The sequence below is a fragment of the Streptomyces sp. NPDC003011 genome (genome assembly GCF_053591515.1).
This window is the reverse complement of record NZ_JBSFTY010000018.1, coordinates 55,662-111,366: the sequence shown is the minus strand read 5'-3', so window position 1 is coordinate 111,366 and position 55,705 is coordinate 55,662. Positions and strand designations below refer to the sequence as shown.

Here is a 55,705-nt window from a genome sequence, read left to right as displayed (position 1 = left end):
CTCGTCCGTGTTCACGACCACCCTGTGGACCAAGATCGGACTGTTCTTCGTCTTCGGCCTGCTGATGGCCGTGGCGGTCGGCTTCAACATCTGGCTGGCCCACCGGCTGCGTCCACCGCTGAGTGCCATGTCGATGGAGCAGCAGAGCCTCGACCGCTACCGGATGGGCATCGCGCCGTACAAGACATGGCTGCTGCTCGGGGTCGTCTCCCTGGTGGGCCTGATCGCGGGCGCCTCCGCCTCCGGTCAGTGGCGGACCTGGCTGATGTGGGTCAACGGCGTGCCCTTCGGCCAGAAGGACCCGCAGTTCCACCTCGATGTCTCCTTCTACGCCTTCGACCTGCCCTGGTACCGGTTCCTGCTCGGCTTCGGCTTCGCCGCCGCGATCCTCTCCGTGATCGCCGCAGCGCTCACCCACTACCTCTACGGCGGCCTCAGGGTCACCTCCCCGGGCGCCCGCGCCACGGCGGCGGCGACCGGGCACCTGTCGGTGCTGCTGGGCATCTTCGTCGCCCTGAAGGCGGTCGCCTACTGGCTCGACCGGTACGGACTGGCGGTGAAGTCCAGCGACTTCAAGGCCACCGACAACTGGACGGGCCTCAGGTACGTCGACGCCAACGCCTATCTGCCGGCCAAGACGATCCTGTTCTGCATCGCCGTCATCTGCGCCCTGTTGTTCTTCGCCACCCTGTGGCGGCGCACCTGGCAGCTGCCCGTCATCGGCTTCGGCCTGATGGTGCTCTCGGCGATCCTCATCGGCGGCCTGTACCCGGCGATCGTGCAGAAGTTCCAGGTCCAGCCGAACGAGCAGGCCAAGGAAGCCCCGTACGTCGAGAAGAACCTCAAGGCGACGCGTGAGGCGTACGGCATCGACGACGCCAAGGTCTCCGAGTACGAGGGCAAGTCCACCACCACGGACAAGACCAAGCTGCGCGACGACGCCACCGACGCGGCCAGCATCCGCATCGTGGACCCGAACGTCGTCTCGCCGACGTTCCAGCAGCTCCAGCAGATCCGGAACTACTACGCGTTCCCGACCAACCTGGACGTCGACCGGTACAGCAAGGACGGCGCGGACCAGGACACGGTCATCGGTCTGCGCGAGCTGAACCTCAACGGCATCCCGAAGAACAACTGGATCAACGACCACTTCCGTTACACCCACGGGTACGGAGCGGTCGCCGCCAAGGGCACCGAGGTCGACTCGCAGGGCCGCCCGGTCTTCACCGAGTCCGACCTGCCGTCCAAGGGCGACCTCGGGACATACCAGCAGCGGATCTACTACGGCGAGAAGACCAACACGTACTCCATCGTCGGCGGTCCCCAGAAGGAGATCGACTACTCCGACGACAACGGTGAGAAGACCTTCAGCTACACGGGCAAGAGCGGGATCAACCTCTCCAGCCCGGTCAACCGGGCCGCGTACGCGGTGGCCTTCAACGAGCCGCAGATCCTCTACTCCGGAGCCATCGGCGAGGGTTCGCGGATCCTGTACAACCGCACCCCCAAGGAGCGCGTCGAGGCGGTCGCCCCGTGGCTGACCATCGACGGCGACGCCTACCCGGCGGTCGTGGGCGGCGAGATCCAGTGGATCGTCGACGCGTACACCACCACCAACGGATACCCGTACGCCTCGCGTACGACCCTGGGCGACACGACGGCCGACTCGCTGACCGCGAACAACAACTCGCGCGCGGTGGTGGCCCAGCAGAACCAGGTCAACTACATCCGCAACTCGGTCAAGGCGACGGTCGACGCGTACACCGGCGAGGTCAAGCTCTACCAGTGGGACACCCGGGACCCGGTCCTCAAGACCTGGATGAAGGCGTTCCCGGGCACGGTCGAGTCCAAGGCCGACATCCCGCAGTCGCTGATGGATCATCTGCGCTACCCGCAGGACCTGTTCAAAGTCCAGCGCGAACTGCTCAGCCGCTACCACGTCGAGGACGCGCAGACGTTCCTCAGCGGCAGCGAGGTGTGGCAGGTGCCCAACGACCCGACCAACAAGTCGGGCGACGCGGTACCGCCGTACTACCTGAGCATGAAGATGCCCGACCAGACGTCGCAGACGTTCTCGTTGACGACGACGTTCACGCCCAACGGCCGGGACAACCTCAGCGCGTTCATGTCGGTCGACGCCGAGGCGGGCACCAGCGACTACGGCAAGATCAGAATTCTGAAACTGCCGACGAACACCACGGTCAACGGGCCCAAACAGGTGCAGAGCCAGTTCAACTCCAAACCGGACATCGCCGAGACGATCAGCCTGCTCAGCCGCGGTGACTCCGATGTCGAGTACGGCAACCTGCTGGCGGTGCCACTCGACGGCGAACTGCTGTACGTGGAGCCGGTGTACGTGCGCGGTGGCGGTCTGAAGTACCCGCTGCTGCGGAAGGTGCTGGTGACCTACGGCGGCAACACCGCCTTCGAGAACACCCTCGGCGAGGCCCTCGACAAGGTCTTCGAAGCGGACGGTTCGACCACCGAGCCACCACCGGACGAGGGCGATACGACCACTCCGCCACCGACGTCCGCCAACCCCACGGTCCAGGAGGCGTTGAACGATGCCCAGGAGGCCTTCGACGCCGGCCAGGAGGCCCTGAAGAAGAACGACTGGCAGGCGTACGGCGAGGCGCAGAAGGACCTGGAGGCGGCACTGCGACGGGCCGAGGCGGCGCAGGCGGCCGCCGACAAGAACGGCGACGCCCCCGCTCCCGGCGGCAGTGCGAGCCCGAGCGGCAGTCCGAGTCCCAGTGGCAGCCCCGACAGCAGCTGAGCGAAAAGCCCACCTCGCGCCGTGGTACGGTTGCATCACAACGGCGCGGGGTGGAGCAGCTCGGTAGCTCGCTGGGCTCATAACCCAGAGGTCGCAGGTTCAAATCCTGTCCCCGCTACTGAAGTCGACGACGTGAGTCGTCTACCGGCAAAGGCCCGGATCCTGAAAAGGATCCGGGCCTTTGTGGTGTGCGAACGCATGTGCCGACACGGTGGACGGCCGTGCCGCCGAGGGGAGTTGGGGTGATCTGTGTTTGACTTGTCTCTCTGTGGGCATGTCGACAAAACGCTGTAGTGACCTCAATGGCTGCGGTATACCAGGTGTACCCAGGTTGCAGGTGGTGCGACGATGGACGTTATGGGGGACAAGGCAACTCTGTTCGAGACAGGGCGTTTTGTGCAACCTTCCGGGCAGGACGAGGTCGGGGAGGCAGCTGAGGATGCTGCCGAGGAGATCCGTCAGAGACTCGCCGCCGAAGCCGGCGACGTCGAGGCGATGAGCGTCCTCGGGGCCATGCTGCTGCGCCGTGGTGATCTCGACGGAGCCGAACCCCATCTGCGTGCCGCCACCGCGGCCGGTGACCGGGCCGCCGCCAACAATCTGGGGGTCCTTCTCCATCAGCGCGGCTACGCCGACGATGCCGCCGGGTGGTGGCGGATCGCCGCCGTCGCCGGGTCCGCCGCGGCCGCGCACGCACTCGGGCGCCACCACCGTGAGCGGGGCGACGAGCCCGCCGCGGAGTACTGGCTGCGCCAGTCCGCCGAGCAGGGGCACACGCTCGGCGCGTACGCGCTCGCCGATCTGCTGGAGCACCGGGGGGACGCCGGGGCCGAGCGGTGGATGCGGACCGCGGCCGAGCGGGGGCACCGCGAGGCGGCGTACCGGCTGGCGCGCGCGCTCGATCGCAGGGCCGCGCGCGAGGCGGAGTCCGGAACCGACAGCGGTGCCGCCGCGGCGGAGGAGGCCGAGCAGTGGTACCGGCAGGCCGCCGCGCGCGGTCACCGGCGGGCGGCGCTGCACCTCGGGGCGATCCTGGAGAAGCGCGGCGAGCTCAAGGAGGCCGGGCGTTGGTACCTGACGTCCGCCAAGGACGGCGAGGCGCGGGCCGCGTGCGCGCTCGGCTTCCTGCTGCGGGACGCCGGCGACACCGAGAGCGCGGCCGTGTGGTGGCTGCGGGCCGCGCAGGACGGCGACGGCAACGCGGCGAACGCGCTGGGCGCGCTGCACGCCGAGCGCGGTGAGACGCAGACCGCCGAGCGGTGGTACCGGGCCGCGATGGACGCCGGGGACGACAACGGGGCGTACAACCTCGGCCTGCTCTGCGCCGAGCAGGGGCGGACCGCGCAGGCGGAGCAGTGGTACCGGCGGGCCGCGTACGCCGGGCACCGGGAGGCGGCGAACGCGCTGGCGATCCTGCTGCTCCAGGGCGGGGACGCGACCGGGGCGGAGCCGTGGTTCTCCAAGGCCGCGGAGGCGGGGAGCGTGGACGCCGCGTTCAACTTGGGGATCCTGTTCGCCGGGCGGGGTGAGGAGCCGGTCGCGCTGCGGTGGTACGAGCGGGCGGCGGCCGCCGGGCACACCGAGGCGGCGTTGCAGGTCGGGATCGCGCGGCTGCGGGACGGGGACGAGCGGGAGGCGGAGCGGCATCTGCGGTGTGCGGCGGGGCGGGGGAGTGCCGAGGCCGCGTACCGGCTGGCCACCGTGCTGGACGCGCGGCGCCCGCCGGCGCCCGCGCATGAGCTCGGGGAGTCGGTGCACGAGAAGAGCGAGTGCGAGGAGTGGTACGAGCGGGCGGCGTCCCAGGGGCACCGGCGGGCACAGGTGCGGGTCGGAATGCTGGCGGCGGCCCGGGGGGACGTGGTGGAGGCGGCCCGCTGGTACCGGGAGGCGGCCGAGGCCGGGTCTCGCAACGGGGCGTTCAATCTGGGGCTGCTGCTCGCCCGGGAGGGGAGCGAGCCGGAGGCCGCGGTGTGGTGGACGCGGGCGGCTGATGCCGGGCACGGGCGGGCCGCGTTGCGGCTCGCGCTCGTCTACGCGCGTCGGGGTGAGCTGGCGGAGGGGCAGCGGTGGGCGGATCGGGCGGTGACGCTCGGGCCGAGGGAGGTCACGGAGCGGGCGGCTCGGTTGCGGGATGCGTTGCGGCAGGAACTGTCGGCGTGACGCACGGCGGCGGCGACGTTGCGGTGAGGCGGAGCCGTGAAGTGGGGCCGGGGATCGGCCGGGCTGTGGCGCGCGGCCTTCTTGGCGGACGCCGGGCGGGTCGGGTGGGGCTCGGGTGTCGTGAGAGGGGGTGACGGGACTGATTTGCCTCTGTCCGCTGTCTTGACGTAACGTTGCATTCATCGCCGCGGGGTGGAGCAGCTCGGTAGCTCGCTGGGCTCATAACCCAGAGGTCGCAGGTTCAAATCCTGTCCCCGCTACTGACGGCCGAGGGCCGGAATCCGAAAGGGTTCCGGCCCTCGGTGTTTTCCGGCTACGGCCAGTCGGCGAGGCTCATGCGGGCCGGCCGCGTGTCGGCGAGGGCGTTCGCCTCGCGGCGCGGGGCGCGCGGCCGACGGTGCGGGTCAACCCGGTGGCGTGGAGTCCGGGGTGCGGATCTCCCACGGTGGCTCCTCGCGGAGTGCGGTACGGGCGGGGGTGCCGCACGGCGATATGACGACCCGTCGGATACGGGAAGCCCGTACGCCGCAGAAAGCCCCGGCACCCATCGGTGCCGGGGCTTTCGGAGGGAACTCTTACGCCGCCGCGCAGTTCGGGCACACGCCCCGGTACGTCACCTCGACGTCCGAGACCGTGAAGCCGAAGCGCTCCGTGTCGGGGAGGTCGGCCAGCGGGTTGCCGGTGGGGTGGACGTCCCGGATGGCGCCGCACTGGGCGCAGACCAGGTGGTGGTGGGGCTGGTGCGCGTTGGGGTCGTACCGCTTGGCCCGCTGGTCGGTGGCGACCTCGAGCACCTCGCCGAGGGAGACCAGCTCGCCCAGGGTGTTGTAGACGGTCGCCCGGGAGATCTCGGGCAGCTTCGCGACAGCCCTGGCGTGGACCTCGTCGGCCGTCAGGTGGACGTGTTCGCCGTCGAGGACCTCGGCCACGACGCGCCGCTGCGCGGTCATCCGCCATCCGCGTCCACGCAGCCGTTCCAGTAGGTCACTCATACGCACCAGCCTAACAGCAAGGAGGACCAGGATGGGAACTGGTGTGACTTTGGATCTCTGCTTGACTTGGACTCTGTCCAATGTAGGATCGAGACTGGCTTCGGCCGAGTGACAGGAACAGCAAGGATTGGCGCAGGAGGCGTACGTGACGCAGGGACCGCTTACGACGGAGGCCGGAGCTCCGGTCGCCGACAATCAGAACAGCGAGACCGCGGGTGTCGGCGGCCCCGTGCTCGTCCAGGACCAGCTCCTGCTGGAGAAGCTGGCCCACTTCAACCGCGAGCGCATCCCGGAGCGCGTGGTGCACGCCCGCGGCGCCGGCGCCTACGGCACCTTCACGCTCACCCGTGACGTCTCCCCGTACACCCGCGCCGCGTTCCTCTCCGAGGTCGGCAAGCAGACGGAGACGTTCCTGCGGTTCTCGACCGTGGCCGGCAGCCTTGGTGCCGCGGACGCCGTCCGTGACCCGCGCGGCTGGGCGCTGAAGTTCTACACCGAAGAGGGCAACTACGACCTCGTCGGGAACAATACCCCGGTGTTCTTCATCAGGGACGCGATCAAGTTCCCCGACTTCATCCACACCCAGAAGCGCGACCCGTACACGGGCAGCCAGGAGGCGGACAACGTCTGGGACTTCTGGGGTCTGTCGCCCGAGTCGACCCACCAGGTGACCTGGCTGTTCGGCGACCGCGGCATTCCCGCCTCGTACCGCCACATGGACGGCTTCGGCTCGCACACCTACCAGTGGAACAACGAGGCCGGCGAGGTCTTCTGGGTCAAGTACCACTTCAAGACCGACCAGGGCATCAAGAACCTCACCCAGGACGAGGCCAACCGGCTCGCCGGTGAGGACCCCGACTCCCACCAGCGCGACCTGCGGGAGGCCATCGAGCGCGGTGACTTCCCGACCTGGACCGTGCAGGTGCAGATCATGCCGGCGGCGGAAGCGGCGACGTACCGCTTCAACCCGTTCGACCTCACCAAGGTGTGGCCGCACGCGGACTACCCGCCGATCACCATCGGCAAGCTGGAGCTCAACCGGAACCCGGAGAACATCTTCGCCGAGGTCGAGCAGTCGATCTTCAGCCCGGCGCACTTCGTGCCCGGCATCGGGCCCTCGCCCGACAAGATGCTCCAGGGCCGCCTGTTCGCGTACGGCGACGCCCACCGCTACCGCGTCGGCATCAACGCCGACCACCTGCCGGTGAACCGGCCGCACGCCACCGTGGCGCGCACCCATTCCCGGGACGGCCTCCTGTACGACGGCCGTCACGGGGGCGCGAAGAACTACGAGCCGAACAGCTTCGGCGGGCCGCTCCAGACGGGCCGTCCGCTGTGGTCCGCCACGGCCGTGACCGGTGACACGGGCAACCACCCGACCCCGGTGCACGCCGAGGACGACGACTTCGTGCAGGCGGGCAATCTCTACCGCCTGATGTCCGAGGACGAGAAGCAGCGCCTGATCGGCAACCTGGCGGGCTTCATCGCCAAGGTCTCGCGGGACGACATCGCCAAGCGCGCGATCGAGAACTTCCGTCAGGCCGACGAAGACTACGGCAAGCGGCTGGAGGCCGCGGTCCAGGCCCTGCGCGGCTGAACGAACACCCAGCACTGGATCGCTTGTCGTGAGCGGACGGGCCGGACCTCCCGCACGGGAGGGCCGGCCCGTCCGTGCGTTCAGGCCGGCACCCGCTGCTGTGCCGGGGTCCAGCAGCGGATGATGTCGCGGACCGAGACGATGCCGACCGGCTCGTCGCGGTCCAGGACGATCAGGTGGCGGAAGCCGCCGTGCGTCATGGCGCCGGCCGCGTCGTCCAGGGTCCAGGCCGGGGTGGCGAAGACGACGTCGGTGGTGGTGTGGGCGTGGACGTACTCCGTGTCGGGGCTCTGGCCGAGGCCGACGGAGTCGAGGACGTCGCGTTCGGTGAGGATGCCGATGCCGCCGGCGTCGGGATCGAGGACCACGGCCGCGCCGACCCGGCGGGCGGACATCAGGGCGGCGGCCTGGCGGAGGGTGTGGGTGGGGCCGATGGTGAGGACGACCTTGCTCATGGCGTCGCGGACCAGCATGGGTTCCGAGTCACCTCCAATGAGAGCGCCGAGCGGGTTCAGGCCCGGAGTCGCAGGCACCCGTTCAACACTTCACAAGTTCACAAGTGAGGGTGCTCTCAGAGTGGCAGGCAAAGCGGAGACCAACAAGAGGGCGCACGCGGCCAATTGAGGGCGCGCGCGCTCGTGTGTGCCTCACATCGGCTCGATGACGTTCTTGCGCGAGTGCCGGTAGACCACCGAGGTGCGTACGTCCGCGAGTTCCTTCCGTTCGGTCAGCTTGTCCAGGACCACCGCGTGCAGATGGTCGGCGTCGCGAACGGCCACGTGGATGAGGAAGTCGTCGGTGCCCGTCAGTACGAAGACCGCGATCACCTCGGGCATCCGCGCCACGAAGGCCTGGAACTGCTCGATGACCGCACGTGTCGGCGGCCGGACCCGCACGGCGATGATCGCCTGCAGTCCCCGGCCGAGCGAGGGCAGGTCCACCTCGGCGTGGAACCCGAGCAGCGCGCCGCGTTCGCGAAGGGAGCGCACCCGCTCCAGGCAGGTGGAGGGGGCGATCCCCAGTTCCTGTGCCAGATCCCGGTTGGTGCGCCGACCGTCTTGCTGCAGAAGCCGCAGCAGCGCCGAATCTAGTTCATCCATGTTCCGTCAATCTCCCGTGATTCCGAATGAGATTCGGCAAGCGTGCCACGTTCCTGGACTCCTTGCTAGCGTCCTCGGCGAAATCCCGTTCATGGTTCGCGTCCACGGGGCGGTCCATGCGGAGTCGGGGAGTACGGACGACAAGGGGGCACCAGCGGTGGACGAGCGGAGGACAAGGGTGGTGGCGGTGTGTGCCGTCATGGCGGCCGCGCTGCTCTGGAGCAGCTCGTACGCGGTGACCAAGGAGGTGCTGGCGGACGTCGGACCGCTGACCATCGGGGCCGTCCGCTTCACGATCGCGGCCGTGCTGCTCGGGATCATGGTGCGGGTGCGCCGTAAGCCGGCCGCCCGGCCGGACGCCCGGCAGCGGCGGTTGATCCACCTGAGCGGCCTGCTCGGCATCACGGTCTACTTCGTGCTGGAGAACATCGGCGTCGAGCTGTCGACCGCCTCCGACGCCTCCCTCATCGTGGCCTCCTATCCGCTGATGACCATGCTCGTGGAGCTGGTGGTCCTGCGGACCGGGATGCCGCTGCTCCGGCTCGGCGGCGTGCTGCTCGCCGCGGGGGGAGCCTTCCTGGTCGTGCGCAACGGGGCGGAGGTCGGAGGCGGCGCGCGCTGGTTCGGCGATGTCCTGCTGCTGCTCGGCGGTCTGGTGTGGGCCGGGTACAACGTGCTGGGCACGTACGCGGGCCGCGGGCAGGACGCGGTGAGCCTCACCTACCACCAGACCGTCGCGGGCGCCGTCGGGTTCCTGCTCGCCTCGCTCCTGGAGGCCGGGGACTGGCGGGTGCCGGACGCCACCGCCTCGGCGCTGCTCGCCTACCTGGCCGTGGCGTGTTCCGTCGGCGGCTTCCTGCTCTACAACTACGGCCTGCGCCGGATGCCCTCGAGCGTCGCGGTCAGCATCCTCAACCTGGTACCGGTGTTCGGTGTGCTCGGCGCGGTGGTGGTCAACGGAGAGACGGTCCGGCTCGCGCAGGTCCTCGGCGGCGTGGTCATCATCGCCGGTGTGGCACTCGGGCTGGTCGAGCGTCGAACGGCCGTGGGGAGCACCCCGGTTCCCGGGCCGGCCCCGGTCGGCGAGCGCGCCTGAAGAGGTCCGTCCTGAGGGCCGCCACCCGGGCCAGAACCAGAAACCAGGAAAAAAAGGGGAGCCCCCGCGTGCCGCGTCAGTAGCGCTCGTTGAGATACCCCAGGAACTCGTCGTGGAGCAGGCCGTTCGACGCCGCCGCGTTGCCGCTGTGCGGGCCGGGACGGCCGTCCAGGCCGGTGAAGGTGCCGCCGGCCTCCGTCACGATGACCGCGTTCGCGGCCATGTCCCAGAGGGACAGCTCGGGTTCGGCACACATGTCCACCGAGCCCTCGGCGACCATCATGTACGGCCAGAAGTCGCCGTACGCGCGCGTGCGCCACACCTCGCGGGTCAGGTCCAGGAAGCCGCCCAGGCGCCCCTGGTCCTCCCAGCCGGTGAGCGAGGAGTACGCGAAGGAGGCGTCGGAGAGCTTCGAGACTCGGGAGACGTGCAGCCGGGAGGCCGAGGTGAGGCTGCGGCCGGAGAAGGCGCCGTGCCCCTTCGCGGCCCACCAGCGGCGGCCGAGGGCGGGGGCGGAGACGACCCCCACGACGGGCTGGTAGCCGCCCTCCGCCGCCTCCATCAGGGAGATCAGGGTGGCCCAGACGGGGACACCGCGGACGTAGTTCTTGGTGCCGTCGATGGGGTCGATGACCCAGCGGCGGGGACCGGTGCCCTCGATGCCGTACTCCTCGCCGAGGATCGCGTCACGCGGACGGGCACGCTGGAGCTGGCCGCGGATGAGTTCCTCCGCGGCCTTGTCCGCTTCGCTGACCGGAGTCATGTCCGGCTTCGTCTCGACCTTGAGGTCGAGGGCCTTGAAGCGGGCCATGGTCGCCGCGTCCGCCGCGTCCGCGAGGACGTGGGCGAGGCGGAGGTCGTCGTGGTAGTCGGGCATGGAGGAACGGTATCTGCCGTGGTGGGTACGGGCTACAGGGGGCCCGGACGGGGGCGGCGCCCGGGACGGCAGCTCGCGCCCGCCTGCCGGACGCGCTCCCGGGCACCCCCGCGAACCCTTGACAGTGACTCTGTGCGCGTCAAATCTGGGCGCAGAGCCGATCGCCCCGGGAGGCGACGATGCCTGCAGCGCGGGAATCCCTGCTGGACGCCGCTTACACGGCGCTGGCGCGCCGGCCGTGGTCCGCCGTGCGGATGGTGGACGTGGCCGCGGCGGCCGGAGTGTCCCGGCAGACGCTGTACAACGAGTTCGGCAGCAAGGAAGGGCTCGCCCGCGCGCTCGTCCGCAGAGAGGCGGACGGCTATCTCACCGGCGTCGAACGGGCGCTGACCGGACCCGGCGACGCCCGGGAGCGGCTGACCGCGACCGCCGAGTGGACCGCCACCACCGCCCGGGAGAACGTGCTCGTACGGGCCTTGCTGACCGGCTGCTGGAGCGAGCGGCTGCCCGCGCCGACGCTGAAGGCCGTGCCCTCCTCCTCGGCGGTGCCCGCGCAGCGCCGGGCGGACGGCCCGCTGCCGTCCCCCGGCGACTTCGTGGCCCTCGTCCGTGACCGGGCCGTCACCGTGCTCCTGGGACCCGGCACGCCCGCGCCGGACGCCGCCGAGCTGGCCCGCTGCTGCGAACTCGTCGTCCGGCTCGCGCTGTCCTGCGTGGCGGCACCGCCCGGCGAGGGCGGCGTGGCGGATCTCCTACGGAGCGCGCTGCCCCGGCAGTTGACGCCCTGAGCGCGGTGGGCCGCCGCTCCGGCTGCCGCCTAGTGAGCCGATCCCGACAGCTGGAGCCCGATCACACCGATGATCACCAGGCTGATCGAGACGATCTTCAGCGTCGAGACGAGGTCACCGAGGAAGACCATGCCGTAGATCGCGGTGCCCGCCGCGCCGATGCCCGTCCACACGGCGTACGCCGGGCCCACGTCGAGCTTCTTCAGGGCCAGGGTCAGCAGACCGAAGCTGCCGAGCGCGAAGGCGCAGAACGCGATCGTCGGCCAGAGTCTGGTGAAGCCGTGCGACAACTTCAGACAGACGGCGAAACCGGTCTCCAGGAACCCCGCCACAACGACCAGCAGCCACGCCATGTGCTGTCCTCCCGTACGTCCACGTGTCCCAGCGTCTTGTGACCGCTTCGTCTGGCTCTGGTCAGGCCCGGATCCGGCTCGGTGATTATGCCCTTACCTGACCTGCCCGGGGACAAACAACGCGGAGGTCAGTCGCCTTCCGTCCGCTCCCTCGTGGACAGCAGCCGGCGCAGTGAGTACAGCCGGGCCGGGTCCGCGTGGCCCTCGGCCACCCAGGCGTCCAGCGCGCAGTCCGGCTCGTCGTGGCTGCACGCGCGAGGGCAGCCCTCCGTGCCGGGCTCCAGGTCCGGGAAGGCGTTGATCACGCGGGACGGGTCCACGTGGTGCAGACCGAACGACCGGACGCCCGGGGTGTCGACCACCCAGCCCGCGCCACCCGCCAGCGGCAGCGCCAGCGCGGAGGTCGTGGTGTGCCGGCCGCGGCCCGTCACCGCGTTGACGTGGCCGGTCGAACGCCGCTGCTCCTGCGGGACCAGCGCGTTGACCAGCGTGGTCTTGCCGACGCCCGAGTGGCCGACGAACGCGGTGATCTTCCCGTCGAGCTGCTCGCGCACCCGGGCCACCGCCGTGCCGTTCTCCAGTTCCTCGCGGCTGGTGACGACGTACGGGATGTCCAGGTGGCCGTACAGCTCCAGGAGTTTGTCGGGCGAGGCGAGGTCCGACTTCGTCATGACCAGGAGCGGGTCCAGGCCGGCGTCGAACGCCGCCACCAGGCAGCGGTCGATCAGGCGCGGGCGGGGTTCCGGGTCGGCCAGGGCCGTGACGATGGCGAGCTGGTCGGCGTTGGCGACGACCACGCGCTCGTAGGGATCGTCGTCGTCCGCCGTGCGGCGCAGGACGGACGTGCGCTCCTCGATGCGGACGATACGGGCGAGCGTGTCCTTCATACCGGTGAGGTCACCGACGATGGCCACCCGGTCGCCGACCACCGCCGCCTTGCGGCCGAGTTCACGGGCCTTCATCGCCAGCACGATCCGGTCGTCGACGAGGCAGGTGAGCCGGCCCCGGTCGACGGTGAGGACCATGCCCTCGACCGCGTCCTCGTGCTTGGGCCGGGTGTGCGTCCGGGGCCGGTTGCCCTTGCGGTTCGGACGCGAGCGGATGTCGTCCTCGTCGGTGTTCTTGCCGTAGCGGCGCATGGATGGTCCCTACGCCCCGAGCATCCCGGTCCACAGATCGGGAAAGTCCGGCAGCGTCTTCGCCGTCGTCGCCACGTTCTCGATCTGCACGCCCTCGACCGCCAGGCCGATGATCGCGCCGGCCGTCGCCATGCGGTGGTCCTCGTAGGTGTGGAAGATCCCGCCGTGCAGCCGACGCGGGCGGATGTGCAGGCCGTCGGCGGACTCGGTGACGTCACCGCCGAGTTCGTTGATCTCCTTGGTGAGCGCGGCCAGCCGGTCGGTCTCGTGCAGCCGCAGGTGGGCCACGCCCCGCAGCGTGGACGGGGAGTCCGCGAGGGCCGCGACCGCAGCGATGCCCGGGGTCAGCTCGCCGACCTCGCTCAGGTCCACGTCGATGCCGTGGACCGTGCCCGAGCCGGTGAACTCCAGGCCGTACTCGGTCAGTTCGCAGGAACCGCCCATCTCGGTGAAGATCTCGCGCAGCCGGTCACCGGGCTGGGTGGTGCGGGCCGGCCAGTCCGGGACGACGACCTTGCCGCCGGTCACCAGGGCCGCCGCCAGGAACGGCTGGGCGTTGGACAGGTCCGGCTCGATCGTCAGGTCCCGGCCCAGCAGGGCACCCGGGGTGACCCGCCAGACGTTCGGCTCGCCGCCCGACTCCGGGCTGTCCACCTGGGCGCCGACCGCGCGCAGCATGTCGACCGTCATGCGGATGTGCGGCATGGAGGGGAGCGTGGAGCCCGTGTGGCGGACCTCCACACCCTGGTTGAAACGCGGGCCGGAGAGCAGGAGGGCGCTCACGAACTGGGACGACGAGGACGCGTCGATCTCCACCGGACCGCCGTCCAGGGCACCCCCGCCGTGGACCGTCAGCGGCAGCGCGCCGCGGCCGTCGTCGTCGATCCGGGCGCCGAGGACGCGCAGGGCGTCGATCACGCCGTTCAGGGGACGCTCGTACGACCTCGGATCGCCGTCGAAGCGGATGGGACCGTCGGCCAGCGCGGCGACCGGCGGCAGGAAGCGCATCACCGTGCCGGCGTTGCCGACGTCGACCGTGACGGGGCCGCGCAGGCCGGCAGGCAGCACCCGCCAGGTCTCGCCCGTGCCGTCGGGGCCCACGCCCTCCTCGATGCCGACACCCATCTCGCGCAGCGCGGCGGCCATCAGGAGCGTGTCCCGGGAGCGCAGCGGGCGGCGCAGCCAGCCCGGCTCGGAGGCGAGGGAGGCCAGCACCAGGGCGCGGTTGGTGACCGACTTCGACCCGGGCACGTGGACCGTCGCGTGGACGGCTCCGCTCGCGTGCGGGGCGGGCCAGAGGCCGGTGTGTGCGGGGTTAACGGTCATGGCCCCCACTTTAATGGTTGGGCAGGGGCGGGGATCTTGATCAAAAAAGGCGGAACCGAGAGCCGCACCGCGACGGGGACCATGCCACGCATATATGCGCCCGGCTCCGGCCGCGCCGCGGCGGGGGCGTCGTCGCCCCGGGACCCGAGAGCTCCCGGGCGGAGCGGGCCGACCGGGTCCGCGGTGTCGATTCGGGGTTTTTCAATTCCTTCGGGACAAATGGAAACTGCCTTACGGAATTCCTGTGGCCGCGCTAAGATCATCTCCGCATCACCTCAGAGATTCGGAGTCTTCCGTGCCTTCCCTGCGTCGCACCTTTATCGCCGCACTTCCCGTCGTGGCGGCTTTCGCCACCGTTCTGCCCACGTCCACGGCGGCCAGCGCCTCGGCCGGGATATCGTGTACGGCCACGAATTGCGCACGATTCTTCTACAACAGCAACCGGCAGGGTTCCTCGACCTACTTCAACGCCGACAACGTCCCGGACTTCGCCGGCTACACCTTCCTCACCTCGGGGACCGGCAAGGGCCTGGCCGTCAAGAACAACGCCGCCAGCGCGCTGAACGACTCGCCCAACCTCATGACCGTGTACTACAGCAGCAACTACGGCGGGGCGTGCGACACCCTGTCGGCCTACGCCATCGCCGACCAGCTGCACTACACGTACAACGAGAACGCGTCGTTCCGCTGGAACGTGACCCGCTCCGACTGCTACGACTTCTAGTCGATCCGAGCGGAATTCATCGAGAAAGGCCCTGCGCGGAAATCGCGCAGGGCCTTGCCGGTACACATTCTCCGTACGTGTCCGGTGGGCGTCACACTTCCAGCAGCCAGCGACCGCCGCCTATCAGCGAGCACAGCGACACCGCGTGGAAGAGGAACAGCCACAATCCCGCCGGCACATGCGTGAGACGGGACAACTGGTCCGCGTCCGAGTCGCCCGCGCCGCCGCGGGAGCGCTTGGCCTGGAGCTCGAAGGCCGGGCGCACTCCGCCGAGCAGCAGGAACCACACCACCGCGTACGCGAACGCCGCCTGCACCTGCGGACCGGCCAGCCAGGACACCACCACGAACGTGCCGCCCGTGAGAACCACCGTGAGCGCTCCGTAGGCGTTGCGGATCATCACCAGCATCGCCACCAGCAGGATCGTGGCCAGCCACAGCAGCGCGGTGATGTGACCGGCGCCGAGCAGCGCGGCACCGCCGAGGCCGAGCAGCGGCGGCGCGGTGTAGCCGGAGGCCGCGGTGAGGATCATGCCGAGGCCGTGCGGCTTGCCGCGGCTGACGGTCAGGCCGCTGGTGTCGGAGTGGAGCCGTATGCCGGTGAGGGTGCGGCCGGTGAGCAGCGCGACCAGGCCGTGGCCGCCCTCGTGCGCGATGGTGATGGCGTTGCGCGACAGGCGCCACAGCCCGTGCGGGACGACCACGGCGAGCGCGGCGACCAGCGTCGCGAGGACCACCCACAGGTCAGGGTCGGGCTGGCCGCCGAAGATCTCGTCCCAGAGCGAGGCGAGCGAGTCGGTTGCGGTGGTGTGCATGTTCGGCAGTGGCTCCCGTAGGTCGGTGAACAGGGGCGGGCCGGCGCGCGGCGCCATCGTCGAGGGGTGGTGGCCGGGCGACGGGTGGGCCTGGCAGTCTGGCACGTATGTGCGGACGGTATGCATCGAGTCGTGGGCCCGGGGATCTCGCAGGAATCTTCGAGATCGAGAAGTGGGAACCCGAGGAGACCCTGGAGCCCGACTACAACGTCGCCCCCACCAAGGAGGTCTACGCCGTCCTCGACCGTCCGGTGAAGGACGTCGACGACCCGCGTCCGGTTCGGCAGCTGCGGAAGCTGAGATGGGGCCTGGTGCCGAGCTGGTCCAAGACCCCCGAGGGCGCGGCCCGCATGATCAACGCGCGCGCGGAGACCGTCCACGAGAAGCCGTCGTACCGGCGCGCCTTCGCCACCCGGCGCTGCATCGTCCCCGCCGACGGCTACTACGAGTGGGTCACCGGCAAGCAGGAACGGGACCTGGAGGTCGAGGGACGGAAGAAGCGGCCGCGCAAGCAGCCGTACTTCGTGCTCCCCGCCGACGGCTCCGTGTTCGCGATGGCCGGGCTGTACGAGTTCTGGCGGGACAGGACCCTGCCCGACGACCACCCTCGGGCCTGGTGGGCGACCTGCTCCGTGATCACCACCGAGGCCGAGACCGGCCCGCTCGCGGTGGCGCCCGGACAGGGACCGCACTCGCTGGCCGAGATCCACCCCAGGATGCCGCTGATGCTGACCCCGGACCGCTGGGACGCGTGGCTGGACCCGGCCCGCACGGACCCCGACGAGCTGCGCCCGCTGCTCGCCCCGCCGCCCGGGGGACTGATGCGGGCGTACCCGGTGACCACCGCGGTCAGCAACGTCCGCAACAACGGACCGGAGCTGCTGAAGGAGCTGGAAGGGCCCGAAGAGGGCACACTCTTCTGACGTGACGCAGATCATCGAGACGGACGCGGGCGCGGCCCGCATCACCTGGCACGAGGCGCGGCGGGCGCGGCTGGTCCTGGCGGTGAGCCACGGCGCCGGGGGCGGCATCGAGGCACGCGACCTCCAGGCGCTCGCCCGGACCCTCCCGGCGCACGGTGTGACCGTCGCCCTCGTCGAGCAGCCCTGGCGGGTGGCCGGCAAGAAGCTGGCGCCCGCGCCGAAGACGCTGGACGTGGGCTGGCGCGGCGTCTGGCCGGCGCTCACCGGGCCCGGCCTGCCGGTGATCTCCGGCGGCCGCAGCGCGGGGGCGCGGGTGGCCTGTCGTACGGCCACCGAGCTGGGCGCGCACGCCGTGCTGGCGCTCAGCTTCCCGCTGCACCCGCCGGGCAGGCCGGAGAAGTCCCGCGCGGCCGAGCTGCTGGGCGCCGGGGTGCCCACCCTCGTCGTGCAAGGGGGCAACGACCCGTTCGGGAGGCCGGAGGAGTTCCCCGAGGGGACGTACGAACTGGTCGGGGTGCCGAACGGCGATCACGGCTTCGCCGTGCCGAAAAAGGCGGACCTCACCCAGGAGCAGGCCGTGGCGATCGTCACCGGCGCGATCGCGCAGTGGGCCGGGTCACTGGGGTAAAGGCCCGGGAATGTTGCGGACGGGCCCTCTGTTGAGGCGGACACAAGCGCTGAAACACCAGCATCGAACGTCGTGGAGAGGAAGCCCGCCGCATGGGTTCCACCTACTGCCCGAGCCGCAGCAGCCGCGCCGGTCTGGACTGGACGGTGCTGCCCGCGGCCAGGACCGCCCCTGTTCGGGCGGCTGGCGGGCCGGATGGGCAAGCGCCGCCGACCCCCCGTCGTCTATCCTCCGATTCTGGCGGGACCGGTCTCGGCCCCGTCCGGAATCTTGAGGAGGTGGGTCCGGTCACCGGTACCGACGCAGGGACCGAACACGGCCAGGCGGAGCAGCCCGAGGGCCAGGGCAGCAGGGGCACGGAGTCGACCGCGGAGCGCACCGCGCGCTTCGAGCGGGACGCGCTCGAGTTCCTCGACCAGATGTACTCGGCCGCGCTGCGCATGACGCGCAACCCGGCCGACGCCGAGGACCTGGTGCAGGAGACGTACGCCAAGGCGTACGCGTCCTTCCACCAGTTCCGCGAGGGGACCAATCTCAAGGCGTGGCTGTACCGGATCCTCACGAACACCTTCATCAACTCGTACCGCAAGAAGCAGCGCGAGCCCCAGCGCTCCGCGGCCGAGGAGATCGAGGACTGGCAGCTCGCCCGTGCCGAGTCGCACATGTCGACGGGTCTGCGCTCCGCGGAGTCGCAGGCACTCGACCACCTGCCTGACTCGGACGTGAAGGAAGCGCTCCAGGCGATCCCCGAGGAGTTCCGCATCGCCGTCTATCTCGCCGATGTCGAGGGCTTTGCGTACAAGGAGATCGCGGACATCATGGGGACGCCCATCGGTACGGTGATGTCCCGGCTGCACCGGGGCCGCCGTCAACTGCGCGGCATGCTGGAGGACTACGCCCGTGAGCGCGGGCTGGTCCCGGCGGGCGCCGGAGAGTCGAACGAAGCGAAAGGCTCGGGCTCATGAGCTGCGGAGAGCCGCACGAGACGGACTGCGGTGAGGTACTCGATCATCTGTACGAGTTCCTCGACAGTGAGATGCCGGACGTCGATCGCGACAAGTTCAAGCAGCACTTCAAGGAGTGCTCGCCGTGCCTGGAGAAGTACGGCCTCGAACAGGCCGTGAAGAAGCTGGTCAAGCGGTGCTGCGGGCATGACGACGTGCCGAGCGACCTGCGCGCCAAGGTCCTGGGGCGGCTCGATCTGATCCGCTCCGGGCAGGCCGTGCCCGAGCACGACGTCACCGCGACCCCGCAGGACTCCTGAACCTCTCCCGGACCCGGGCCAGCGGGGCTGTCGTCACTCGAACGTGCTAATCCGCGGGTCATGAGCCCGCGTCACCCCCTCCCGTCGTCCTAGGCTCCGGACCCTGAGCAGGCGGCCGGGGAGGGGCGTGATGGAGGCGGTTCCGGCACGGGCCCGTGTGTACGTCGCCTCTGTCGTCGTCCTCGCACTGGTCTGCCTGGCCCCGCTGCCGGCCGTGCGGACGCCCTGGTGGGCGGTGGCCCTGCTCGCCCTGCTGTACGCCGGCTGCGAGCAGGCCGCCGCCCGCCGGCCGTTCACCGGGACCTTCTACCCCGTCCTGCTCGCCGGGGCCTTTCTGCTGCCCCCGCCCGCCGCCGCCCTGGTCGCGCTGCCGGGGGCGCTGCTGTCCCGCGCCGAGCAGCGGCCGCGGTGGCTGCGGCGGGTGTGGCGGGCGGCCCAGCTCGTCGTCGGCGTGTGGCTGGCCGCGCGCGTGCACTGGGCGCTGGGCGGACGGGACGCCGTCGTCGACGCCGACTTCCCGTACGCGCTCGCCCCGGCCGGCGCCGCGGTCCTCACGTTCTGCCTGGTGCTGAGCGTGCTCGACGCGGGGATCCGGACGCTCGCCGAAAGGGTCCCGGTACGGGCCCGGCAGGCGCTGTTCCCGCGCTCCCTCGCACCGGTCGCCGTGCACGGGCTCGCCGGGCTGATGATGGCCGTGCTCTGGCGCAGCCCCTACGGGCCCGTCGCCGCGCTGCTCGTGCTGCTGCCGATGTGCGTGTCCTGGTGGGTGTTCGCGCAGTACCACCGCGAGCGCGCCGCCCACCAGGCGACGATCCGGGCCCTCGTGCAGGCCGTCGACATCAAGGACGGCTACACGCGCGGGCACAGCGAGCGGGTCGGACAGGCGTCGATGATGATCGCCCGCGAACTCGGGATGGACGAGGGCCGCGTCGAGATGCTGCGGTTCGCCGGGATCCTGCACGACGTGGGCAAGCTGGGCGTGCCCACGCGGCTGCTGCGCAAGGACGGGCCGCTGACCCCCGAGGAACGCCGGGTGATCGAGCTGCATCCCGAGTACGGGCACGAGATGGTGCGCGGGATCTGCTTCCTCGGGGAGGCCCGGGCGGCCGTCCTGCACCACCATGAGCGGCTGGACGGGAGCGGGTACCCGTACGGCCTGAGGGGCGGCCAGATCCCGCAGTCCGCACGGGTGGTGGCGGTCGCGGACGCGTTCGACGCGATGACGTCCACGCGCTCCTACCGGCGGGCCCGGCCCGTGGACGCGGCTCTTGAGGAGCTGGAGCGGTGCGCCGGGACCCAGTTCGACCCCATGATGGTGACGGCCCTCGTGCGCGCGCTGGGCCGGCACGGCTGGCACCCCGCCGTCACCGCGGACGAGACCCCTCCGCCCCGTCCCCGCCCCCCGGTCTCCAGCCTGCCGGGAGCCCGCCGATGAGCGGCCGCCGGCCTCCGGTCCCGCTCGCCCTCATCCACACCTCCGCGGGACTCCTCGCCACCCTCTCCGTCGCCGCCACCCTCTGGACCGGCCTCGACGAACGCGGGGTCGCCCTCGCCTTCGGGGTGCTGGTCACCGTCGGTGAGCTCACCCGGTGGGCCGGCGCCCACGCCCGGGAGGCCGCGCCGCTGGGCGCCGCGGGCGCGCTGTCGTACGCCCTGCTGGGGGCGGACGCCGGGCAGCCGACGCGGCACGGAGCCCTCCAGGTCGTCGCCGTGGTGCTCGCCGCCTCCCTCCTCGGCAGCGTGCCGCACATCGCGCGGGGGCGGCCGAGCCTCGACCACCTGGCCCGGCGGGTGCTCACCGTCGGGTTCGCCGCCGTGTGCTTCCAGCCCCTCTGCAACCAGGGCACGTTCCGCGGCTGGGGCTCCGGCTACGCCCTGCTGCTGCTCGCGCTGCTCGCCCTCACCGCGCTGTGCGACGCCGTGCTCGCCGCCGCACTCGCGCACTCCCGGACCCGGTGGCCCTTCGGCCCGCTGCTGCGGGACGAGCTGCGGGCGCTGCGCGGGATCGGGTCCGCCGTCTGCGCGACCGGCGCCGTGATGGCGCTCGCGGTGGCCGTGGCCGGGCTGTGGGCGGTACCCGTGTTCTCGCTGCCGCTGCTGCTCACCCAGCTGTCCTTCCGGCGGTACGCCGCGGTCCGGGCCACCTACCGGCAGACCATCGCCTCCCTCGCCCGGGCCACCGAGATCGCCGGGTACACCCCGGCCGGGCACGCCCGCCGGGTCGCCGCGCTCAGCCTCGCCGTCGGACGGGACCTCGGGCTGTCCGGGCCCGAGCTCACCGTGCTGGAGTACGCGGCCCTCATGCACGACATCGGGCAGCTGAGCCTCGTCGACCCGGTACCGAGGGGGGCCACGGCCACGCTGCCCCCGGCGGAGCAGCGCCGCATCGCCCTGCTGGGCGGGGCCGTCGTCCGGCAGACCGGGGTGAGCCCGCAGGTGGCGGCGGTCGTGGAGCGGCAGGCCGACCCCTGTGCGGAACAGCCGGTCGCCGCACGGATCGTGCGGGCCGTCAACGCGTACGAGGAGAAGGCCCGCGACGCCGGACCCGGCGGACCCCTCAGGGCGTTGGAGGAGCTGCGCCTGGCCGGTGCCGGGGAGTACGCGCCCGAGGTGGTCGAGGCGCTGGCCGGAGTCCTGTCGCGGGACTGTCTGACCCCGGTCCCGGCTGGGTAACCCATGGGTAATGAGCGACGTTCCAGCCGTACGTGGTTGGATGCGAAGGAGAGGGTGTCCGGGGGCACAGCCAGCCCACTCCACGGAACTGGCAGGCGGGAATCGTGAGGATCTTCGGCAAGGGACGGAACCGGCCCTCCGCCTCCTGGCGGCAGGCGACAGACCGCGCGTTCACGCTGATCGGAGACGGTCGGTACGAGGACGCGGGCGCACTGCTCACGCGAGCCGCCGATCTCGAACCCTGGCTGTCGGAGTCCTGGTTCAACCTCGCCCTCCTGCACAAGTTCCGGCACGACTGGGAGCAGGCCCGGGCGGCGGGGCTGCGCGCCGTGGCCCTGCTCGACCGGGAGACGGGCGCACCCGACTGGTGGAACGTCGGCATCGCCGCCACCGCGCTGCAGGACTGGCCGCTGGCCCGGCGGGCCTGGCAGGCGTACGGACTGCGGGTGCCCGGGGGCGCCACGGCGAACGGCGAGCCGCTCGGCATGGACCTCGGCAGTGCCGCCGTACGGCTGTCCCCGGAGGGGGAGGCCGAGGTGGTGTGGGGGCGGCGGCTGGACCCCGCCCGCGTCGAGGTGCTCTCGATCCCGCTGCCGTCGTCGGGGCGGCGCTGGGGCGAGGTCGTCCTGCACGACGGGGTGCCGCACGGCGAGCGCACCACGACCGCCGGGCACGCCTATCCGGTGTTCGACGAGATCGAGCTGTGGGCGCCGTCGCCGGTGCCGACGTGGGTGGTGCTGCTGGAGGCCGACACCGAGACCGACCGGGACGCGCTGGAGCAGCTGGCCGCCGACGCCGGCTTCGCCGCCGAGGACTGGTCGTCGTCCGTGCGGCTGCTGTGCCGGATGTGCTCCGAGTCACGGATGCCGTCCGACGAGGGAGACGGGGACCATCTCGACCCGCACGACCACAGTGAGCCGGGACATCCCGGGCCGCTCGGGCACCGCACCGACGGGCAGCTGTGGGTGCCGGAGCGGGAGTGCGGGCTGGCCGCGCCGGCCTCGCTGGTACGAGGGCTGCTGGACGGCTGGGTCGCGGACAGCCCGGACTCCCGGGACTGGCGGGATCTCGAAGAGGTCTGCTGAGCCGCCCCCGGGATCGCCGTACCCTGTATCCGCATCACACTCCCTGTTCATCTAGGAAGGCGTACGTCGGTCATGGCGCAGCAGGACACCGATCAGCAGCACGTGGGCGTGCTCCCCGTGGACGACGAGGGTTTCGTCATCGACACGGAGGACTGCGAGGAGCGCGAGAGCGCCTGGCGCGAGCGTGGTACCTCGCGGCCGATCACGGTCGTCGGGAACCCGGTGCTGCACAAGGAGTGCAAGGACGTCACCGAGTTCGGCGCGGAGCTCGACCAGCTGGTCGCGGACATGTTCGCCTCGCAGCGCACCGCCGAGGGCGTGGGCCTGGCCGCCAACCAGATCGGTGTCGACCTGAAGGTCTTCGTCTACGACTGCCTGGACGACGAGGGCAAGCGGCACGTCGGGGTCGTCTGCAACCCGAGGGTCGTCGACCTGCCCGCGGACAGGCGCCGCCTCGACGACAGCAACGAGGGCTGTCTGTCGGTGCCCACCGCGTACGCCCCGCTCGCCCGCCCGGACTACGCCGAGGTGACCGGCCAGGACGAGAAGGGCAATCCGGTCAAGGTGCGCGGCACCGGCTACTTCGCTCGGTGTTTGCAGCACGAGACCGATCACCTGTACGGGTACCTCTACATCGACCGGCTCTCCAAGCGCGAACGCAAGGAAGCGCTGCGGCAGATGGCCGAGAACGAGCCCCGCTACCCCGTGGTCGTCAACGACTGAGACCCCTCGGGCCTCACCGACTCCCTTCCGCACGGCGTCTGTCCGGGAACCCCGTCCCGAACAGGCGCCGTTCGTCTGTCCGTCGCACGTTCGATCGCTTCTGCTCCCCTAGTGATCCAGAACCAGTCACGCAACGGGAGAGTCTCGGCGTTGTGGGGTAGTGAATGGAGCAAATCCGTTCCCAGAACGGTCAGTTGTGGTGCTGAATGGGTGTGCGGCAATACGCAACGGCGCACGCCCGGCACAGCGGGAGGGGCGCGCGTGAACTGGCGGCTGGAAGGGGTTTGTTCGTGCCTGCTTTCCCACACAGCACCACATCGACGCCGACGGCGGTCGCGGTTCCACCATCGCTCTCTCTTCCGGTGATCGAGGCAGCGTTTCCCAGGCGACTGCACCCGTATTGGCCCAGGCTCCAGGAGAAGACCCGAACCTGGCTGCTGGAAAAACGGCTCATGCCGGCGGACAAGGTCGAGGAATATGCCGACGGCTTGTGCTACACCGACCTCATGGCGGGGTACTACCTGGGTGCCCCCGACGAGATCCTCCAGGCGATAGCCGACTACAGCGCGTGGTTCTTCGTCTGGGACGACCGCCACGACCGCGACATCGTGCACGGCCGCCCGGCCGCCTGGCGGCGGCTCAGGTTCCGGTTGCACACGGCCCTCGACTCCCCAAGGGACCACCTGCGCCACGAGGATCCACTGGTCGCCGGGTTCGCCGACAGCATGGTGCGGCTGTACTCGTTCCTGCCAGGGTCCTGGAACGCCCGCTTCGCCCGCCACTTCCACGAGGTGATCGAGGCGTACGACCGGGAATTCCACAACCGCACCGAGGGCATCGTCCCGGCCGTCGAGGAGTACCTGGCACTGCGCCGCCTCACCTTCGCGCACTGGATCTGGACCGATCTGCTGGAGCCGAGCGCGGGGTGCGAACTGCCGGACCGTGTACGGAATCACCCGGCATACCGGCGGGCGGCGCTGCTGAGCCAGGAATTCGCGGCCTGGTACAACGACCTCTGTTCGCTGCCGAAGGAAATAGCGGGCGACGAGGTGCACAATCTCGGAATCAGTCTCATCAAACATGAGGGACTGACCCTGGAAGAAGCGGTCGCGGAAGTCCGCCGACGAGTGGAGGAATGCATATCCGGATTCCTCGTAGCCGAACAGGAAGCGTTGCGGCTCTCCGACGACCTCGCCGACGGAACAGTGCAGGGAAAGGAACTGAGCGCCGCCGTGCGGGCCTGTGTCTGCAATATGCGGAACTGGTTCAGCACCGTCTACTGGTTCCACCACGAGTCCGGCCGGTACCGGGTCGACAGCTGGGACGACCGGTCCACACCCCCGTACGTCAACAACGAAGCGGCAGGTGAGAAATGACCGTCGAATCTGTGAAGCCCGAGGCGTCCTCGGCCCCGGAGCTGCGTGAGCCGCCCCTCGCGGGCGGCGGGGTCCCGGGCCTCGGCCACGGCTGGAAGCTCGTCCGCGATCCGCTGGGCTTCCTGGCCCGGCTGCGCGACGACGGCGACCTGGTCCGGCTGCGGCTCGGCCCGAAGACGGTGTACGCCGTCACCGCGCCGCACCTCGTCGGCGACATGCTGACGAGCCCCGGCTACGAGATCGGCGGGCCGCTCTGGGACACCCTGGACGTGCTGCTCGGCAAGGGCGTGGCGACCAGCAACGGGCCGCTGCACCGGCGTCAGCGGCAGACCATCCAGCCCTCGTTCCGCAAGGACGTCATCCACGAGTACGAGCGGGTCATGGTCGAGGAGTCGCTCGCCTTCGCGACGCGCTGGCAGCCGGGGGACACCGTCGACGTCACCTCGGAGGCGTTCCGGGTGGGGGTGCGGATGACGGCCCGGTGCTTCCTGCAGATCGAGCACATCGACGACCTGGCCGAGCGGCTGAGCACCGCCCTCGCCACGGTGTTCGGCGGCATGTACCGGCGGATGATCCTCTCCTTCGGCCCGTTCTACCGGCTGCCCCTTCCCTCCCACCGGGAATTCGACCGGGCGCTGGCCGAATTGCACCGGCTGGCCGACGAGGTCATTGCGCAACGCCGGGCCGCCGCCGACAAGCCCGACGATTTGCTGACCGCCTTGCTGGAGGCAAAGGACGAGAATGGTGAACCGGTCAACTATCAGGAGGTGCACGACCAGGTCATAGCAATTCTCACCCCGGGCAGCGAAACAGTGGGGTCCCAGTTGATGTGGATCTTGCAGTTGCTGGCGGAACACCCGGAACAGGCGGACCGGGTGAGCGAAGAGGTGAAATCGGTCGTGGGTGACCGTCCGATCGCCTTCGGCGATCTCCGGAAGCTCACGCACACGAACAATGTCGTCACCGAGGCCCTGCGGATACGGCCCGCCGTATGGATTCTGACGCGGCGGGCCATGGCCGAGACCGAACTCGGCGGGTATCGCATTCCGGCCGGAGCGGACATCGTGTACAGCCCGCTCGCCCTCCAGCGGGATCCGCGGTCCTACGAACAGCACCTCGACTTCGACCCGGACCGCTGGCTCCCGGGCCACTCCGCACAGGTGCCGAAGTACGCGATGAGTCCCTTCAGCGCGGGCAACCGCAAATGCCCGGCCGATCACTTCTCGGTGGCCGAACTCGGCGTCATCCTCGCGACGGTGATCCCGAGGTGGCGCTTCGAACGCCTGCCGGCGGCCGACGAGTCGACCCGGGTGGGGATCACGCTGCGGCCCAAGCGGCTGCTGCTGAAAGCGGTGCCCAGGTGACGGGGCCGGAGGTGAGAAGCCGGAGGCGAGGAGCCGCAGGTGAGAAGCCGCAGGTGACGGGTCAGGCGGCGCCCGTGCCGGCCCTGGCCGCCGCTTCCGGCACGGTTTCCGGCCCGCGGAAGGTGCGCCGGTAGGCGTTCGGGGTGGTCCCCACCGCCCGGACGAACTGGTGGCGCAGCGCGGCCGCGTTGCCGAACCCCGCCCGGCCGGCGATCGCGTCCACCGTCTCGTCCGTCACCTCCAGCAGGCGCTGGGCCAGCAGCACGCGCTGGCGCAGGATCCAGCGGTAGGGAGTCGTGCCCGTCTCCTGCTGGAAGCGACGGGCGAAGGTGCGCGGTGACATGTGCGCGAGCTCGGCGAGCTGCTCGATGGTGACCTCCTCGTCGAGGTGCCGCTCCATCCACACGAGGACCTCGCCGACGGTGTCGCACTGCGACCGGGGCAGCGGCCGCTCGATGTACTGGGCCTGGCCGCCGTCCCGGTGCGGCGGGACGACCATCCGCCGGGCGATCTTGTTGGCGACCTCGGGCCCCTGCTCCTTGCGCACGATGTGCAGACAGGCGTCGATCCCGGCGGCGGTGCCGGCCGAGGTGATCACCGGGTCCTCGTCGACGTACAGCACGTCCGGCTCGACGGTCAGCCGGGGGTACGCCCGCGCCAGCTCGTCCGCGTGATGCCAGTGCACGGTGCAGCGCCGGCCGTCGAGCAGTCCGGCCGCGGCGAGCACGAAGACGCCGGAGCAGACGCTGAGCACCCGGGCCCCGCGGTCGACACCGCGCCGCAGGGCCTCCAGCATCTCCGGCGGGAAGGTCCGGCTTCCGTAGTCGGCCCCGGCCGGTACGGCGATCAGGTCGGCCGACTCCAGGCGTTCCAGCCCGTGGTCGATCCGCAGGGAGAAACCCGCGCGCGAGCTGAGCGCGGGGCCCTCGGCCGAGGCGACCGCGAAGTCGTACACGGGCAGGCCGTCGTCACTGCGGTCGGTGCCGAAGACCTCGCAGATGACGCCGAGTTCGAAAGGGTTCACGCCGTCGAGGACGACGGCCGCCACGTTCTGGAGCATGCTGCCAGTGTGCACCGGAAGTGGCAGTAAATCGAGGTCCTACGGCAGTCCTGCCACTGTCGGTCAGGAGCGTCCGGAGCGACAGTGGTGTCATGACTACAGCAGAGATGCAAGGACTGACCGGAATGCTCGCCGTCCTCGGACTCCTCGTCCTCCTGGTCCTCCCGTCGGTGATCGGGATCATGCGCGACAGGCGCGTCGACCGTCAGATCAGGGAGGCCCACAAGGCTCGTGAGGACTCCCGGGATCAGAAGTCCTCGTCCAGGTCCACGGTGCCCTCCACCGCGACCTGGTACGCGGACGGCCGCCGCTCGAAGAAGTTGGTCAGCTCCTGAACCCCCTGGAGCTCCATGAAGGAGAAGGGGTTCTCCGAGCCGTACACCGGAGCGAAGCCGAGGCGCGTCAGGCGCTGGTCGGCGACGCACTCCAGGTACTGCCGCATGGAGTCGGTGTTCATCCCCGGGAGGCCGTCACCGCACAGGTCGCGCGCGAACTGCAGCTCGGCCTCGACGGCCTCCCCCAGCATGTCGGTGACCTGCCGGCGCAGTTCGTCGTCGAACAGCTCCGGCTCCTCCTTGCGGACCGTGTCGACCACGTCGAAGGCGAAGCTCATGTGCATGGTCTCGTCGCGGAACACCCAGTTGGTGCCGGTGGCGAGGCCGTGCAGCAGGCCCCGGCTGCGGAACCAGTAGACGTACGCGAAGGCGCCGTAGAAGAACAGGCCTTCGATGCACGCGGCGAAGCAGATGAGGTTGAGCAGGAAGCGGCGGCGGTCGGCCCGCGTCTCCAGCCGGTCCAGCTTCTCGACCTCGTTGATCCACCGGAAGCAGAACGCGGCCTTCTCGCGGATGGAGGGGATGTTCTCCACCGCGTCGAAGGCGGCCGTCCTGTCCTCGGGGTCGGGCAGATAGGTGTCCAGGAGCGTCAGATAGAACTGGACGTGGACCGCTTCCTCGAAGAGCTGCCTGGAGAGATACAGGCGTGCCTCGGGGGAGTTGATGTGCTTGTAGAGGGTGAGGACCAGGTTGTTCGCGACGATCGAGTCGCCCGTCGCGAAGAACGCGACCAGGCGGCCGATCAGGTGCTGCTCGCCCGGTGACAGTTTCGCGAGGTCGGTGACGTCCGAGTGGAGATCGACCTCCTCCACGGTCCAGGTGTTCTTGATGGCGTCCCGGTAGCGCTCGTAGAAGTCCGGGTAGCGCATGGGGCGCAGGGTGAGTTCGAAGCCGGGGTCGAGAAGGTTCTTCACGGTGGAGCTCATCACTGACAGGCCTCGCAGGACTCGGGGTTCTCCAGGAAGCAGGCGACGGCCTCTTCGGGGGCCGGCACCCGCGCGGGGGCGGTGGCCTGCGCGGCGCGGGCGATGCGGGTCGCCGGGCGCGAGCGCAGGTAGTACGTCGTCTTCAGCCCCGACTTCCAGGCGTACGCGTACATCGAGGAGAGCTTGCCGATGGTCGGCGTCTCCAGGAACAGGTTCAGCGACTGGGACTGGTCCAGGAACGGCGTCCGGGCCGCCGCCATGTCGATCAGGCCGCGCTGCGGGATCTCCCACGCCGTGCGGTACAGCGCCCGTACCTCCTCGGGGATCCAGGTGAAGGCCCGCACCGAGCCGTTCGCCTCGCGCAGGGCCTCGCGGGTGCGCGCGTCCCAGACGCCGAGCCGCTTCAGATCGTCCACCAGGTACGAGTTGACCTGGAGGAACTCGCCGGACAGCGTCTCCCGTTTGAACAGGTTGGACACCTGCGGCTCGATGCACTCGTACGCGCCCGCGATCGACGCGATGGTGGCGGTGGGCGCGATGGCGAGCAGCAGGGAGTTGCGCAGGCCGGTGGCGGCGATCCGGGCCCGCAGGGCGGCCCACCGCTCCGGCCAGGCCAGGTCGGTGTCGTAGTGGTCGGGGTGCAGCACCCCTCTGGCCGTACGGGTCTTCTCCCAGGCCGGCAGCGGGCCGTTGCGCTCGGCGAGGCCGGCGGAGGCCTCGTACGCGGCGAGCATGACGCGCTCGGCGATCCGGGTGGACAGCCGCCTGGCCGCAGGCGCGTCGAAGGGCAGGCGCAGCTGGAAGAAGACGTCCTGCAGGCCCATCACGCCGAGGCCGACCGGGCGCCACCTGGCGTTGGAGCGGCCCGCCTGCTCGGTCGGGTAGTAGTTGATGTCGACGACCCGGTCGAGGAAGGTGACGGCGGTGCGGACGGTGGCGTCCAGCCGCTCCCAGTCGATGTCCCCGCTCCCGCGGTCGACGAAGGCGCCGAGGTTGACCGAGCCCAGGTTGCAGACCGCCGTCTCCCCGTCGTCCGTGACCTCCAGGATCTCCGTGCACAGGTTCGAGGAGTGGACCACGTGACCCGGCTCGGCCGTCTGGTTGGCGGTGCGGTTGGCGGCGTCCTTGAAGGTCATCCAGCCGTTGCCGGTCTGCGCGAGGGTGCGCATCATGCGGCCGTACAGGTCGCGGGCGGGGAGGGTCTTGCGGGCGAGGCCCGCCTCCTCCGCGGCGCGGTAGGCGGCGTCGAACTCCTCGCCCCACAGGTCGACCAGCTCGGGCACGTCGGACGGCGAGAACAGCGACCACGGCGCGTCGGCGTCGACCCGGCGCATGAACTCGTCCGGGACCCAGTGCGCGAGGTTCAGGTTGTGCGTACGGCGGGCGTCCTCGCCGGTGTTGTCGCGCAGCTCCAGGAACTCCTCGATGTCGGCGTGCCAGGTCTCCAGGTAGACCGCCGCGGCGCCCTTGCGCCGGCCGCCCTGGTTCACGGCGGCGACCGAGGCGTCCAGGGTCTTCAGGAACGGGACGATGCCGTTGGAGTGCCCGTTGGTGCCGCGGATCAGCGAACCGCGGGCGCGGACGCGGGAGTAGGCGATGCCGATGCCGCCCGCGTGTTTCGAGAGCCGGGCCACCTGGTGGTAGCGGTCGTAGAGGGAGTCCAGCTCGTCCTTCGGGGAGTCGAGGAGGTAGCAGGACGACATCTGGGGGTGCCGGGTGCCGGAGTTGAAGAGGGTGGGGGAGGAGGGGAGGTAGTCGAGGCGGCTCATGAGGGCGTGGAGCGCGGCGACTTCGTCCAGCGCGCGGGCGGTGTCGTCCTCGGCGAGGCCCGACGCCACCCGGAGCATGAAGTGCTGGGGCGTCTCGATGACCTTGCGGGTGGTCGGGTGCCGGAGGAGATAGCGGCTGTGCAGGGTGCGCAGGCCGAAGTAGCCGAAGCGGTCGTCGGCGTGCGGGTCGATCAGCGCGTCGAGCCGGGCGGCGTGGACCCGTACGAACTCGGCCGTGCGGTCGGCGATGAGCCCTTCCCGGTGCCCCACGGCCACGGAGTCGGTGAAGGCCGTGACGCCCTGCGAGGCCGCCTCGGCGCGGATGCCGATCGTCAGCAGACGGGCGGCCAGCCGCGAGTAGGCGGGGTCCTCGGAGATGAGGCCGGCCGCCGCCTCCGTGGCCAGCTCGCGCAGCTCCGCCTCGTCCGCCCGCGCGGACCGGCCGCGCAGCGCGGCGGCGGCGACCCGTCCGGGGTCGGCGTCGGGGAGGTCGGCGGTCAGCTCGGCCAGGGTCCGCAGTAACGCGGTTCCCGGGCCGTCGGGCGCCACCGGGGTGGTCGCTGAGGCCGGATCGACTGGCGCGATGGTCACGTGGGGCTCTCCCTCGCTCGGCACGGAGGCCTCGCGGTGGGCAGGGGGCGGCACGAGCGCACGCGGCGTCGCGTCACCGGCCCATTCCACGAGGCCCGGACGTCAGGGCACCCGGACCGTACGGCCGGGCGCGCTGTCGGCAGGTCCTCGGACTGGACAAGGCGTGCGTACGCACGCATGTACACCGTTGCGGGACAGTTCCGGATTCACACCGGATTCCCCTGCGGCGACAGCGAGCACGAGCATACATCTTGTGCCGGGCGAGGGAAGAACCCCCATATGTTGTGTCGCGCCGGTCTCAGAGCGTCAACTCGTAGGTGAGGAGGGTGATGTCGGCCAGCTCCGGGACCGGGTTCCAGTCCCGTGCCGGGGTACGGACGAAGCCGAGGCGTTCGTAGACGCGGTGGGCGGCGCGCATGGTGCGCTGGGTCGACAGGACGATGCCCGTGCAGCCGTCCATGGTCCGCGCCCGGTCGACGCAGGCACGGACGAGGGCCTCCCCGGCGCCGCGTCCGCGGGCCGCCCGGTCGACGGCGAGCATCCGTATCTCCGCCTCTCCAACGCGGGCGAGGTCGGCCATGGGGCCGCCGGACGGGACGAAGGTGACGCCGCCGAGGAGGTGCCCGCCCCGGGTGGCCACCAGGACGTCCGCGGCGGCCGCCCGCTTGGCCACGTCCCTCAGCTCACCGAGGTAGGGGTCGGCCTCCCCGAAGTCGAGGAGCCCGTCCTGGAGGTAGGCCCGGGCGGTGAGCTCGCCGAGGGGCTCGTACTCGTGCGGGTCCGCCCGCCGGATCACCATGTCCATGCGGGGCAGTGTGCATCAGGGGAACGGCGACGGGCCGCCGGATTTCTCCGACGGCCCGTCATCACGTACGGCGGCTCAGTGTGCGGCCCCCGCCGTCGCCGGCGGCAGCTCCACCTGGACGCCCGGGTCGCCCGCGTCGGCCGTGTAGTCCGCCGGGGAGGTCTCGTCGATGCCGTCCGGGGCCTTCAGCGCCCTCAGTGCGAAGGTCAGCACCACCGTCACCACCACGTTCAGCACGAACGCCGTCAGGCCGATGTAGCCGATCTCACCGATGCCGGGGATCTCCTTCGACGAGCCGCCGAAGTGCTTCTGCGTCGGCGAGGCCACGCCGTACGCGGCGGCCGTGCCGTAGACCATGCCGACCGCCCAGCCGCCGAGCAGGGCCCAGCGGTGGAACCAGCGGGTGAACAGGCCGCCGACCAGGGCCGGGAAGGTCTGCAGGATCCAGATGCCGCCGAGCAGCTGGAAGTTGATCGCGACCGTCTTGTCCATCGTCAGGACGAAGGCCAGCGCGCCCACCTTCACCAGCAGCGAGACCAGCTTGGAGACCTTGGTCTCCTGCGCCGGCGTGGCGTCCGGCTTGATGAAGTCCTTGTAGATGTTGCGGGTGAACAGGTTCGCCGCCGCGATCGACATGATGGCCGCGGGGACGAGGGCGCCGATACCGATCGCCGCGAACGCCACGCCCGCGAACCAGTCCGGGAACATGTCCTCGAACAGCTGCGGGATCGCCAACTGCCCGTTGGAGACCTTGACCCCGGCCGCGATGGCCATGAAGCCCAGCAGGGCGAGCAGGCCCAGCATCAGCGAGTACAGCGGCAGGATCGTGGTGTTGCGGCGGATCACCTCACGGCTGCGCGAGGACAGCGTCGCCGTGATCGAGTGCGGGTACATGAAGAGCGCCAGCGCGGAGCCCAGCGCCAGCGTGGCGTACGTCCACTGGCCCGCCTCGGCCGGGACCAGCGCACCGCGCGGCGCGCCCGTCGCCGGGTTGGGCTGGCTGAACGCCTCGCCCGCCTTGGCGAAGATGTCGTCGAAGCCGCCCAGCTTGATCGGGATGTAGATGATCGCCACCGCGATGACGAGGTAGATCAGCGTGTCCTTCACGAACGCGATCAGCGCGGGCGCCCGCAGCCCCGACGAGTACGTGTACGCCGCCAGCACGCCGAAGGCGATCAGCAGCGGCAGGTCCTTGACGAACCAGTGGGTGTCCTCACCGCCGCCGACGCCCATCACGTCCAGCACCGCCTGGATGCCGACCAGTTGGAGCGCGATGTACGGCATCGTCGCCAGGATGCCGGTGACGGCCACCGCCAGCGACAGCCCCTTCGAGCCGAAGCGCCCGCGCACGAAGTCCGAGGTCGTCACGTACCCGTGCTTGTGCGAGACCGACCACAGGCGCGGCAGGAAGGTGAAGATCAGCGGGTAGACCAGGATGGTGTACGGCACCGCGAAGAAGCCGGCCGCGCCCGCCGCGTAGATCGCCGCCGGGACGGCAACGAAGGTGTACGCCGTGTACAGGTCGCCGCCGAGCAGGAACCAGGTGACCCAGGTGCCGAACGACCGGCCGCCCAGGCCCCATTCGTCGAGGCTGTGCTCGTTCTCGGCCTTGCGCCAGCGCGCGGCCAGGAAGCCCAGGACGGTGACGGCCAGGAAGAAGAAGATGAAGACGGCGAGCGCGACGCCGTTGACTCCGTCGTTCACTTCGACGCACCCCCGTCCGTGGACCGGGCGGCGGCGCGGGCGCGCTGGTCACGCTGCCACAGCTGGTACGCGATCATCGTCAGCGCGGTGGAGACGAGCACCCAGGCCATCTGGTACCAGTAGAAGAACGGTATGCCGATGAACGTGGGATCGGTCTTGGCGTACGAACCCACCCACAGCATCGCCACGAACGGTGCGACGAGACAGAGGCCGATCACCACACGTGCCGGTGTCACCACCGGTGGCCTCACTTCAGGCGCATCTGACATGTCGCGGCTCCGTTCCCTCAGTGATCACCTGTGTAATGCGCAGGGCAATCTAGGTCACGGTGTCGCGGGAGCGGAACCCCTCGTCCGCATACCGGTATGTGTCGGTTCTGTGTCGGCCGTCAGCAGCAGCGGAAGCCCTGTCGGGGGTCCTTCTCCTGCCGGTCCGTGCGCATCCGCTCGAAGTCGCGCCGGGAGGGCACCCGCGCCTCCGGGTGCCCCTTGCGCACGTGCGCGACATAGCGGTCGTACGCCGACTCGTCGGTCAGCTCCCGCACATACCAGCGCACCCCTCTAAACGCCCGTACCAGAGCCGACCGCACGGCGCTCCTCCTCCTTCTCCTCGCGCGTGGGGAACAGCCCGGCCGGAGCGACGATCTTCGACTCGACGTACGGCGTCTCGCTCAGCGTGGACAGCGCCGGGCGGCGCACGTGCCGGACGCAGACCCGGGCCGCGTCGGCGATCACGACCACGATCAGCAGCGCGAGGACGGCCGACAGGACGCCGTCCACCGTGGAGTTGGTGACCACGGTGTGCATGTCGTCCATGGTCTTGGCGGGCGGCAGCACCTCGCCCCGGTCGATGGCGTCCTGGAACACGGACCGCTGCTGGAAGAAGCCGACCTTCGGATCGCTGGAGAACACCTTCTGCCAGCTCGCCGTCAGCGTGACCGTGGCGTCCCAGGCGAGCGGAACCCCCGTGATCCAGGCCCACTTGAGGCGTCCGGACTTCACCAGCAGGGTCGTGCAGACGGCCAGCGCGACCGCCGCGAGCAGCTGGTTGGAGATGCCGAAGATCGGGAACAGCTGGTTGATCCCGCCGAGGGGCTCGTGGACGCCGACCCACAGGAAGTAACCCCACAGGGCGCACACGGCCGCGCTGGTGGCGACCAGGCCGGGCTTCCAGCTCACGTCCCGGAAGGGCCGGTAGACGTTGCCCAGCATGTCCTGGAGCATGAACCGGCCGACGCGGGTGCCGGCGTCCAGCGCGGTCAGGATGAACAGCGCCTCGAACATGATCGCGAAGTGGTACCAGAAGGCCTTCAGGCTCCCGCCCGTCACCTCGGAGAAGATCTCCGAGACGCCGACGGCCAGCGTGGGCGCGCCGCCGGTGCGGGAGAGCAGGGAGGACTCCTCGACGTTCTCCGCCGCCTGGGCCAGCTCGCCGGGGGTGATGGAGTAGCCCCAGCCGGTCACCACCTGCGAGGCGCTCTCCACCGTCGTCCCGATCGCCCCGGCCGGCGCGTTCATCGCGAAGTACAGGCCCGGGTCGATGATGCTCGCCGCGACCAGCGCCATCACCGCGACCGACGACTCCATCAGCATGGAGCCGTAGCCGATCATCCGGACCTGCGTCTCCTTCTGGATCATCTTCGGTGTCGTACCGGACGAGATGAGCGAGTGGAAACCGGACAGCGCGCCGCAGGCGATGGTGATGAAGACGAACGGGAACAGGGACCCCGCGAAGACCGGCCCGTCGCCGCGCGAGGCGAAGTCGGTGACCGGGTCCATCTTCAGGGTCGGCAGCGCGATCACCACACCGAGCGCGAGCAGGACGATCGTGCCGATCTTCATGAAGGTGGAGAGGTAGTCGCGGGGCGCGAGCAGCATCCACACCGGCAGGATCGAGGCGATGAAGCCGTACGCCACCAGCCAGATGACCAGCGTGGACGGCGCGAGCGTGAAGGTGTCCGCCCACGACGACTCGGCGACCCAGCGGCCGGAGACCAGTGCGAGCAGCAGCAGCGCCACGCCGATCAGCGAGACCTCGGTGACCCGGCCGGGGCGCAGGACGCGCAGGTAGAAGCCCATCAGCAGGGCGATGGGGATCGTCATGGCGATGGAGAAGGTGCCCCATGGCGAGGCGGCCAGGGCGTTCACGATGACCAGGGCCAGCACGCCGAGCAGGATGATCATGATGGCGAAGGCCGCGAGCAGCGCCGCCGCCCCGCCGAACGGGCCGATCTCCTCCCGTGCCATCTGCCCCAGCGACCGGCCGTCCCGGCGGGTGGAGAAGAACAGCACCACCATGTCCTGCACGGCGCCCGCGAAGATGACGCCCACGATGATCCAGATCGTGCCCGGCAGATAACCCATCTGCGCGGCCAGCACCGGCCCGACCAGCGGCCCGGCACCGGCGATCGCCGCGAAGTGGTGGCCCAGCAGGACCCGCCGGTCGGTGGGATGGAAGTCGATGCCGTTGTCGAGCCGCTCCGCCGGGGTGGCCCGGGTGCGGTCGACCTTGAGCACCTTGTACGCGATGAACTTCGAGTAGAAGCGATAGGCGACGGCGTACGAGCCGAGGGCCGCCGCCACCATCCAGACGGCCGACACCTCCTCGCCCCGGGAGAGCGCGAGCACGGACCAGCCGGCCGCGCCGACCAGCGCGACCAGGGTCCAGATGACGATGGTTCGGACGTTCGCGGTACGCACCAGGAGGTCCCCCCGTCCATGCGGCGACGGGAGGAACGTAGAGCAGGAACGGCAGTTGCGCCACACCGCGTGCGGGACGGAATGACACGCGAGGGTGCGGGCGCCGCCGCGGGGCGGTCAGTCCTGCGGCCGCTTCAGGCGGGCCACGAACTTGTAGCGGTCCCCCCGGTAGACCGACCGCACCCACTCCACCGGCTGCCCCTGCCGGTCCAGCGAGTGCCGGGACAGCATCAGCATCGGCAGGCCGACGTCGGTGCCGAGCAGGCCGGCCTCGCGCGGGGTGGCCAGCGAGGTCTCGATGGTCTCCTCGGCCTCGGCGAGATGGACGTCGTAGACCTCGGCCAGGGCCGTGTACAGGGAGGTGTACTTCACCAGGCTGCGGCGCAGGGCCGGGAAGCGCTTCGCGCTCAGGTGGGTGGTCTCGATGGCCATGGGCTCGCCGTTGGCCATGCGCAGGCGCTCGATGCGCAGCACCCGTCCGCCCGCCGTGATGTCGAGCAGCCCGGCGAGCCGGTCGTCGGCGGTGATGTAGCCGATGTCCAGCAGCTGCGAGGTGGGTTCGAGGCCCTGGGCGCGCATGTCCTCGGTGTACGAGGTGAGTTGCAGCGCCTGCGAGACCTTCGGCTTGGCGACGAACGTGCCCTTGCCCTGGATGCGCTCCAGGCGCCCCTCCACGACCAGTTCCTGAAGTGCCTGGCGCACGGTGGTGCGCGAGGTGTCGAACTCGGCGGCCAGGGTGCGCTCGGGCGGTACCGGGGTGCCGGGCGACTGCGTCTCCGTCATGTCGAGGAGGTGCCTCTTCAGGCGGTAGTACTTGGGCACGCGCGCGGTACGGACACTCGCCCCACCCTCGTTCTCCGCACTGCTCACGTCGGTGCTCATGTCTGCCTTCCCGGCTCCGGATGCGGCTCACATCGTGGCACGGCAGCGTACCGGCATGTCCGGCGCACGCTGCGTGATCTCCTCTGTATACCGTCGCCCTCCCGCCTGGTCTAGTCCACAAGGTCAAATGGTCTACCGGACGCACACCTCCGGTGGTGGTGTTTTCGCTGGCTTCTTACTTAAAGGTTCCTGCATATGTAGGTCACATAACGGCTGGTCAGAGCCCATTCGCGACCCTTGACAGGCCTGTGGGTCTGGGTCAAGCTCCCGGTACTGGTCTACACCATTGGTCCAGGTCCCGGCCCCACGTGCACCGCGGGGAGCCAGGGGGGTTTGTGGCATCCCTGAGGAGGGTGGCGTGAAGCGCAAGCTGACAGCCGCGATCGGTATCGCGGGCATGATGGTCTCCGTCGCGGCATGCGGGGGCGACAGCGGCAGCGGGGACGCGGACAAGAGCGGGGCCGACGCCAGGGAGCTGACCGTCTGGCTCACCGTCGACGCGCAGAACAACTGGCCTGAGCTGGTCAAGGCCGCCGACGCCGCCGTGAAGAAGAAGCACCCCGGTATCGAGATCGAGCACGAGTACTACGGCTGGCCGGACAAGAACACCAAGCTCGACGCCGTCCTCGCCACCGACAAAGTCCCCGACGTGGTCGAGATGGGCAACACCGAGATGCTCGGCTACATGGTCAAGGGCGCCTTCGCCCCCCTCGACCCGAAGCAGTTCGACAACTCCGCCGCCTGGCTGGACGGCCTCAAGGCCTCGGTGACGTACGAGGACAAGACGTACGGCGTCCCCTACTACGCGGGCGGTCGCGTCGCCAACTGGCGCAAGGACCTGTTCGCCTCGGCGGGCGTCAAGTCCACGCCGAAGACCTACGCCGAGCTGACCGCCGCCCTGGACAAGGTCCAGAAGCAGGAGGGCGACAAGTTCAGCGCCTGGTACCAGCCCACCCGTGACTGGTACGCGGCCATGTCCTTCGTCTACGACGCCGGCGGCTCCATCGCCGTCGAGTCGGGCGGCCAGTGGAAGGGCAACCTCTCCTCGCCCGAGTCGGTCAAGGGCCTCACCGCGTTCAAGAACGTCGTCGACTCGTACATGCACGGCGACAAGACCAAGGACGAGTCCGACCGTTACATCGTCTACGGCCAGGGCAAGTCCGGCATGATCTTCGGCGCGGCCTGGGAGGGCGCGACCTCCGAGGACCCGAAGAACGACAAGAGCGGCAAGCTCAAGGGCAACCTCGAGAACTTCGTGATGCCCGGCCCGTCCGGCAAGAACCTCCCCGTCTTCCTGGGCGGCTCCGACCTCGCCGTGCCGGTGAAGTCGGACGCGCAGGCGGTCGCCGCCGAGTGGATCAACGCGTTCACCGGCTCCTCCGGTCAGCAGACCCTGATGGCCAAGGGCAACCTGCCCAACAACAAGACCGACCTCGCCACCCTGAAGAAGGACCCGAAGACGGCGGTCCCGGCCACCGCGGCCGAGTCCAACTGGTTCGTCCCGATGGCACCGGGCTGGGGCCAGGTCGAGAAGGCGCAGATCCTGCAGACCATGCTGCAGAACATCGGCACCGGCAAGAAGTCGGTGGAGGCCGCCGCGAAGGAAGCGGACGCCGCGATCGACAAGGTCATCAACGTCAAGTGACCACCGGCGGGGCCCCGTTCTCACCGGCGGGGCCCCGCTTCTCGTACGCCCGTGCGGGCTCGCGCACGGGCGCGAGGGCTTCGTACGACCTGAGGGACCGCTGAGGAGCGCGCGGATGAGTGCCGACACGACCACCCCTGCCAAGGTGCCGCCGCCGCGGCAGGCACCGCCCCCACCGGCCGTCGCGAGGAAGCCACCCGGGGGACGGCCTGCGAGCGGGGCCGCAGTCCCCTGGCTCCTGCTCGCCCCCTGTCTCCTGATCCTCGCCCTGGTCCTCGGCTATCCCCTGGTCCGCCTGGTCACCCTGTCCTTCCAGAAGTTCGGGCAGTCCCAGCTGTGGGGCTTCCAGCCGGCCGAATCGGTCGGGCTCGACAACTTCACCAAGGTGCTGGGCGACGGCGAGTTCTGGGCGGTCGTCGTCCGGACCATCGTCTTCGCGGCCGGCTGCGTGATCTTCACGATGGTCATCGGCATGCTGATCGCGCTGCTGCTCCAGCGGGTCTCCGGCTGGGTCAAGATGCTGATCAACATCGCGCTGGTGGCCAGCTGGGGCATGCCGATCATCGTGGCCACCACGGTCTTCAAATGGCTGTTCGACGCGGACTACGGCATCCTCAACGCGCTGCTCAGCAGGCTGCCCGGCGTCGACCTCATCGGCCACAACTGGTTCGCGAGCGGACCGCAGGGCCTGGCCGTGATCATGCTGCTGGTGGTCTGGGGTGCCGTGCCCTTCGTCGTGATCACGCTGAGTGCCGGTCTCACCCAGGTCCCCAAGGAACTGGAGGAGGCGGCCCGGCTGGACGGCGCGGGCGCCTGGAACGTCTTCCGGTACGTCACACTCCCCATCCTCAAGCCGATCATCGTGATGCTCACGACCCTGTCGGTCATCTGGGACATGGGCGTCTTCCCGCAGGTCTTCGTGATGCGCAACGGCCACCCGGAGGCCGAGTTCCAGCTGCTCACCACCTACTCCTACGACCGCGCCTTCGTGGTCAACGACTACGCGCAGGGCTCGGCCATCGCCCTGCTCACCGTGGTGCTGCTGCTCGGCGTGGTCGCCGTCTACATGCGTCAGATGCTGAAGATCGGAGACGTCGAATGAGTCCTGTGGCTGAGCCGCGCCGGAAGTCCAGGCTCGGCTGGAACCTGCTCGGCCTCCTGGTCTTCGTCACCGCCGGCTTCCCCGTCTACTGGATGCTCAACACGGCGTTCAAGCCGGCCAAGGACGCCATCGACCCGGACCCGAGCCTGCTGCCCACGGGCCTGACCCTGTCCAACTTCAGCCGTGCGCTGGACATCGCGGACTTCTGGGGCCCGGTCGGCCGCAGCCTGGTCGTCTCGCTCGCGGTGGTCGTGGTCGGCATGATCGTCGGCATGCTGGCCGCGCTCGCCATCTCCCGGTTCGCCTTCCGCGGCCGCAAGATCGTCATCGTCGGCATCCTGGCGGTCCAGATGGTCCCGCTGGTCGCGATGATCATCCCGGTCTTCCTGCTCCTGAACGACCTGGGCCAGTACGACCGGCTGACCGGCCTGATCATCACGTACCTGACCTTCATCCTGCCCTTCACGGTGTGGACGCTGCGCGGCTTCATCGTCAACATCCCGAAGGAACTGGAGGAGGCGGCGATGGTCGACGGCTGCTCCCGCACGAGCGCCTTCGTCCGGGTCGTGTTCCCCCTGCTGGCGCCCGGCATGGTCGCCACCTCGGTCTACGGCTTCATCCAGGCCTGGAACGAGTACCTGTACGCCCTGATGCTGCTCAGCCAGAAGAACCAGACCGCGACCGTCTGGCTCGGCAACTTCACCACCAAACACGGCACCGAATACGCCCCGATGATGGCCGGAGCCACCATGATGGCCGTGCCGATCGTGGTCCTCTTCCTCCTCGTCCAGCGCAAGATGGCCGCGGGCCTGACCGCGGGCGCCGTGAAGGGATAACGCACCCGATGACGACATTCGCCAGCGGCACCGACACCCTGACGCGCGACGCGCTCACGGTTCTCCAGCCCGGCTTCCCCGGCACCACCGCCCCCGGCTGGCTGCTGCGCCGCCTCGGCGAGGGGCTCGCCTCGGTCGGCCTGTTCGGCCGCAACATCGCCTCGCCCGACCAGCTGTCCGCCCTGACCGCCCAGTTGCGCGCCGAACGCGACGACGTGCTGGTCGCGATCGACGAGGAGGGCGGAGACGTCACGCGCCTGGAGGTGCGCACGGGCTCCGGCTTCCCCGGCAACCACGCGCTGGGCGCGGTGGACGACGTGGAGCTGACCCAGGAGGTGGCGCGTGAACTCGGCCGCCGCCTCGCGGCTTGCGGCGTCAACTTCAACTGGGCGCCGTCCGCCGACGTGAACTCCAACCCCGACAACCCGGTGATCGGCGTACGGTCCTTCGGCGCCGCCCCCGGCCTGGTCGCCCGGCACACCGCGGCCTACGTCACCGGCCTCCAGTCGGCGGGCGTCGCCGCCTGCACCAAGCACTTCCCGGGCCACGGCGACACGGCGGTCGACTCCCACCACGCGCTGCCCCGCATCGACGCGGACGCCTCGGTGCTGTACGACCGTGAACTGGTCCCGTTCCGCGCGGCGATCGCCGCCGGCACCCGTGCGGTCATGACCGCGCACCTCCTGGTCCCGGCCCTGGACCCGGACCGCCCGGCCACCCTGTCCCGCCGGATCCTCACCGACCTGCTGCGCGGCGAACTCGGCTACGACGGCCTGATCGTCACCGACGGCATGGAGATGCAGGCCATCGCCGGCACCTACGGCATCGAACGCGGCAGCGTCCTCGCCCTGGCGGCCGGCGCCGACGCCATCTGCGTGGGCGGCGGCCTCGCGGACGACGAGACGGTACGCCGCCTGCGCGATGCCCTCGTCACCGCCGTACGCTCCGGAGAACTCGCCGAACAACGCCTCGCGGACGCGGCGGAACGAGTGCGGGCACTGGCCCGCTGGACGGCGTCGGCGAGCGGGCGGGGGAGCGGGCCGGGAAACGGCGCGGGGGTGCCCCCGGAGACCGCCGGCGTCGGCCTCCGCGCCGCCCGCCGCGCGCTGCGCCTCACCGGCGGTGAGGACTTCACCCCGCTCACCGAACCGCCGTACGTGGCCGCGCTCACCCCGGTGGCGAACATCGCGGTCGGCGACGAGACGCCCTGGGGCGTGGCAGCGGAACTGGCCCGCCTGCTCCCCGGCACGGAGACCGGGACCTTCACCGACGAACACGCCGGGCCCCTGGCCCTCAAGGCGGCCGGCCCGCGCCGCATCGTGGCCGTCGTCCGCGACGAGCACCGCCACGCCTGGATGGCGGCGGCCCTCGACACGCTCCTGGCGTCCCGCCCCGACACCCTCGTCATCGAGATGGGCCTCCCCCAGGCCGCCCCCCGGGGCGCCCTCCACATCGCCACCCACGGCGCCGCCCGCGTCTGCGGCCGGGCGGCGGCGGAGGTCATCGCCGCGGAGGCCGTCGCGGGGGCGTAGTCCGGTACGACGGCGGGGCGCCGGGTTCCTCGCGGGACCCGGCGCCCGCGCACGCTGTCCGTCCCGGCCGGGGCACGTCCCCCGGCCGGGACCCGGCCGGGATCGCCGGGGAACGGTACGGCGGACCTAGATGCCCTGCCAGTCCGGCTTGGCGGCGAAGGTGTGCCGGAAGTAGTCCGCCAGCTTCAGCTTGGAGGCGGCGGCCTCGTCGGCCACGACGGTCGCGTGCGGGTGGAGCTGGAGGGCCGAGGCGGGGCACACCGCCGCGACCGGCCCCTCCACGGTTGCCGCGACGGCGTCCGCCTTGCCCTCGCCGGTCGCGAGGAGGACCAGGTGCCGGGCCTCCAGGATCGTCCCGATGCCCTGCGTGATCACGTGGTGCGGGACCTGCGCGATGTCACCGTCGAAGAAACGCGCGTTGTCCACCCGGGTCTGCTCGGTCAGCGTCTTGATCCGGGTCCGCGAGGCGAGCGAGGAGCAGGGCTCGTTGAACCCGATGTGCCCGTCGGTCCCGATCCCCAGCAGCTGGAGGTCCACCCCGCCGGCCTCGGCGAGCGCCCTGTCGTACGCCTCGCAGGCGCCCTGGACGTCCTCGGCCGTACCGTCGGGCCCCATGAACGCGGCCATCCCGATCCCGAGCGGCTCCAGCACCTCGCGCCGGAGCACCGAACGGTAGGACTCCGGGTGCTCGGCGGGCAGCCCCACATACTCGTCGAGCTGCGCGATCCGCGCCCGGGAGGCGTCCACGGCGCCGGAACGGACCTTCGCGGCCAGTGCCTCGTAGACGGGCAGCGGCGTCGAGCCGGTGGCCACGCCGAGCAGGGCGTCGGGCTTGCGCCCGAGCAGCTGCGCCATGGCCTCGGCGATGAGCTCGCCGCCCGCCTTGGCATCCGGAACGATGACAACTTCCACGCTGGGCCTGCCGATCTGAGGAGACGGTCTGGACAGAGAGGACTCGACGGGGACCCGAAAGGGCCTATGTGGTTTAGACCAATCTAACAGAGTCGACCCCTCCGGCCCAGGTGACGGGCAGGCCCGCACGGCACCCCGTCGCCTCAGGTCAGCGAGCCGCCCGTCGCGTCCACCCAGCTCCCGGTGACCCACCGGCCGCCGTCCGAGGCCAGGAACGCGACCACGTCCGCGACGTCCGCCGTCTCGCCCACCCGGCCGAGCGCCGAGACCGCCGCGGCCTGCGCCCAGCCCTCCTCGGTGCCGTGCAGCAGCTCGGCCGTGTTGTCGGTGTCGATGATGCCCGGCGCCACCGAGTTCACCGTGATGCCCCGAGGGCCCAGCACCTTCGACAGGTCCCGGGAGAAGACGTCCAGCGCGCCCTTCGTCATCGCGTACGCCATGAGGTGCGGGAAGACCGCGGTGCGCGCGAGCCCCGACGATATGTTGATGATCCGGCCGCCGTCGCGCAGGCGGTCCAGGCCGTGCTTGACGATGAAGAACGGCGCCTTCGCGTTGACCGCGAAGACCCGGTCGTACTCCTCCTCGCGGATTTCCTCCAGGCTCGACGTCACTCCGATCCCGGCGTTGTTCACGATGATGTCCACACCGTCCGCGTGCCGGTCGAACTCCTTCCACAGGGCCTCGGCGTCGCCCGGCAGCCCCAGTTCGGCCCCGATCGCGAAGGCTGAGCCGCCGGCCGCCTCGATGGCGGCGACCGTGTCCTTCGCCGCCGTCTCGTTCCTGCCGTAGTGCACCGCGACCCGGGCGCCGTCGCGTCCCAGCCGCTCGGCGATCCCGCGCCCGATGCCCCTGCTCGCTCCCGTGACCAGAGCTGTCCTGCCCGCAAGCACGCCCATGTCGGCGCTCCCTCCACATTGTCTAGTGGTCGCTACAGAAAGACCGTACAACATCGCGCCGACATTTCTCTAGCACCCGCTATACAATTCACTCCATGGTGAGCAGTGAGGACACGAAGGCGCAGGTCGGGCCCGCATCCAAACCCCGTGGCCGCCCCCGCTCCTTCGATCGTGAGACCGCGCTGGAGAAGGCGCTCCTCGCCTTCTGGGAGCACGGCTACGAGGCCACGTCCGTCTCCGACCTCACCCGCGTGATGGACATCGGGGCCCCGAGCCTCTACGCGGCCTTCGGCGACAAGCGCTCGCTGTTCGAGGAGGTCGTCCGGGAGTACGGCACGAAGTACGGCTCCTTCGGCGACCGTGCCCTGGCCGAGGAGCCCACCGCGCGCGCCGCCGTCGAGCGCACCCTGCGCGAGGCCGCCGCCGAGTACACCGACCCGGCCCATCCGTACGGCTGCCTGGTCGTCCACGCGGCCACCAACTGCACGACACCCGAGGTGGAGGAGTCCCTGCGGGAGCGGCGCAACGCCAACATCGCCGCCTTCGAACGCCGTATCCGGGCCGACGTCGCCGCGGGCGTGCTGCCGGCCGGTACCGACGCCGCCGCGCTGGCCCGGCACACCGGCGCGATGATCCAGGGCATGTCCCAGCAGGCGCGCGACGGCGCGAGCCGGGCGGAGTTGGAGGCGCTGGTGGAAATTGCTCTCGCGGTCTGGCCCCGCACATGAACCCGCACGGGTTAGGCTGCGTGGTGGTTGCCAGGACGTCCGAACAGTGGGCGCGGCAGGCGAAAGTCCCCACAACGCACAGCCTCCGACGCATGGACACACCTAGTGGTCTAGTCCAGAATGCGTAGAGACAACTGAAAACGAACAGGCTTCCGCCCTCCCCGCACAGGAGGGCGGATCGAGGAACCGGTGCTCTCTGCCCTGACTGCCCCGGCTCCTCATCCTTCGGCCGACCGGGACCGCACACCCCACGGCCGATGTTGCTCCGGGCTGCGGTGCCGGGAGGGTTGAGGGTCCCTCCCAGGCGCCGCGGCCCGCGGGTGTTCCCGGGGCCCGGCCCGTGACGGCGGTTTCGGGACATGTCCGTACCGCCAGGTACGCTCGCACACGTGCCCTCCATGAACGAACTCGTACGCCAGCACACGGCCCTCGACGACTCCGACCTCGAGTGGCTGCACCTGCTGGTCTCGGAGTGGCAGCTGCTCTCCGACCTCTCCTTCGCCGATCTGGTCCTGTGGGTCCCCACCCGCGACGGCACCCGGTACGTCTCGGTCGCCCAGATGCGGCCCAACACCGGCCCCACCTCGTACCAGGACGACATGGTCGGCCACCTCGTCCCGCGCGGCCGCCGCCCGATGCTGGACGTCGCCCACGACGAGGGCCGGATCGTGCGTGAGGGCGATCCGGAGTGGCGCGAGGAGGTCCCGGTCCGGATCGAGTCCATCCCCGTACGGCGGGAGGGGCGTGTCCTCGGCGTCATCGCCCGCAACACCAACCTCCTCACCGTGCGCACCCCGAGCCGCCTGGAACTGACGTACCTGCAAAGCGCCTCGGATCTCGCGCAGATGATCGCGGCCGGTTCCTTCCCCTTCCCGAACCAGCAGGTCGACATGGACGCCTCGCCCCGCGTGGGCGACGGCCTGATCCGCCTCGACGCGGACGGCATCGTCCAGTACGCCTCCCCGAACGCGCTGTCCGCCTACCACCGCCTGGGCCTGGCCGCCGACCTCGTGGGCCACCACCTCGGCCAGACCACCGCCGAACTCGCCCCGACCCACGGGCCGGTGGACGAGGCGCTCGCCAAGGTGGCCAGCGGCTGGGCCCCGCGGGAGTTCGAGATCGAGTCCGGTGACGGCGTCATCCAGTTCCGCGCCATCCCGCTCAAACCCAAGGGCATCCGCATCGGTTCGCTCGTGCTGCTCCGTGACGTGACCGAACTGCGCCGCCGCGAGCGCGAGTTGATCACCAAGGACGCCACCATCCGGGAGATCCACCACCGGGTGAAGAACAACCTCCAGACGGTGGCCGCCCTGCTGCGGCTGCAGGCCCGGCGCATCGAGTCCGACCGCGGCCGCGAAGCCCTCGAAGAGGCGGTGCGCCGAGTCGGTTCGATCGCGATCGTGCACGAGACGCTCTCCCAGAACCTGGACGAGCGCGTGGAGTTCGACGAGATCGCCGACCGGGTCCTCGCGATGGTCGCCGAGATCTCCCCGGGCAAGGTCACCGGCCGGCGCAGCGGCCGTTTCGGCATCCTGGACGCGGAGGTCGCCACCCCGCTGTCGATGGTGCTGACCGAGATCCTCCAGAACGCCCTGGAGCACGGCTTCCGCGAGGGGGAGACCGGCACGGTCGAGGTCTCGGCCGTCCGCGGCGGCACCACGAAGGACGCCCGCCTCCTGGTCACCGTCCAGGACGACGGCGTCGGCCTGCCCGAGGGCTTCGACCCGCACACCGCCGGCAACCTCGGCCTCCAGATCGTCCGGACGCTGGTGGAGGGCGAGTTGGGCGGCACCTTCGACATGGTGCCGGCGCCGGGGCGGGGGACCCGGGTCATCCTGGACATGCCGGTGCGGGCGAACAAGTAGCCCCGGCCCGCGGACGCACAGCTCTGCGGACGCCCGGCCCCGCGGACGCCCAGCCCCGCGGAGGCACAGCAAAGAGCCCCGGACCGTTCAGGGGTCCGGGGCTCAACATGCTCGTTGCCAGCATTCGCTGCGCATCGGGGGTACTGCGCGCTGCGGCTCGGGGGCGGGAGATGCGTACTCGCTGTACGCGCCGCCAAGCTCAGGCTGTTAGCGGGGCGGGTGTTGTCAGGCGGAGGCCTGACGGGCCCGGTTGCGGGCGGCGCGGCGCTTCATGGCGCGGCGCTCGTCCTCGCTGAGACCACCCCAGACGCCGGAGTCCTGGCCGGACTCGAGCGCCCACTGCAGGCACTGCTCCATTACCGGGCAGCGACGGCAGACGGCCTTGGCTTCCTCGATCTGCAGCAGCGCAGGACCGGTGTTGCCGATGGGGAAGAAGAGCTCGGGGTCTTCTTCGCGGCAAACGGCGTTGTGACGCCAGTCCATGGCTGCTACCTCTCCTTGGTATTACATGCAGGTTTGCTTGTGAATGTGAACGCTTTCACGAATCCCTCAACAAGTGAAGGGCCGACCGCCAGGTTCGCCGACGTCGTCCTGTGTTTTGGAGAGGGGTTCCGGTGATCTGTGGAGGCTGGTCTTGCGGGCCGTCCCGATCGCCACGTAGAGACTCGCAAACCTCAGCGGCGGATACAACCCCTTCTGGAAAGTTTTTTTTGATTCCTCGGTGTCGACTAGGTCACAGCCGTACTTCCATGGGGTGGACCCTGGTCTAAACGTTCGAGTGAAAGGACTTTAGCCTCTTCTGCTCACACAATCACACGCAGTGCACGGCGTACGCCTGTGAACGCCACGCTCGTACGCAGTCCGAGGTGGTCGCCGTCCATCTGGAGGGGGAGTGGCACCTTCGAATGCAAGGTGAAGTGGTCCAGGTCATGCAGGGAGACCGCGTGCTTGCCGTGGGGTCCGCGCTCGGGGGACGAAGTGAGCAACTGGGTGCCATACCGGGCAACCGAGGCTGTCGTCATACGGCTGAGACCGAGTACGTCGAGGCCTTTATCGAACGAAGCCTTAGGTGACGCGTACATCGGGTGATTGCCCAGGAACGTCCACGGAGAGGTGTTCGAGACTATGGACAGCACCAGATCGGTCACCGGATCCGCGTCCGGCCGCTCCAGCGTGATCGTTCCCTGGCGGCGGTGTGTCTCGCCGAAGAACTGGCGCAGCGCCTGACGCACATAGAGGGCGTGGGTGGACCTCCGGCCGCGCTCGCGCTGCTGTTCGACCCGCCCGACCACACCGGCGTCGAAGCCGAGGCCGGCGTTGAAGGTGAACCACCGTGCCGGTACGGCCTCGTCCTCCGTGCCGGGGGTACCCGAGGCCAGGCCCAGGCCGACCGTGCGTTCGCTGCCCTCGCGCAGGGCGTCCAGCAGGGCGCCGGTGGCCTCCACGGCGTCGTTGGGCAGACCCAGGGCGCGGGCGAAGACGTTGGTGGAGCCGCCGGGGACCACGGCGAGGCCGGGCAGGCGCTCCGGGTCCGGGCCGGCGTGCAGGAGGCCGTTGACGACCTCGTTGACCGTGCCGTCCCCGCCGAGAGCCACCACCAGGTCGACATCGGTGCTCTCCGCCGCCTGCCGGCCCAGGTCGCGGGCGTGGCCGCGGTACTCGGTGGTGACCGCCTCCAGCTTCATCTCGCTCGCCAGCGCGTGGATCAGAACGTCGCGCGTACGTGCGCTTGTGGTGGTTGCCGCCGGATTGACCACGAGAAGTGCACGCATGGATTGCAGCGTACCTACTGGGTGGTACCGGGCACAGGGCGAGGTCGGGATCAAGCGGGAGTTCCGGGCGTGAACCTCGACACGGGGGCGTGCGCGCCGAGGGCTACCCTTCTGGAGTGAGCGCTGAGCAGAACCCCACTCCCGAAGCCGCGGCAGCCGCCGAAGAGGCGGCGCCCCGTCCCGGCCGGCTGACCGCCGCGGCGGCGCTGACCGCGCTGGAGGGTCTCACCCTCACCGTCGGCGGTGTCTGGATGCTCGTGGAGGGTTTCGCGGGTGACCCGGACGACCGGAGGTCGGCCGTCACCGGGGGCATCACCCTGATCGTGCTCGCGCTGCTGCCGCTCCTCGCCGCGCGCGGGCTGCTCGGCCGGCGAGGCTGGAGCCGGGGGCCGGCCGTGATCACGCAGATCATGGCGCTGCCGGTGGCCTACAACCTGCTCCAGGCCGACAGCATCGCGATTCCGGCGGGCATCGCGCTCGCGGCGGTCGCCGTCGCCGCCCTGGTGCTGCTGGTGAACCCGGCGACGACCCAGGCCCTCGGGATCAAGGGGCCGGGTCGCGCGCAGGACGGCGAGCGACAGCGGTAGGGAGTGCTGCGAAGGCCGGGCGGGACGTGCTCCGTCGCACCGGCGGCAGGCGTGCTCCGTAGCGGCCGTGCTTCGGCGGGCTACTCCTCCACCAGCAGTTTCTCGCGCAGCTGGGCCAGGGTGCGGGCCAGCAGCCGGGAGACGTGCATCTGCGAGATGCCGACCTCCTGCGCGATCTGCGACTGGGTCATGTTGCCGAAGAAGCGCAGCAGCAGGATCCGCTTCTCGCGCGGAGGCAGGTCCTCCAGGAGCGGCTTGAGGGATTCGCGGTACTCGACGCCCTCCAGCGCCTCGTCCTCGGCGCCCAGGGTGTCCGCGACCGCGGGCGACTCGTCGTCGGTGTCGGGGACGTCCAGGGACAGCGTGGAGTACGCGTTGGCGGACTCCAGTCCCTCCAGGACCTCCTCCTCCGAGATGGCCAGCCGCTCGGCCAGCTCATGCACCGTCGGGGAGCGGCCGTGCAGCTGGGACAGCTCCGCCGTGGCCGTGGTCAGGGACAGGCGCAGCTCCTGGAGCCTGCGCGGGACGCGGACCGCCCAGCCCTTGTCGCGGAAGTGCCGCTTGATCTCGCCGACGACCGTCGGGGTCGCGTAGGTCGAGAACTCGACGCCGCGGTCCGGGTCGAAGCGGTCGACCGACTTGATCAGTCCGATGGTGGCGACCTGGGTGAGGTCGTCCAGCGGCTCCCCGCGGTTGCGGAAGCGGCGCGCGAGGTGTTCGACGAGCGGCAGGTGCATGCGGACCAGCTGGTTGCGCAGTTCCGCGTACTCCGGGCTGCCGTCCTTCAGGGCGCGCAGCTCGACGAACTTGGCGCGCGCCCCACTGCGGTCCTGGGGGGTGTGCTGTGTGGGGGTGTGCTGTGCCGGGGTGTGCTGCGTGGGGGTGTGCGGTGTGGCCTGCACGCTCTGCGCGCCCGTCGCGTCGTCCTCGGAGTTTCGCTGGTGCTCGCTCATCGTCCCGCCCGTCGCCCTTCCCCGAGCCGTCGCCTCGGCCCGGACAGGGATGACCCCGATCCGTCCGTCCAGAGGCGTGCTCTGCACGGCACCTTCCCGATCACGCTGGCCGTCGTCCGGGAGGGCCGCCTCCGAGGAGTCGTCCTCCGGGTGCGGCCGGGCCTGCTCGGGGATGCCGTCGATGCCGTCCGCCATGCGTCGGGATGTGCTCGGACCGCCCGTGCCCGTGGCGGTCGGCAGCTCCCGTGTGCCGCGCTCTTCGTCCCGCACCGGCCCGTCCCCGTCCCTCACGCCGGCCCGGGTCCCGCGCCGCGCTGTTTGTAGAGGCTGATCGAAACGGTCTTGTCCTCATCGACAGCCGACGAGACCTTGCCCGCGAGGGCCGACAGCACCGTCCAGGCGAAGGTGTCGCGTGACGGAGCGTGACCGTCCGTCGTCGGCGCCGAGACGGTGACCTCCAGCGAGTCGTCGACGAGGCGGAACACACAGCTGAGCACGGAGCCGGGCACGGCCTGCTGGAGCAGGATCGCGCAGGCCTCGTCCACCGCGATGCGCAGGTCCTCGATCTCGTCGAGGGTGAAGTCCAAACGGGCCGCGAGACCGGCCGTGGCCGTACGCAGCACCGACAGGTAGGCACCCGCGGCCGGCAGCCGGACTTCCACGAAGTCCTGGGTCGCGGGCTCGCCTGCGATCTGGGACACCCTCACCTCCAAGGTGGTACAAGCTTTTCGGGGCCGAGGGTCGCCCCCCGGGGTAACGCGACACGTGGTTCAGCGGTGACGCTATCGCGCTCTGGACTTTCCTGTCCCCGGGACCCCAACCCCATGCTGTCACTCATAGTAAACACACGGATACGCTCCGTGGCTAGAGGGTTCGCGGGCCCAATTGGGAAGAGAGCGCGCCGGGTTGACGTACCCAGACGTCAGACGGTCGAACCGTCCGGATCCCGAGTCGCCCCGCAGCCTCCAGGATCACACAAGGACAGCGCGCGCAACGACAGATCACACGAGGACGTGGTCGACGAAGCACCAGCGCCAGTTCTCGCCGGGCTCGAACGTCCGCATGACCGGGTGGCCGGAGTCCTTGTGGTGCTCCGTCGCGTGCCGTTCCGGTGAGGAGTCGCAGCAGCCGACATGCCCGCAGGTCAGGCACAGCCGCAGCTGTACCGGGTGGGTGCCGGCCGCCTGGCACTCCAGGCAGGTGTCGCTCAGCGGCCCGGGGGGCGGGTGCGGCAGCTCGTCGGCGTGCGTGCACTGTTTCATGATTGCCAGATTACGACGGGTGCGCGAACGGCCGCGCGGAAGATCGGGAGCGGCACAGCACGATGAACGAGGGCGGGCGAGAACCATGGACGTGATGCCACTGCTGTTGCTGGTGGCGGGCAGTGCGGCGGTCGCGGCGGCGGCCCGGCGCACCCCGGTGCCGGCTCCGCTGCTGCTGGTCGCGGCCGGACTGGCGGTCAGCTATGTCCCCGGAGTGCCCGAGTACACCCTCGACCCGCACATCGTCCTGCCGCTCGTGCTGCCCCCGCTGCTGTACACGGCGGCCACCGACAGCTCGTACCTGGACCTGCGCGCGCAGCTGCGGCCGGTGGCACTGCTGTCCGTCGGGTACGTCCTCTTCGCGACCTTCGCCGTCGGCTGGGCCGCCTACATGATCGTGCCGGGCCTGCCGCTCACCGCGGCGCTGGTGCTGGGCGCGGTGGTGGCGCCGCCGGACGCGGTCGCGGCCACCGCGGTCGCACGCCGGGTCGGGCTGCCCTCCCGGATCACCACCATCCTCCAGGGCGAGTCCCTGGTGAACGACGCCACCGCGATCACCGCGTACCGGGTGGCCCTCGCGGCGGCGGTCGGCGAGGGTGCCACCTGGGCCGGCGGGATCGGCGAGTTCCTGCTCGCGGCGGTCGGCGGCGTCGGCTTCGGACTGGCGCTGATGGTGCCGCTCCACTGGCTGCGCACCCACCTGAGGGAGGCGCTGCTGCAGAACACGCTCTCCCTGCTGATCCCGTTCGTGGCGTACGCCGCGGCCGAGCAGGTGCACGCCTCCGGTGTCCTCGCGGTCGTGACCGTGGCGCTCTGTCTCGGGCACCGCGCGTGGGAGGTCGACTTCGCGACCCGTCTCCAGGAGGAGGCCGTCTGGAAGATGGTCGCGTTCGTCCTGGAGACCACGGTGTTCGCCCTGATCGGACTCCAGCTGCCGGTGATCCTCAAGGGCCTCGGGGAGTACGAGGGCGGCCGCGCCGCCTGGTACGCGATCTGTCTGTTCCTCGTGGTGGTCGCGACCCGGTTCCTGTGGGTGTACCCGGCGACCCACCTGCCGCGGCTGTCGTCCCGGATCCGGGAGCGTGAGCCCGATCCGACCTGGAAGGGACCCTTCGTGATCGCCTGGGCGGGCATGCGGGGCGTGGTCTCCCTGGCCATCGCCTTCTCCATCCCGCTGACCGTGCACGGCGGCGACCCCTTCCCGGAGCGCAACCTCATCCTGTTCCTGACCTTCACCACGGTCATCGGGACGCTGGTCCTCCAGGGCCTGACCCTGCCGCCGCTGATCCGCCTCCTGAAGCTCCCCGGCCGGGACGCGCAGGCCGAGACCCTCGCGGAGGCGAACGCCCAGGCGCAGGCGTCCCGGGCCGCCGAGCGGCGCCTGGACGAACTCCTCGCCGACGAGACCAACGCCCTCCCCGGGCCCCTGGCCGACCGCCTGCGCACCGTCCTGGAGCGTCGCCGCAACGCCGTCTGGGAACGCCTCGGCCAGGTCAACCCGATCACCGGCGAGACCGTCGACGACACCTACCGGCGTCTGTCCCGTCAGATGATCAGCGCCGAACGCGCGGTCTTCGTCAAGCTCCGCGACGGCCGCCACATCGACGACGAGATGCTGCGGACCCTGCTGCGCAGGCTGGACCTGGAGGAGGCGGCGGCTTATCGGGAGGCGGTGTGAGCAGGACGACGGCAGCGCCGGACGACATCAGTCGGGGAGGGGCGATCCGGTGATCACGGCGGCGAGCGTCGTGCCGCGCGGGAAGGCGCCCTCTGCCGCCAGAGCGAGCAGCGCGTACAGCAACTTGGCGACATAAAGACGCTCCACGGGCAGCCCGTGACGGTTTTCGAAGTCCTCGGCGAAGGCGTCGAGTTCTGGGGTGGTGCGGGCGTAGCCGCCGAAGTGGAAGCGTTCGTCGAGATGCCAGGCGCCGCGAGGACCGCCGAAGGCCCGCTGCTGCAGGGCGGCTATGTCCGAGGTCAGGAAGCCGCCCCTGAGGACGGGGACGCCCAGGGCCCGCTGTCCCGGGGCCAGCCCGGCGGCCAGGCCCGCGAGCGTGCCGCCGGTGCCGCAGGCGATCGCGACGACGTCGGCCCGGCCGGCCAGTTCCCGGCCGAGCGCACGGCATCCCCGTACGGCACGGACGTTGCTGCCGCCCTCCGGGACGACGTACGCGTCGCCGGCGCCCAGCGTGCGCAGCACGGCGTCCCGTGTCTGTGGCTCGGCCTTGCGACGATATGTCGACCTGTCGATGAAATGCAGGCGCATGCCGTCGGCCGCGCACCGGGCCAGGGAGGCGTTCAAAGGGCGGTCGGCCAGCTCCTGGCCGCGGACCACGCCGACGGTGGGCAGGCCGAGGAGGCGGCCCGCGGCGGCCGTGGCGCGCAGGTGGTTGGAGTACGCGCCGCCGAAGGTGACGACGGTACGGCCGGCCGCGGCGGCGAGGTTCGGCGCGAGCTTGCGCCACTTGTTGCCGATCAGCTCCGGGTGGATCAGGTCGTCGCGCTTGAGGAGGAGCCGGATGCCGTGGTGGGTGAAGCGGTCGTCCTCGATCTCCTGCAAGGGGGAGGGGAGCCGGGGACGCAGGGCGGCGAGGCTGGTCACACAACCATTGTCACCGCTGGTCACGGACCCGCTGTCGCCGCCGGTCAGCGGCGTCCGTCACTTCAGGCGTTCCCGGATGCGCCCCCGCATCGACGTCATCGTGAAGCCCCGCGGATCCACCTTCCCCGGCTGCCACTCCAGGTGGCCGATGACCGAGCGTTCCGTCCAGCCGTGGCGGCGGCAGACCGCGGCCGCCGCCTTCTCGATCGCCTCCAGCTGGGCGCTGGGCCAGGGGTCGTTCCCGTCGCCGAGGTTCTCGCACTCGAAGCCGTAGAAGTGGCGGTTGCCGTCGGTGTTGGTCTCGTTGTCGTGCGGCAGCGCCTTCTCGGCGATCACCGCCCGCAGCACGTCGTCGTCGCCGAGGCCCGCGTGGTTGGCGCGGCCGTAGCCGACGAGGTGGACCCTGCCGTCCTTGGTGATGACGCCGTGGCACAGCGGTCCGGGCAGGCCCTCGTAGCCGTTCCGGCAGAGCTGCACCGTCCGCGCGCTGCCCTTGGTCACCGTGTGGTGGATCATGACGCCGTGCACCGGACCCCAGGGCCCCTTGTGGTTGCGGTTGTGATGCTCCCAGTCGCCCACCTCGACGACGGTGAGCCCCTCCGCCTTCAGAGCTGCCAGAAAACTGCCCGCGGACATGGGTGAGGCCATGGCCGGCTCCTTCGTGGTGCGTGCCGGCCGCCGTGCGCGGCCGTCTCGTACCGCTGCTTGTACCGGAACAGCAGGGTCCGGACTACTCCTTCGCACGGCGTGCGAGCCGATCCGGACAATGTCGTTCCGCCGGTCCGCTCCACCGCCCGCACGACAGGAATCGCTCACCTGCCCAGGCCGAGAGTGATCCAATCCCGCTCTTTCGTGTAATAGCACCAACACGCTCTGTGATGAAAGGCTTGTCCCTGCAGATCGATGCGCGGGGCAGACGCCGCCGCGCAGAGACCGGGAGGGCAATTCCTTATGTCGGTAGGCGAAGAGGTCCGCACCGAGCAGGACAGGCCGCAGCAGAGCCTCGGCACGGCGGCCGCGCGGAACCTGGCCACCACCACCAAGTCCGCACCCCAGATGCAGGAGATCAGCTCCCGCTGGCTGCTGCGCATGCTTCCCTGGGTGAACGTGCAGGGCGGCACGTACCGGGTGAACCGTCGGCTGACCTACGCCGTCGGAGACGGACGGGTGACGTTCGTGAAGACCGGCGACCGCGTCGAGGTGATCCCCGGGGAACTGGGCGAACTGCCCGCGCTGCGGTCGTACGACGACGAGGACGTGCTCACCGAGCTCGCCCGGCGCTGCGAGCAGCGGGAGTTCAACCCAGGGGACGTGATCGCCGAGTTCGGCAGCCGGACCGACGAGATCTTCCTGCTGGCGCACGGCAGGGTGGAGAAGATCGGCACCGGCCCCTACGGCGACGACGCGGTCCTCGGAGTCCTCGCCGACGGCGCCTACTTCGGCGACCAGGCGCTGCTCGACCCGGACGCCATCTGGGAGTTCACGGCCCGCGCGGACACCGCCTGCACGGTGCTCGTCCTGCCCCGCGACGACGTCGAACAGGTCGCGGAGCGCGCCGGCTCTTTGCGCGAACACCTCCAGGAGCAGCGCTCGATCCCCTCGCAGCGCACCAACAAGTACGGCGAGAAGGAGATCGACCTCGCTTCCGGTCACGACGGTGAGCCGGACATCCCGCACACCTTCGTCGACTACGAGGCCCGGCCTCGCGAGTACGAACTGAGCATCGCCCAGACCGTGCTGCGCATCCACTCGCGCGTGGCCGACCTCTACAACCAGCCGATGAACCAGACCGAGCAGCAGATCCGGCTCACGGTCGAGGCGCTGAAGGAGCGCCAGGAGCACGAGCTGGTCAACAACCGCGAGTTCGGGCTGCTGCACAACTGCGAGTACGACCAGCGGCTCCAGCCGCACGACGGCGTGCCCAGCCCCGACGACCTGGACGAACTGATCAGCAGGCGGCGCGGCACCAGGCTGCTGCTCGCCCACCCGCGCGCGATCTCCGCGATCGGGCGGGAGCTCAACAGGCGCGGACTGGTCCCGGAGACCGTGGAGGTGGCCGGCAACCGGATTCCCACCTGGCGCGGGGTGCCGATCTACCCGTGCAACAAGATCCCGGTCACCGAGGCCCGGACGACGTCGATCATCGCCATGCGTACCGGGGAGGCCGAGCAGGGTGTCATCGGCCTTCAGCAGGCCGGCATCCCGGACGAGATCGAGCCGAGCCTGTCCGTACGCTTCATGGGCATCAATGAGCAGGCGATCATCAAGTACCTGGTGACCGCCTACTACTCGGCCGCGGTCCTCGTGCCGGACGCGCTGGGCGTGCTGGAGAACGTCGAGATCGGCCGCTGGACGTGACGTTCTCGCACCTGGAGCCCGTGTCCCCGCCCCGCGCGGCGGGTACATCCCGGTCGTATGTGCCCGGCCGCGGGGCGGGCGGCACCGCCCGCGGACTCTCCGAGGG

At 70.4% G+C, this 55,705-nt stretch carries 52 protein-coding genes, 2 tRNA genes and 1 riboswitch (1 of these 55 running past the window's edge); of the genes, 28 read left to right on the top strand and 26 right to left on the bottom strand.

Translation table 11 applies throughout. The annotated features are described in order from the left end of the window. The 4 genes from ACWD0J_RS12550 to ACWD0J_RS12535 all read left to right on the top strand — a co-directional run. On the top strand, positions 1 to 2,776 hold the 3' portion of the coding sequence (locus ACWD0J_RS12550; RefSeq protein ID WP_451495757.1) for a UPF0182 family membrane protein. It extends 170 nt beyond the left edge of the window; the window shows 2,776 of its 2,946 coding nt (coding positions 171-2,946); its start codon lies off the left edge, out of view; it ends in the stop codon at positions 2,774 to 2,776. Between the two features lie 44 nt (positions 2,777 to 2,820). Continuing rightward, positions 2,821 to 2,894: transfer RNA gene (locus tag ACWD0J_RS12545), tRNA-Met, on the top strand. Positions 2,895 to 3,124: 230 nt separating this feature from the next. Next, a complete protein-coding gene (locus ACWD0J_RS12540; RefSeq protein ID WP_451495752.1) occupies positions 3,125 to 4,936 on the top strand; it encodes a tetratricopeptide repeat protein in 1,812 nt (603 codons plus the stop codon). A 186-nt stretch (positions 4,937 to 5,122) separates the two neighbouring features. Further along, a tRNA-Met gene (locus ACWD0J_RS12535) sits at positions 5,123 to 5,196 on the top strand. Between the two features lie 315 nt (positions 5,197 to 5,511). Here ACWD0J_RS12535 and ACWD0J_RS12530 read toward each other — a convergent pair. Then, positions 5,512 to 5,928 carry a Fur family transcriptional regulator gene (locus ACWD0J_RS12530; RefSeq protein ID WP_286064636.1) on the bottom strand — a complete coding sequence of 139 codons (417 nt, stop codon included), beginning with the start codon at positions 5,926 to 5,928 and terminating at the stop codon, positions 5,512 to 5,514. Between the two features lie 145 nt (positions 5,929 to 6,073). On the opposite strand from ACWD0J_RS12530, the gene ACWD0J_RS12525 reads away from it, so the two are divergent. Continuing rightward, positions 6,074 to 7,525, top strand: coding sequence for a catalase (locus tag ACWD0J_RS12525; RefSeq protein ID WP_451495751.1), 1,452 nt, complete (start codon positions 6,074 to 6,076; stop codon positions 7,523 to 7,525). Positions 7,526 to 7,605: 80 nt separating this feature from the next. Here the strand turns inward: ACWD0J_RS12525 and ACWD0J_RS12520 are convergent, their stop codons facing one another. Both ACWD0J_RS12520 and ACWD0J_RS12515 read right to left on the bottom strand, forming a co-directional pair. After that, positions 7,606 to 7,998: a CBS domain-containing protein gene (locus ACWD0J_RS12520; protein WP_451495750.1), complete on the bottom strand. Its 393-nt coding sequence runs from the start codon at positions 7,996 to 7,998 to the stop codon at positions 7,606 to 7,608. A 174-nt stretch (positions 7,999 to 8,172) separates the two neighbouring features. After that, positions 8,173 to 8,625: an Lrp/AsnC family transcriptional regulator gene (locus ACWD0J_RS12515; protein WP_451495749.1), complete on the bottom strand. Its 453-nt coding sequence runs from the start codon at positions 8,623 to 8,625 to the stop codon at positions 8,173 to 8,175. Between the two features lie 181 nt (positions 8,626 to 8,806). Here ACWD0J_RS12515 and ACWD0J_RS12510 point away from each other — a divergent pair, with 181 nt between their 5' ends. Further along, a complete protein-coding gene (locus tag ACWD0J_RS12510) occupies positions 8,807 to 9,721 on the top strand; it encodes a DMT family transporter (RefSeq protein ID WP_451495748.1) in 915 nt (304 codons plus the stop codon). A gap of 76 nt (positions 9,722 to 9,797) precedes the next feature. Here ACWD0J_RS12510 and hisN read toward each other — a convergent pair whose 3' ends face one another. After that, the gene (hisN, locus tag ACWD0J_RS12505) at positions 9,798 to 10,598 is read right to left on the bottom strand and encodes a histidinol-phosphatase (RefSeq protein WP_451495747.1); all 801 of its coding nucleotides are present in this window, start codon (positions 10,596 to 10,598) and stop codon (positions 9,798 to 9,800) included. Positions 10,599 to 10,777: 179 nt separating this feature from the next. Between hisN and ACWD0J_RS12500 the strand changes: the two genes are divergently transcribed. Continuing rightward, positions 10,778 to 11,386 (top strand): TetR/AcrR family transcriptional regulator, encoded by a 609-nt coding sequence (locus ACWD0J_RS12500; RefSeq protein WP_451495746.1) that lies wholly within the window; start codon positions 10,778 to 10,780, stop codon positions 11,384 to 11,386. 29 nt (positions 11,387 to 11,415) lie between these two features. On the opposite strand, the gene ACWD0J_RS12495 is transcribed toward ACWD0J_RS12500, so the two are convergent. The 3 genes from ACWD0J_RS12495 to aroA form a co-directional block, all read right to left on the bottom strand. Continuing rightward, positions 11,416 to 11,739 (bottom strand): DMT family transporter, encoded by a 324-nt coding sequence (locus ACWD0J_RS12495; protein ID WP_451495745.1) that lies wholly within the window; start codon positions 11,737 to 11,739, stop codon positions 11,416 to 11,418. A 128-nt stretch (positions 11,740 to 11,867) separates the two neighbouring features. Continuing rightward, entirely contained in the window at positions 11,868 to 12,878 is a 1,011-nt protein-coding gene (gene rsgA, locus ACWD0J_RS12490) for a ribosome small subunit-dependent GTPase A (RefSeq protein ID WP_451495744.1), read from the bottom strand. 9 nt (positions 12,879 to 12,887) lie between these two features. After that, positions 12,888 to 14,204 carry a 3-phosphoshikimate 1-carboxyvinyltransferase gene (gene aroA, locus ACWD0J_RS12485; RefSeq protein ID WP_451495743.1) on the bottom strand — a complete coding sequence of 439 codons (1,317 nt, stop codon included), beginning with the start codon at positions 14,202 to 14,204 and terminating at the stop codon, positions 12,888 to 12,890. A gap of 337 nt (positions 14,205 to 14,541) precedes the next feature. Between aroA and ACWD0J_RS12480 the strand changes: the two genes are divergently transcribed. Beyond that, the gene (locus ACWD0J_RS12480; protein WP_451495742.1) at positions 14,542 to 14,928 is read left to right on the top strand and encodes a peptidase inhibitor family I36 protein; all 387 of its coding nucleotides are present in this window, start codon (positions 14,542 to 14,544) and stop codon (positions 14,926 to 14,928) included. A 91-nt stretch (positions 14,929 to 15,019) separates the two neighbouring features. Here the strand turns inward: ACWD0J_RS12480 and ACWD0J_RS12475 are convergent, their stop codons facing one another. Beyond that, positions 15,020 to 15,742, bottom strand: coding sequence for a M50 family metallopeptidase (locus ACWD0J_RS12475; RefSeq protein ID WP_451495756.1), 723 nt, complete (start codon positions 15,740 to 15,742; stop codon positions 15,020 to 15,022). 107 nt (positions 15,743 to 15,849) lie between these two features. On the opposite strand from ACWD0J_RS12475, the gene ACWD0J_RS12470 reads away from it, so the two are divergent. The 10 genes from ACWD0J_RS12470 (at position 15,850) to ACWD0J_RS12425 (ending at position 25,778) form a co-directional block, all read left to right on the top strand. Beyond that, entirely contained in the window at positions 15,850 to 16,665 is an 816-nt protein-coding gene (locus ACWD0J_RS12470) for an SOS response-associated peptidase (RefSeq protein ID WP_451495741.1), read from the top strand. 1 nt (position 16,666) lies between these two features. Next, positions 16,667 to 17,293 (top strand): alpha/beta hydrolase family protein, encoded by a 627-nt coding sequence (locus ACWD0J_RS12465; RefSeq protein WP_451495740.1) that lies wholly within the window; start codon positions 16,667 to 16,669, stop codon positions 17,291 to 17,293. Positions 17,294 to 17,571: 278 nt separating this feature from the next. Then, a complete protein-coding gene (gene sigR / locus ACWD0J_RS12460; RefSeq protein ID WP_451495739.1) occupies positions 17,572 to 18,258 on the top strand; it encodes an RNA polymerase sigma factor SigR in 687 nt (228 codons plus the stop codon). Next, a complete protein-coding gene (rsrA, locus tag ACWD0J_RS12455; RefSeq protein WP_451495738.1) occupies positions 18,255 to 18,557 on the top strand; it encodes a mycothiol system anti-sigma-R factor in 303 nt (100 codons plus the stop codon). Before sigR ends, rsrA begins: the two co-directional genes overlap by 4 nt. Before the next feature lie 130 nt (positions 18,558 to 18,687). Then, entirely contained in the window at positions 18,688 to 19,992 is a 1,305-nt protein-coding gene (locus ACWD0J_RS12450) for an HD-GYP domain-containing protein (RefSeq protein ID WP_451495737.1), read from the top strand. Beyond that, a complete protein-coding gene (locus tag ACWD0J_RS12445) occupies positions 19,989 to 21,230 on the top strand; it encodes an HD-GYP domain-containing protein (RefSeq protein ID WP_451495736.1) in 1,242 nt (413 codons plus the stop codon). Before ACWD0J_RS12450 ends, ACWD0J_RS12445 begins: the two co-directional genes overlap by 4 nt. Positions 21,231 to 21,334: 104 nt before the next feature. Then, complete coding sequence (locus tag ACWD0J_RS12440) at positions 21,335 to 22,315, top strand: tetratricopeptide repeat protein (RefSeq protein ID WP_451495735.1); 981 nt, start codon at positions 21,335 to 21,337, stop codon at positions 22,313 to 22,315. 72 nt (positions 22,316 to 22,387) lie between these two features. After that, entirely contained in the window at positions 22,388 to 23,038 is a 651-nt protein-coding gene (gene def, locus ACWD0J_RS12435; protein WP_451495734.1) for a peptide deformylase, read from the top strand. A gap of 290 nt (positions 23,039 to 23,328) precedes the next feature. Further along, positions 23,329 to 24,414 carry an epi-isozizaene synthase gene (gene cyc1 / locus ACWD0J_RS12430; RefSeq protein WP_451495733.1) on the top strand — a complete coding sequence of 362 codons (1,086 nt, stop codon included), beginning with the start codon at positions 23,329 to 23,331 and terminating at the stop codon, positions 24,412 to 24,414. Then, complete coding sequence (locus tag ACWD0J_RS12425) at positions 24,411 to 25,778, top strand: bifunctional albaflavenone monooxygenase/terpene synthase (protein WP_451495732.1); 1,368 nt, start codon at positions 24,411 to 24,413, stop codon at positions 25,776 to 25,778. The genes cyc1 and ACWD0J_RS12425 overlap by 4 nt, the downstream gene beginning before the upstream one ends. 61 nt (positions 25,779 to 25,839) lie before the next feature. Here ACWD0J_RS12425 and ACWD0J_RS12420 read toward each other — a convergent pair whose 3' ends face one another. Further along, positions 25,840 to 26,838, bottom strand: coding sequence for a GlxA family transcriptional regulator (locus tag ACWD0J_RS12420; RefSeq protein WP_451495731.1), 999 nt, complete (start codon positions 26,836 to 26,838; stop codon positions 25,840 to 25,842). Between the two features lie 92 nt (positions 26,839 to 26,930). On the opposite strand from ACWD0J_RS12420, the gene ACWD0J_RS12415 reads away from it, so the two are divergent. Continuing rightward, positions 26,931 to 27,173 (top strand): hypothetical protein, encoded by a 243-nt coding sequence (locus ACWD0J_RS12415; RefSeq protein WP_451495730.1) that lies wholly within the window; start codon positions 26,931 to 26,933, stop codon positions 27,171 to 27,173. On the opposite strand, the gene ACWD0J_RS12410 is transcribed toward ACWD0J_RS12415, so the two are convergent. The 8 genes from ACWD0J_RS12410 to ACWD0J_RS12375 all read right to left on the bottom strand — a co-directional run bounded on the left by ACWD0J_RS12410 (position 27,086) and on the right by ACWD0J_RS12375 (position 36,549). After that, positions 27,086 to 28,099, bottom strand: a complete 1,014-nt coding sequence (locus tag ACWD0J_RS12410) for a ribonucleotide-diphosphate reductase subunit beta (protein ID WP_451495729.1) — start codon at positions 28,097 to 28,099, stop codon at positions 27,086 to 27,088. The two genes, ACWD0J_RS12415 and ACWD0J_RS12410, sit on opposite strands and share 88 nt — an antisense overlap. Continuing rightward, a complete protein-coding gene (locus tag ACWD0J_RS12405) occupies positions 28,099 to 30,459 on the bottom strand; it encodes a ribonucleoside-diphosphate reductase subunit alpha (protein WP_451495728.1) in 2,361 nt (786 codons plus the stop codon). The genes ACWD0J_RS12410 and ACWD0J_RS12405 overlap by 1 nt, the downstream gene beginning before the upstream one ends. 121 nt (positions 30,460 to 30,580) lie before the next feature. Beyond that, positions 30,581 to 30,705: riboswitch (cobalamin riboswitch) on the bottom strand. A 52-nt stretch (positions 30,706 to 30,757) separates the two neighbouring features. Next, positions 30,758 to 31,264 carry a GNAT family N-acetyltransferase gene (locus ACWD0J_RS12400; protein WP_451495727.1) on the bottom strand — a complete coding sequence of 169 codons (507 nt, stop codon included), beginning with the start codon at positions 31,262 to 31,264 and terminating at the stop codon, positions 30,758 to 30,760. A gap of 75 nt (positions 31,265 to 31,339) precedes the next feature. Beyond that, on the bottom strand, positions 31,340 to 32,968 hold the full coding sequence (mctP, locus tag ACWD0J_RS12395) for a monocarboxylate uptake permease MctP (RefSeq protein ID WP_451495726.1): 1,629 nt from the start codon (positions 32,966 to 32,968) through the stop codon (positions 31,340 to 31,342). Continuing rightward, the gene (locus ACWD0J_RS12390) at positions 32,965 to 33,237 is read right to left on the bottom strand and encodes a DUF3311 domain-containing protein (protein WP_451495725.1); all 273 of its coding nucleotides are present in this window, start codon (positions 33,235 to 33,237) and stop codon (positions 32,965 to 32,967) included. Before ACWD0J_RS12390 ends, mctP begins: the two co-directional genes overlap by 4 nt. A 119-nt stretch (positions 33,238 to 33,356) precedes the next feature. Continuing rightward, positions 33,357 to 33,557, bottom strand: coding sequence for a YbdD/YjiX family protein (locus tag ACWD0J_RS12385; RefSeq protein ID WP_451495724.1), 201 nt, complete (start codon positions 33,555 to 33,557; stop codon positions 33,357 to 33,359). Further along, positions 33,529 to 35,667, bottom strand: a complete 2,139-nt coding sequence (locus ACWD0J_RS12380) for a carbon starvation CstA family protein (protein WP_451495723.1) — start codon at positions 35,665 to 35,667, stop codon at positions 33,529 to 33,531. Before ACWD0J_RS12380 ends, ACWD0J_RS12385 begins: the two co-directional genes overlap by 29 nt. A gap of 117 nt (positions 35,668 to 35,784) precedes the next feature. Continuing rightward, positions 35,785 to 36,549, bottom strand: a complete 765-nt coding sequence (locus tag ACWD0J_RS12375) for a GntR family transcriptional regulator (RefSeq protein ID WP_451495722.1) — start codon at positions 36,547 to 36,549, stop codon at positions 35,785 to 35,787. A 358-nt stretch (positions 36,550 to 36,907) separates the two neighbouring features. On the opposite strand from ACWD0J_RS12375, the gene ACWD0J_RS12370 reads away from it, so the two are divergent. From ACWD0J_RS12370 to ACWD0J_RS12355, 4 genes are all read left to right on the top strand, one after another. Next, a complete protein-coding gene (locus ACWD0J_RS12370; RefSeq protein ID WP_451495721.1) occupies positions 36,908 to 38,194 on the top strand; it encodes an extracellular solute-binding protein in 1,287 nt (428 codons plus the stop codon). Between the two features lie 115 nt (positions 38,195 to 38,309). After that, on the top strand, positions 38,310 to 39,296 hold the full coding sequence (locus ACWD0J_RS12365; protein ID WP_451495720.1) for a carbohydrate ABC transporter permease: 987 nt from the start codon (positions 38,310 to 38,312) through the stop codon (positions 39,294 to 39,296). Beyond that, on the top strand, positions 39,293 to 40,132 hold the full coding sequence (locus ACWD0J_RS12360; RefSeq protein WP_451495719.1) for a carbohydrate ABC transporter permease: 840 nt from the start codon (positions 39,293 to 39,295) through the stop codon (positions 40,130 to 40,132). Before ACWD0J_RS12365 ends, ACWD0J_RS12360 begins: the two co-directional genes overlap by 4 nt. 8 nt (positions 40,133 to 40,140) lie before the next feature. Further along, complete coding sequence (locus ACWD0J_RS12355; protein ID WP_451495718.1) at positions 40,141 to 41,664, top strand: glycoside hydrolase family 3 protein; 1,524 nt, start codon at positions 40,141 to 40,143, stop codon at positions 41,662 to 41,664. Between the two features lie 126 nt (positions 41,665 to 41,790). Here the strand turns inward: ACWD0J_RS12355 and nagB are convergent, their stop codons facing one another. Both nagB and ACWD0J_RS12345 read right to left on the bottom strand, forming a co-directional pair. Continuing rightward, positions 41,791 to 42,576 carry a glucosamine-6-phosphate deaminase gene (gene nagB / locus ACWD0J_RS12350; RefSeq protein ID WP_451495717.1) on the bottom strand — a complete coding sequence of 262 codons (786 nt, stop codon included), beginning with the start codon at positions 42,574 to 42,576 and terminating at the stop codon, positions 41,791 to 41,793. A 143-nt stretch (positions 42,577 to 42,719) separates the two neighbouring features. After that, the gene (locus ACWD0J_RS12345) at positions 42,720 to 43,472 is read right to left on the bottom strand and encodes an SDR family oxidoreductase (RefSeq protein WP_451495716.1); all 753 of its coding nucleotides are present in this window, start codon (positions 43,470 to 43,472) and stop codon (positions 42,720 to 42,722) included. A gap of 95 nt (positions 43,473 to 43,567) precedes the next feature. Here ACWD0J_RS12345 and ACWD0J_RS12340 point away from each other — a divergent pair, with 95 nt between their 5' ends. Together ACWD0J_RS12340 and ACWD0J_RS12335 are read left to right on the top strand one after the other, a co-directional pair. Then, positions 43,568 to 44,200 (top strand): TetR/AcrR family transcriptional regulator, encoded by a 633-nt coding sequence (locus ACWD0J_RS12340; protein ID WP_451495715.1) that lies wholly within the window; start codon positions 43,568 to 43,570, stop codon positions 44,198 to 44,200. 398 nt (positions 44,201 to 44,598) lie between these two features. After that, a complete protein-coding gene (locus ACWD0J_RS12335; protein ID WP_451495755.1) occupies positions 44,599 to 46,065 on the top strand; it encodes a sensor histidine kinase in 1,467 nt (488 codons plus the stop codon). 225 nt (positions 46,066 to 46,290) lie between these two features. Here ACWD0J_RS12335 and ACWD0J_RS12330 read toward each other — a convergent pair whose 3' ends face one another. Together ACWD0J_RS12330 and ACWD0J_RS12325 are read right to left on the bottom strand one after the other, a co-directional pair. After that, positions 46,291 to 46,548 (bottom strand): WhiB family transcriptional regulator, encoded by a 258-nt coding sequence (locus ACWD0J_RS12330; protein ID WP_016639615.1) that lies wholly within the window; start codon positions 46,546 to 46,548, stop codon positions 46,291 to 46,293. Between the two features lie 320 nt (positions 46,549 to 46,868). Continuing rightward, a complete protein-coding gene (locus tag ACWD0J_RS12325; RefSeq protein ID WP_451495714.1) occupies positions 46,869 to 47,837 on the bottom strand; it encodes a diacylglycerol/lipid kinase family protein in 969 nt (322 codons plus the stop codon). 116 nt (positions 47,838 to 47,953) lie between these two features. Here ACWD0J_RS12325 and ACWD0J_RS12320 point away from each other — a divergent pair, with 116 nt between their 5' ends. Further along, the gene (locus ACWD0J_RS12320; protein ID WP_451495713.1) at positions 47,954 to 48,424 is read left to right on the top strand and encodes a hypothetical protein; all 471 of its coding nucleotides are present in this window, start codon (positions 47,954 to 47,956) and stop codon (positions 48,422 to 48,424) included. 80 nt (positions 48,425 to 48,504) lie between these two features. Here the strand turns inward: ACWD0J_RS12320 and ACWD0J_RS12315 are convergent, their stop codons facing one another. From ACWD0J_RS12315 to ACWD0J_RS12305, 3 genes are all read right to left on the bottom strand, one after another. Next, positions 48,505 to 49,668 (bottom strand): RNA polymerase sigma factor SigF, encoded by a 1,164-nt coding sequence (locus ACWD0J_RS12315; RefSeq protein WP_451495712.1) that lies wholly within the window; start codon positions 49,666 to 49,668, stop codon positions 48,505 to 48,507. Continuing rightward, the gene (locus tag ACWD0J_RS12310) at positions 49,665 to 50,078 is read right to left on the bottom strand and encodes an ATP-binding protein (protein ID WP_004925829.1); all 414 of its coding nucleotides are present in this window, start codon (positions 50,076 to 50,078) and stop codon (positions 49,665 to 49,667) included. The genes ACWD0J_RS12315 and ACWD0J_RS12310 overlap by 4 nt, the downstream gene beginning before the upstream one ends. Before the next feature lie 300 nt (positions 50,079 to 50,378). Further along, the gene (locus ACWD0J_RS12305; protein ID WP_451495711.1) at positions 50,379 to 50,639 is read right to left on the bottom strand and encodes a UBP-type zinc finger domain-containing protein; all 261 of its coding nucleotides are present in this window, start codon (positions 50,637 to 50,639) and stop codon (positions 50,379 to 50,381) included. A gap of 85 nt (positions 50,640 to 50,724) precedes the next feature. Between ACWD0J_RS12305 and ACWD0J_RS12300 the strand changes: the two genes are divergently transcribed. Then, on the top strand, positions 50,725 to 52,317 hold the full coding sequence (locus ACWD0J_RS12300; RefSeq protein ID WP_451495710.1) for a Na+/H+ antiporter: 1,593 nt from the start codon (positions 50,725 to 50,727) through the stop codon (positions 52,315 to 52,317). A 27-nt stretch (positions 52,318 to 52,344) separates the two neighbouring features. Here ACWD0J_RS12300 and ACWD0J_RS12295 read toward each other — a convergent pair whose 3' ends face one another. Both ACWD0J_RS12295 and ACWD0J_RS12290 read right to left on the bottom strand, forming a co-directional pair. Next, on the bottom strand, positions 52,345 to 53,241 hold the full coding sequence (locus ACWD0J_RS12295; protein ID WP_451495709.1) for a 1-aminocyclopropane-1-carboxylate deaminase/D-cysteine desulfhydrase: 897 nt from the start codon (positions 53,239 to 53,241) through the stop codon (positions 52,345 to 52,347). Positions 53,242 to 53,298: 57 nt separating this feature from the next. Then, entirely contained in the window at positions 53,299 to 53,889 is a 591-nt protein-coding gene (locus tag ACWD0J_RS12290; RefSeq protein ID WP_451495708.1) for an N-acetylmuramoyl-L-alanine amidase, read from the bottom strand. A 303-nt stretch (positions 53,890 to 54,192) separates the two neighbouring features. On the opposite strand from ACWD0J_RS12290, the gene ACWD0J_RS12285 reads away from it, so the two are divergent. Beyond that, the gene (locus tag ACWD0J_RS12285) at positions 54,193 to 55,599 is read left to right on the top strand and encodes a family 2B encapsulin nanocompartment shell protein (RefSeq protein WP_451495707.1); all 1,407 of its coding nucleotides are present in this window, start codon (positions 54,193 to 54,195) and stop codon (positions 55,597 to 55,599) included. The last annotated feature ends 106 nt before the right edge of the window (positions 55,600 to 55,705 follow it).

Bases quoted from the DNA above. Each gene is read 5' to 3' on its own strand.
- ACWD0J_RS12530 (WP_286064636.1), bottom strand. From the start codon at position 5,928: ATGAGTGACCTACTGGAACGGCTGCGTGGACGCGGATGGCGGATGACC.
- ACWD0J_RS12520 (WP_451495750.1), bottom strand. From the start codon at position 7,998: ATGCTGGTCCGCGACGCCATGAGCAAGGTCGTCCTCACCATCGGCCCC.
- ACWD0J_RS12345 (WP_451495716.1), bottom strand. From the start codon at position 43,472: ATGGGCGTGCTTGCGGGCAGGACAGCTCTGGTCACGGGAGCGAGCAGG.
- ACWD0J_RS12285 (WP_451495707.1), top strand. From the start codon at position 54,193: ATGTCGGTAGGCGAAGAGGTCCGCACCGAGCAGGACAGGCCGCAGCAG.
- ACWD0J_RS12390 (WP_451495725.1), bottom strand. From the start codon at position 33,237: ATGTCAGATGCGCCTGAAGTGAGGCCACCGGTGGTGACACCGGCACGT.
- ACWD0J_RS12325 (WP_451495714.1), bottom strand. From the start codon at position 47,837: ATGCGTGCACTTCTCGTGGTCAATCCGGCGGCAACCACCACAAGCGCA.
- ACWD0J_RS12475 (WP_451495756.1), bottom strand. From the start codon at position 15,742: ATGCACACCACCGCAACCGACTCGCTCGCCTCGCTCTGGGACGAGATC.
- ACWD0J_RS12335 (WP_451495755.1), top strand. From the start codon at position 44,599: ATGAACGAACTCGTACGCCAGCACACGGCCCTCGACGACTCCGACCTC.
- ACWD0J_RS12340 (WP_451495715.1), top strand. From the start codon at position 43,568: ATGGTGAGCAGTGAGGACACGAAGGCGCAGGTCGGGCCCGCATCCAAA.
- ACWD0J_RS12515 (WP_451495749.1), bottom strand. From the start codon at position 8,625: ATGGATGAACTAGATTCGGCGCTGCTGCGGCTTCTGCAGCAAGACGGT.
- ACWD0J_RS12470 (WP_451495741.1), top strand. From the start codon at position 15,850: ATGTGCGGACGGTATGCATCGAGTCGTGGGCCCGGGGATCTCGCAGGA.
- ACWD0J_RS12450 (WP_451495737.1), top strand. From the start codon at position 18,688: ATGGAGGCGGTTCCGGCACGGGCCCGTGTGTACGTCGCCTCTGTCGTC.
- ACWD0J_RS12540 (WP_451495752.1), top strand. From the start codon at position 3,125: ATGGACGTTATGGGGGACAAGGCAACTCTGTTCGAGACAGGGCGTTTT.
- ACWD0J_RS12360 (WP_451495719.1), top strand. From the start codon at position 39,293: ATGAGTCCTGTGGCTGAGCCGCGCCGGAAGTCCAGGCTCGGCTGGAAC.
- def (WP_451495734.1), top strand. From the start codon at position 22,388: ATGGCGCAGCAGGACACCGATCAGCAGCACGTGGGCGTGCTCCCCGTG.
- ACWD0J_RS12355 (WP_451495718.1), top strand. From the start codon at position 40,141: ATGACGACATTCGCCAGCGGCACCGACACCCTGACGCGCGACGCGCTC.
- rsrA (WP_451495738.1), top strand. From the start codon at position 18,255: ATGAGCTGCGGAGAGCCGCACGAGACGGACTGCGGTGAGGTACTCGAT.
- ACWD0J_RS12425 (WP_451495732.1), top strand. From the start codon at position 24,411: ATGACCGTCGAATCTGTGAAGCCCGAGGCGTCCTCGGCCCCGGAGCTG.
- ACWD0J_RS12415 (WP_451495730.1), top strand. From the start codon at position 26,931: ATGACTACAGCAGAGATGCAAGGACTGACCGGAATGCTCGCCGTCCTC.
- ACWD0J_RS12495 (WP_451495745.1), bottom strand. From the start codon at position 11,739: ATGGCGTGGCTGCTGGTCGTTGTGGCGGGGTTCCTGGAGACCGGTTTC.
- ACWD0J_RS12410 (WP_451495729.1), bottom strand. From the start codon at position 28,099: ATGAGCTCCACCGTGAAGAACCTTCTCGACCCCGGCTTCGAACTCACC.
- ACWD0J_RS12400 (WP_451495727.1), bottom strand. From the start codon at position 31,264: ATGGACATGGTGATCCGGCGGGCGGACCCGCACGAGTACGAGCCCCTC.
- ACWD0J_RS12290 (WP_451495708.1), bottom strand. From the start codon at position 53,889: ATGGCCTCACCCATGTCCGCGGGCAGTTTTCTGGCAGCTCTGAAGGCG.
- ACWD0J_RS12420 (WP_451495731.1), bottom strand. From the start codon at position 26,838: ATGCTCCAGAACGTGGCGGCCGTCGTCCTCGACGGCGTGAACCCTTTC.
- ACWD0J_RS12365 (WP_451495720.1), top strand. From the start codon at position 38,310: ATGAGTGCCGACACGACCACCCCTGCCAAGGTGCCGCCGCCGCGGCAG.
- ACWD0J_RS12305 (WP_451495711.1), bottom strand. From the start codon at position 50,639: ATGAAACAGTGCACGCACGCCGACGAGCTGCCGCACCCGCCCCCCGGG.
- aroA (WP_451495743.1), bottom strand. From the start codon at position 14,204: ATGACCGTTAACCCCGCACACACCGGCCTCTGGCCCGCCCCGCACGCG.
- ACWD0J_RS12375 (WP_451495722.1), bottom strand. From the start codon at position 36,549: ATGAGCACCGACGTGAGCAGTGCGGAGAACGAGGGTGGGGCGAGTGTC.
- ACWD0J_RS12300 (WP_451495710.1), top strand. From the start codon at position 50,725: ATGGACGTGATGCCACTGCTGTTGCTGGTGGCGGGCAGTGCGGCGGTC.
- ACWD0J_RS12500 (WP_451495746.1), top strand. From the start codon at position 10,778: ATGCCTGCAGCGCGGGAATCCCTGCTGGACGCCGCTTACACGGCGCTG.
- hisN (WP_451495747.1), bottom strand. From the start codon at position 10,598: ATGCCCGACTACCACGACGACCTCCGCCTCGCCCACGTCCTCGCGGAC.
- ACWD0J_RS12330 (WP_016639615.1), bottom strand. From the start codon at position 46,548: ATGGACTGGCGTCACAACGCCGTTTGCCGCGAAGAAGACCCCGAGCTC.
- rsgA (WP_451495744.1), bottom strand. From the start codon at position 12,878: ATGCGCCGCTACGGCAAGAACACCGACGAGGACGACATCCGCTCGCGT.
- ACWD0J_RS12445 (WP_451495736.1), top strand. From the start codon at position 19,989: ATGAGCGGCCGCCGGCCTCCGGTCCCGCTCGCCCTCATCCACACCTCC.